The following is a 57,671-nucleotide window of genomic DNA, read 5'->3' as shown; positions in this document are numbered from 1 at the left end:
GGGGGCGCCGCCGGTCACCGAGGAGAGGCCGACGACGGTGAGGGGGAGGCCGGCCCCGGGCCGTCGAGGCCGCGGAGTTCGGCGCGCCGGATCTTGCCGCTCTGGGTCTTGGGCAGGTCGGCGACGAAGTGGACCGTGCGGGGGCACTTGTAGGCGGCCAGCCGGTCGCGCGTGAACGCGATCAGCTCCTCGGCCGTGGCGTGCAGGCCCGATTTGAGCGAGACGTGGGCGACGACCGTCTCGCCGCGGTAGTCGTCCGGCTGACCGACGACCGCGGCTTCGAGTACCGAGGGGTGCTCGTACAGCGCGTCCTCGACCTCACGCGGCCAGACCTTGTACCCGGACACGTTGATCTGGTCCTTGAGCCGGTCCACCAGATAGACCCAGCCCTCCTCGTCGATGACGGCGACGTCGCCGGTACGGAGCCGGCCCTCCGGCATCGTGTGACCGGTGGCCTCCGGCTTGCCCCAGTACCCGGGAACGATCTGCGGCCCGCTCAGTTCCAGCTCGCCCTGCTCACCGTTCGGCACCGGGTCACCGTGCAGGTCCACGACGCGCGCGGTGAGATGCGGCAGGGGCCTGCCGATGGACAGCGTCCCGCTCGGCTGGTGCACCGGCGCCCTGGCCCCCGGCGGCACGGCGATGACGGCGGACGTCGTCTCGGTCATCCCGTAGCCGTTGTGCAGGTAGACACCGAACCGCTCCTGGAACCGCTCGACGGTGGCCGGCGGGATCGGCGCGCCGCCGGAGTACAGCGCCTTCGCCGACGCGAAGTGTTCCGGTCCTGCCTGCGGCAACTCGAAGATCGCGTTGAACGCCGTGATGGAGCCGATGGTGCAGGTCACTCCGTGCTCGGCGAAGACCTCCAGGGCGACCTCGGGGTGGAACCGGCCTGCCAGGACGAGCGTGGTGTCGGTGAGCAGGGAGATCGTCGCGTTGACCACCGCGCCGGTGATGTGGAACAGCGGGGCCACGGCGAACACGACGTCCCCGTCGCCCACACCCATCCACGACGCGCAGGTCGCCACCACGCTCAGCACGTTGCCGTGGGTGTTCATCGCGCCCTTCGGCGGCCCCGTCGTTCCCGAGGTGTACGTCAGGAACGCGACGTCGTCGTGGGACAGCTCCACGGGCGAGGGCCCGCGGCCCTCGAACTCACCGATCAGCGCGATCAGATCGCCGTCCGGGGCCGGAGCGTGCCGTTCCGTCGACGCGAACACCCGTGGGTCGTTCCTCGACTGCAAGTCCAGCGCCGACGTGCTGACCAGCCAGCGCGCCGTGCTCCCCGCCAGCGTGCCCAGCGTCTCGTGGACGTCCGCGTCCGCGCAGACGACCCCGACCGCCCCGGAGTCGTCGATGATCCGGCGGAGTTCCTGGCGCCGGTACATCGGATTGAGTCCCAGCGCCGTGGCCCCCAGCTTCCACAGGGCCAGCAGCACCAGCGCGTACTGCGGGACGTTCTGCAGGTACACGCCGACGCGGTCGCCGCGCCCGGTCCCTCGCGCCTCGAAGGCGGCGGCCAGGGCGTCCGACGCGGAGTCCGCCTCCCGCGCGGACAGGACGCCGTCGAAGTAGCGCAGCGCCGCGCCCTCCGGGTTCTTCTCCACGCGTGCCTTCCAGGCGGTCACGAGCGAGTCGGGAACCGCGTCCGCCCCCGTACCCGACCCGCCGGGGAACGTCTCCCGCCGTCGGCCCTCGTCCACTGTCATCTGCCGTCCTTCCCACCCGTGTCCGTGCGCCTGTCGTGCCGGTCACGCGAGTTCGCGCTTGAGGATCTTTCCCGTGGACGTCATCGGCAGGGTCGGCACGATCTCCACGATGCGCGGGTACTTGTAGCCGGCCATCTGCTCCTTGCCCCAGGTGATCAGTTCGTCGGGACGGACCTCGGCACCGCGGTCGAGGACGACGAACGCCTTGATCTCCTCGCCGTGGCTCTCGTGGGGCACGCCGACGACCGCGGCCAGGCTGACCGCCGGGTGCGTCATCAGGACCTCCTCGATCTCGCGCGGGTACACGTTGAAGCCACCACGGATGATCAGGTCCTTCGCCCGGTCGACGATGTAGTAGAAGCCGTCCTTGTCCCTGCGGGCCAGGTCACCGGTGCGGAACCAGCCGTCCCTGATGGCTTCGGAGGTGGCCTCGGGCCGGCCGTGGTAGCCCTTCATGACGTTGTGACCCTTGACCGCGATCTCTCCGACGGCACTGCCCGTGCCGTCGTCCTCGGCCTCCGACCAGTCCGGCCCGACGAGCTTCACCTCCACGCCCCAGACCGGCACGCCGATCGATCCGGGCCGGGGCTCCTGCGCCGGATCGCTGAAGGTCACCACCGGTGAGGTCTCGGAGAGGCCGTAGCCCTCCAGGACCTGGACGCCCAGTCGCTCCCGGACCTGTCTGACGAGCTCCGCGGGGAGCGAGGCACCGCCGGAGACACCGACGCGCAGGTTCCTCGCGATCCTCTCGACGTCGACGTCGACGTCGTCGGTGAGTGCCCGCAGCAGGCCCCACCACATGGTGGGGACGCCTGCGAAGACGGTGATGTCCTCCCGCTGCATCAGGGACACCGTCTGCCGGGCGTCGAAACGCGGCAGCAGCACCAGCGTGCTCGCCGTCGAGAAGCCGGCGTTCATCTGCACGGTCGCGCCGAAGGAGTGGAACAGCGGCAGCACCAGGAGATGGGTGTCCGAGGCCGGCCGGCTGTCCAACAGGCGATTGCAGGCGAGGGCGTTGAGAACCAGGTTGGCGTGGCTGAGTTCGGCACCCTTCGCCTGCCCGGTCGTACCGCTGGTGTAGAGCAGCACAGCCGGGTCGTCCCCCGAGGTCCCGACGCTGTCGAAGGTCGTCGCGGTGCCCCGCAGCGCGGAGCCCAGGGTCTCGACGCCCTCGAACGGGCTGTCCGCCGCGGGGTCGGCGGTGACGAGGAAGAACTCCTCGCAGCCCGGGGTCCCGGTGAACCCGGCGTGTCCCGCCGCGCCCGTCGGCAGACCCGCGTCACCCTCGAAGCAGAAGTACGCCTTCGCCTCCGAGTCGGCGAGGTGGTAGGCGATCTCCCGGCCCTTGAGCAGGATGTTGAGCGGCACGACGACGGCGCCGGCCTTGAGGATCCCGTAGTAGACGATCGGGAACCAGGGCACGTTCGGACAGCTGAGCGCAACCTTGTCGCCGGGCCGGACGCCCCGGTCGACCAGGAGGCCGGCGACCCGGTTGGCGGCCGCGTCGACCTGGGCGTAGGTGAGACGCGTCGTGCCGAGGACGACGGCGTCCCGGTCCGGGTGCGTGCGGGCGGAGTCCTCGAGCAGGACCGAGAGGTTCAGCATGGTGTCTTCCGGAAAGGTGGACCGGGCCGGGCCGCGGGGAACAGGACACGCGGCCCGGCCCGGAGCGGGCGAAGAGTGGTACGCGGCGTGCTGCGGCGGTCACAACCGCCGCAGCAGCCGGTCGAGGGCCTCGGCCGTCGCCTCGATGTCGGCGGTGGTGTGCGCCGTGCTGAGGAAGACCTTGCCGGACGGCATGAACAGGAAGCCCTGCCGCAACATCCCTTCGAGGATCACCGCCCAGAGCCCACCGGTTCCGTGGAGCCCGGTGGACCCGCCGGCGGGGACGTACTGGAGGAGCGAGCCGACCCGGTTGAAGCTTCCGAAGTCGGGCGAAGAACCGAGAAGGGCGCCGACGAGGGCTTCGAACTCGCAGGAGATCCGCTCGAGTCGGTCGTAGACCACGGGATCAGCCAGGACGCGCATCGTCGCCGCGACGGCCGCCAGCGCGATCGGGTTGGCGTTGAAGGTGCCGGCGTGTACGACGCCGGACGTCACCTGGTCGATCAGATCGGCCCGGCCGACGACGGCGCTCTGGGTGAAACCGCCGGCCATCGCCTTCCCGAAGACGGACAGGTCGGGAAGGACGCCGTACTTCTCGGCCGCCCCGCCCCGGGCGATCCGGAACCCGGCGATCACCTCGTCGAAGACGAGGACGACGCCGTGCCGGTCGCAGAGGGCCCGCAGAGTCGACAGGAACCGCGGTGTGGGCGCTTCGACGCCGGCGTTGCTCATCACCGGGTCGACGAGGACGGCCGCGATGTCGCGCTCGACGGCTTCGCCCAGCAGGCGCTCGGCCAGCCGTACGTCGTTGAAGCGCGCCACGACCAGGTCGTCGAGCACGCTGGCCGACTGCCCCGCCCCTCCGGGGGTGGCGAGCCGACCGCAGTCGTCCTCGGACATCCCGGCGTACACGGTGTCGTGCCAGCCGTGGTAGCTCTTGGCGAACTTGAGGACGCGGCGCCGCCCGGTGGCGGCTCGCGCTAGGCGCAGCGCCACCTGCACCGCCTCGGTCCCCGTGTTGCTCCACAGCAGTCGCTCGCCGTGCGGCACCGCTTCGAGGACCGCCTCCGCCGCGAGGTACTCCAGCGGGTGGCCGGTGCCGACGACCTGCATCTTCGTCGCGACCTCGGACACCGCTGACAGCACGCGCGGGTCACCGTGGCCGAGGACGAGCGGCCCCCAGGCCATCACGTAGTCGACGTACCGGTCGCCGTCCAGGTCCCGGACGTGCGCGCCCCGCGCCTCTCGCACGAAGAGCGGATGGGGAGGCATCGCGGCGCGCAGGCCCGACCCCACACCCCCGCCGACGCTGCGGCGAGCCCGCTCGAAGGCCGAACGTGATGATTCCAGGGCCATGAGATCGCCCCTGCCTTTCAGTACGTGATCACCGAGCGGATGCCGATGCCGCGCTTCATCTGGTCGAACGCCTCGTTGACGTCCTGCAGACCGATCACGCCCGTCACCAGGGAGTCGAGATCGATGCGGTCGTTCATGTAGTGGTCGATCAGCAGCGGGAAGTCGCAAGCCGGCGTGCTGGAGCCGTAGTTCGAGCCGATGAGCGAGAGTTCCTGATCCGACATGACGAAGGGGTCGATGGTGATCCGCATGCCGTCCGCCACCTGCCCGGCGACCACCGCCGTGCCGCCCCGGGCCAGGACCTCGTAGGCCGACTCGATGGTGCGGGGCAGCCCGATGGCCTCGATGGCGATCTCCACGCCGCGTCCGTCCGTGAGCTCTCGCACCCTGTCCGCGAAGTCGTCGCGGCCGTTGTCGATCAGGTCGGTCGCGCCGAAGACGCGCGCCTGCTCCAGCTTCTCGTCGGAGATGTCCGCGGCGATGATCTTCCGCGCGCCGGCGAGCCGGGCCCCCTGGATCGCGTTCAGGCCCACGCCTCCGCAGCCGAGGACCAGCACGGTGTCGCTCGGACGCACCTTGGCGGTGTTGACGGCCGCGCCGACGCCGGTCGTGACGGCGCATCCGACCAGAGCCGACTGCGGGAACGGGGCGTCGTCCCGGACGGCGATCGCGCCCGATTCGGGCACGAGGGTGTACTGACCGAACGTCCCGAGGCCCGCGAAGCTGAGCACGTCGCCCCCGTCGGCGGACGTGATCCGGGACCGGCCGTCGAACGACAGGTGGTTCGCCGAGTGCCGGCTGACCATGTCGCAGAGGACGGGCCTGCCACTGACGCAGTAGCGGCAGCGGCGACACGAGGGCGTCCAGGACAGTACGACGTGGTCGCCCTTCTTCAGCGTCGTGACGCCGTCGCCGACACTCTCGACGATGCCGGCTCCCTCGTGGCCGAGGATCATCGGCGCAGGAACCTCCCATTCGCCCAGGAGGACGTGGAGGTCGCTGTGGCACACCCCGCTCGCCCGCAGCCGCACGAGCACCTCGCCGGGCGGAGGCGTCGAGGGGATCGTCACTCTCTCGACGGTCAGAGGTTCGTTCGGCGTCCTGAAGACGGCGGCGTCGAACTCGATGGTCATGAAAGGTCTCCTTCCGCGTTCCGGGGCGATCACGTCCGAGCGGTGCGGATCAGCTTCTTGTTGGCGAACTCGTCGATCCCCGCCCGGCCCAGCTCGCGGCCGAAACCGGACGACTTGACCCCTCCGAAGGGCAGTTCGGCGCCTTCGAGGCCGACGCCGTTGACGAAGACCATGCCTGCCTCGATCCTGTCGGCGACGCGCAGCGCCTGCTCGGCGTCCGTCGTGAACACGTAGGAGCCCAGCCCGTACGGGGTCGCGTTCGCCAGCTCGACGGCCTCGTCCTCGGATCCGACCCGGTAGACGGTCGCGACGGGACCGAAGAGCTCCTCCGCGGCCGACGGCGACGCCGGGGAGACGCCCGTCAACACGCCGGGCGGGAAGTACGCCCCCTCGCGCTGCCGTGCGGCGACGAAGGCCGCCCCGTCAGCGACGGCTCGCCCGACCTGTTCCTCGACGTACTCGGCGGCGGCGACCGAGGAGAGCGGCGCCAGCCCGTCGGTCAGGGCGAGCACCTTCTCGGTGAACTTGTCGAGGAAGGCGTCGTAGAGGTCCTCGGCGACGATGAAGCGCTTCCCGGCGTTGCACGCCTGCCCGGCGTTCTCGAAGCGGGTCTCGACCGCCGCCCGGACCGTGGCGTCGAGGTCGTCGGTCGACAGCACGACGAAGGGGTCGGAGCCGCCCAGTTCGAGCACCACCTTCTTGAGAGCGCGCCCGGCCTTCCCGGCGACCTCCGCGCCGGCCCGCTCCGAACCGGTGAAGGACACGCCCTGCACGCGGGGGTCCTCGATGGCGCGAGCGATCTGCTCGCCGGTGGCGTGGACGTTGACGTAGCAGCCCTGGGGGAAGCCCGCGTCCGTGAACAGCTGCTGGAGAGCCGCGGACGACTCCGGGCACTGCGACGCGTGCTTGAGCACGATGGTGTTGCCCAGCGCGAGGTTGGGCGCGGCGAACCGGGCCACCTGGTAGTACGGGTAGTTCCAGGGCATGATCCCCAGCAGCACTCCGATCGGCTGGCGGCGGACGAAGGCGGCGCCCTCCCCCTCAAGAAGCCCGATCGGTTCGTCGGTGAGGAACTTCGCCGCGTTCTCGGCGTAGTACCGGTAGATGGAGGCGCTGAACTCGACCTCCGCGACGGCCTCGTCCACCGGCTTGCCCATCTCCCGGTGGATGATCTCGGCGAGCCGCGCGCTGCGCTCGTCGTGGAGGGAGGCGACGGTGTTCAACAGCTCGGCGCGCCGCTCCACGGAGGTCCGCCTCGACCACCGCGCGTAGGCCTCCGCCGCCGCGTCGACCGCGCCCTCGACGGCCTCGTCCGTCGCGGTCGGGTACTCCTTGACCAGCTTGCCGTCGGCGGGGTCGACCACCGCGTACACGTGCCGCTTCGCCATCCTGACTCCTTCGTCGTGATTCGGGTTCATGCGAGGGTCCCGGTGGTGCGGGCCGGGTTCGCGTCCAAGGCCGCTTTGTGGTCGTGCAGCGCGCGGTAGGCGTGGAAGTAGACGAACCCCTGGGTGCCCCAGGTCGCCAGTGCGGCGGTGTAGAAGATCGTGCGGCTCGCGTCGTCGAACGGCAGGGGGAAGAAGTCGTAGGCCAACGCGATGGTCGTTCCGGCGGCGGTGACCAGGCCGGTCCAGACGGCGAGCCGCTTCGCGCCCGCGTTCCAGAGCCGCTTGGCGAAGTACCCGAGGAAGACCGCCGTGAGGAGGTTGACGACCACGTAGAACACGGCGACCCAGAACGCGATGCCGCCGGTGTGCAGGTCCGCGCCGTGGAACTGCCGGAGGAGGAGACCGGCCACGCCCGCTGCCCCGAACACGCCCACATCGACGCCGACGCCCGGCTTGTAGCGATGGGTGACCTTCATCAGGCCCATGATCAGGATGAGCGTGATGCCGATCGATCTGGAGAAGGCGTCGAAGAAGTACGCCACGTCGTACAGGACGCTGCCGCTGTCGGCACCGAGCAGCGACCAGAGCAGGAAGTTGCTGCCCGACGTCGCGACGACCATGCACTCGAGGCCGAGGAGGTAGTTGCCGTACCGGCGGACGAACATCCAGCCGTAGAAGTAGCCGACGAAGATCATCCACAGGTCGGCCGACAGGAACAGCGCCTCCCTCAACGCGACGCCCCCGTTCGGACGTCACGGGACAGGAGGGTGGCGACGCTCTCCGCGGTGCGCCGGCCCGCCAGAACCGCGCCGTTCATGGTGCCGGCCCATTCACCGGCGGTCTCGGTGCCGGCCCAGTGGATGCGCCCGTGGGGCTCGGTCAGCGCCTTGCCGTAGCGCGTGGTCGCGCGGGGACCGGCGGCAGGGTGGGGGCCGCCCGGGGCGAACGGTTCCGATCCCCAGCAGTGGTCCAGGTAGTCGATCGGGGTGCGGGCCTGCGGACCGTAGAGGTCGGCGAGCTGCTGGACGACCAGGTCGCGCCGGGTCCCGGGGTCGAAGCCGTCGAAGACGCGAGGGTCGCAGAAGGCCATCAGAACACCCGGTCCGCCGGCGGCGGGGGACACGTCGAAGGTGATGAACACGGTGCCGGTGTCGGTCACCGCCTCGCCGGAGCATCCGTCGGTCCGCCAGAACGGCTTCTCGTAGGCCACGAACGCCTTGCTGAGGACGCCCATGCGCCAGGTTCGTATGAGTCCCTCGGCCTGCTCGGGCAGAGCGGGTTCGAACTCGATGGTGGCGCGGTGCGCCGGGGCGGCCGTGACGATCGCGTATCCCGCGTGGATCTCGCCGAAGTCGGTGTGGACGGTGACGCCGTCGTCGTCCTGCGTGATGCGGCGCACCGGTGTCTCCAGGCGCACGCGGTCGCCGAGCCTCTCCGCCACCCGCTTGGCGATCTCCTGGGTGGTCTCGGTGAACCGGTCCTGGTTCGCTCCGCCCTCGACGTCCAGCATGTGGTTGAGCCCGCCCGCCGCACGGATGTAGCGCAGTACGTGCAGCAGGGAGACGTCTCCCGGGGCGCAGCCCCACTGCACCTTGCTGACGATGGTCATCAGCGCGCGGGTGCTGGGCAGCGCGTTCTTCCGGTCGAGCCACTCGCCGAACGAGATGGCGTCGAGCCGGCCCGCCCCGGGCGTCTCCCACGCGGCGTGCACGTCGATGGTCGCCACCAGCTTGTTCACCGCCGTCTGCATGCGGGCCATGTCCACCAGGGTCGCGAGGGAGACCTTGGGAATGGTGCCGCTGTAGGTGCGGCGCCGGCCCGCCATCCACAGCACGTTGCGCCCCTGGTCGAACTGGCCGGTCGTGGTACACCCCATCCGGTCCGCGAGGTCCCGGATGGCGGTGTGGCGTCGTGCCACCCAAGTCGCTCCGAGGTCGACCTGCACGCCCGCCACCTCGCCGGAGAGCGATCGGCCTCCGACCCGGTCGCGGCCTTCCACCACCAGGACGGACCGCCCCGTGCTCACCAGCCGCTCGGCAGCGCTCAGACCGGCGAAGCCGGCACCGACGATCACGACGTCGACCGTGGTGTCCCTGGAGTCGGACCTACGGGATCCGGACATGGTTTCCTCCTTCGCCCACGCGGTTCGCGTGCTGTGAGATGTAGGTGGTGACGGGGTCGACGAGGGCCTCGGGGATGTGGTGGCCCATGCCGGGGACGACCACGTGCTGCGCCGAGCGGATCGCCCGGACGGTCGCGGCGCCGCCGCTCGGGTGCACCAGCGGGTCCCGGTCGCCGTTGATGACCAGGGTCGGAGCGGTGATCCCGCTCAGCTGGGCCGTCCGGTCTCCGGAACGCTGGATGGCCTGGATCTGCCGCGCCGTGCCGGCCGCCGGGTCGCCGGCGCTGCGGTCCCATCCACGCGCCGCGATGGCCGCCTCGGCCGCGTCGTCGATGGGATGCCCCGTCCCCGCGATGTGCCGGGTGAGCCGCAGATGGGCACGGACCGCCGCGGTCCTGGTCCTCGCGGGCGGGGCGGCGAGGAGCCGGATCGTCGACAGAGCCGGCTGACCGACCTTGCGCGCCCCGGTGGTGGAGTAGAGGGAGGCCAGCGACAGGACCCGCTCGGGCGCCGTGGCCGCGACGGTCTGCGCGATCATCCCTCCCATCGACCGCCCGACCAGGTGCGCCCGCGCGATCCCGAGGTGGTCGAGTACGCCGACGGCGTCCTGGGCCATGTCGGACAGCGCGTACGCGTCGCAGCGCGGGCGCGCGGCGATCTGACGCCAGATCCCGGGCGGGGGCGCGGTGACGAACGTCGACCGGCCGGCGTCGCGGTTGTCGATGGCGACGACCCGGAAGCCCTTGGTGACGAGGGAACCGACGAACGAGTCGGTCCAGAACGTGAGGTCTTCGCCCAGTCCCGCGACGAGCAGCATCGCGGGGTCGTCCTTGTCGCCGTGGTCCCGGAAGCAGATCGTGATCCCGGACGGCAGGGCCGCGTACTGGTCGGCGCTCTTGGAGCCGCCGGTCTCAGGCATGGGTGGTCCGCCGCCCCTCGGATGACTGCGGGGCCGTCCGACGGGCGCCGAACCGGAGGTTGTCGTCGGCCACCGGGCCGCGGAGCGCCCTGGCGTCCTCGGGGTAGGACATCGCCATCCGCCAGGGCTTCTCGGCACCCTGCTTGGGCAGGAACTTCTCGCCGCGCTTGGCGTACCCGGCCTGAAGGTCCATGACGGGCCTGCGCTTCGTTCCCGACGGTGCGACCGGGACCACCGTGTCGTACCCGCGGGCGTCCATGTGCCGGACGAGATCGATGAAGTAACGGCACATCAGGCTCACCTTGAGCGTCCAGGACGAGGTGGTGTAGCCGATCGCCATCGCCCAGTTCGGGATGCCGCTCAGCAGCATGCCGCGGTAACAGAGCGCGTCCGCGAGGTCGACCTGGCGTCCGTCGACCACGAGCGGCATGCCGCCGAAGAGCTGCAGGTTCAGTCCCGTCGCGGTGACGACGACGTCGGCTTCCAGTTCCTCGCCCGACGCCAGGACGATGCCGCGCCTGCTGAACCGGGCCACGGCGTCGGTGACGACGGAGGCCCTGCCTTCCTTGATCGCGTCGAAGAAGTCCCCGTCCGGCGCCACGCACAGCCGCTGGTCCCACGGGTCGTACGGCGGGTTGAAGTGCCTGTCGACATCGAATCCCTTGGGAAGGCGCTTGACGTTCTCGCGCCGGATGAATGCGCGCCCGGCCTTGGGGAAGGTCCGCAGGCCTTTCACGACGGCGTGTTCGGTCCAGATGTTCTTGAACCGCGTCACGGCGTACCCGCGCTCTTCTCCGAGCAGTTTCGTGAGCGCCAGGGCGACCTTGTCGACACGGGGGAGCGCCATGACGTAGGTGGGAGTGCGCTGCAGCATCGTCACGTGCCGGGCGGCGCCCGCCCCGGTGGTCATGGCCGGCACCAGCGTGATCGCGGTCGCGCCGCTGCCGATGACGACGACCTTCTTGCCGCTGTAGTCGAGATCTTCGGGCCAGTGCTGCGGATGGACGATCTCGCCCTCGAAGTCGTCCCGCCCCGGGAACTCCGGGGAGAACCCCTGGTCGTACCGGTAGTAGCCGGTGGCGGCGAAGACCCATCCCGCGTGGATCGTCTTGGTCCTGGTCGCTCCCGTGGCGGGGTCCGAGGTCTGGACGGTGAGAGTCCACCGTGAGTCCGCCGTGGACCACTCCGAGCGGACGACCCGGTGGCCGAGCCTGAGGACGCGCTCCAGGCCGTTCTCCTCGACGGTCTCGTGGAGGTACTCCTTGATGAGGGGAGCGTCGGCGATCGCGGCTTCGTGGCGCCAGGGCTTGAACGCGTATCCGAACGTGTGGAGGTCGGAGTCCGAGCGGATGCCGGGATAGCGGAACAGGTCCCAGGTGCCTCCGATGTCGTCGCGCCCTTCCAGCACGGCGAGCGACTTCTCGGGAAGCTCCCGGCTGAAATAGGAGGCCGCGCCGATCCCGGAGATCCCGGCCCCGACGATCACCACGTCGAACTCCTCGACGGCGTCCAACACCTCAGCTGTCATGGCGTTTCCTCGCTGTTCCTGTGGCGGTTACCTCACTGTCGCGAGCCGCGACCGCCTGCGAGAACGACAGCGGGCACCTCGTTCGCCGGGGCTCGGTGCACGATGCACAGGAGGGCCGGGCCGCTGCGCCCGTACGGTGTCCGACGGCCGGGGCGCGACCCCCACCGAGGTCGGGACTCCGCCTCGCGCGGAGCAGGGCGACGGGCGGCTTCGGCGTGGCGGCCGGCCTTTGCGCAGCCATTGCGGGGGCGAGGACGGCGTGATATTCGTTTGCCCGCCACGCGTTTAGTAGCGCTAAACGCGCGACCGTGGTCGTGCGCGGAGGCCGAACCCGCCGTCGTCGCGGTCCCGCTCGGAGCCACCTCCTCTCCGGACCGAGCCGGAGAGACGGAAGCCGGATCTCCGCGCCGCGCCGCGCGAAAACCGCTTCGGTTCACCGCGCGTGGGCGTACCGCCTCACGCACCCGCAGCCCTTCACCCACCCATGACGAGCCGGTACCGGCCCGTGAGCCGAAAGGTGGTCGCGATGACCGACCTCTCCAGGACAGGGCACGCCGAAGTACCCGGCGGTGAAGCGGGGTCGGACCACCCGCTCCACCGTGGGCTCGGCGTGTCGCAGATCGTGTTCATGGTCGTCGCCGCGGCGGCGCCGCTCGGCCTTGTGGCCGGCGGGGTGCCGCTCGCCCTCGCCGTGAGCGGCAGCCCCGGGATGCCGCTGTACTTCGCGCTGTCCACCGTGCTGCTGCTGATCTTCGCGGTCGGCTTCACGCTGATGGCCGGCCGGGTACGCAACGCGGGAGCCTTCTACGCCTACGTCCAGGCGGGGCTGGGCCGGATCCCCGGTCTCTCGGCCGCGACCCTCGCGCTCTTCTCCTACACACTGCTTCTCGTCGGGGTGAACGCCTACGTCGGCGTCGCGACGAGCAACGTCGTCGAGCGGTACGGCGACGTCGGTTCCCCGTGGTGGGCGTGGGCACTCGTCTCGCTGGGCGTCATCGCCTTCCTCGGCTACCGCGACATCGAGCTGAGCGCCAAGGTGCTCGGTGCCGTGCTGGTGCTGGAATCCTTGCTGCCCATAGTCCTGGACCTCGGCATCGTGGGCCGTGGCGGTGCCCACGGCCTCACGGCCGAGCCGCTGTCGCCCTCGATCGCGGGCGGGCACCGGTTCCCTGGGGCTCGGTGTCATGTTCGCCCTCTTCGGGTTCATCGGCTTCGAGGCGACGGCCGTGTTCCGCAACGAGGCGAAGGACCCCGACGCCACGGTCCCGCGGGCGACGTACGTCGCGATCCTGCTCATCGGGGTCTTCTACTCGCTCACCGTGTGGGCGATCGTGGTGGGTGCCGGCGTCGACGCGGTGGTGGGAGCCGCGCAGGCCGACCCCGAGGGCCTGGTCCTCACGCTGACACGGGGCTACGTCGGGGCCGTCTGGGCCGACACCGTGCAACGCCTCCTGATCACCAGTCAGTTCGCTTGCGTACTGGCCTTCCACAACGTCGTGACGCGCTACCAGTTCGCGCTGTCCCGGGCCGGTGCGCTTCCGGCGTCGCTGGGCGCCGTCCACTCACGGCACCGCGCGCCGTCGGCGTCCTCGGCCGTCGCCTCGGCGGTCGCGTTCGTCCCCACGCTCGTCGTCGCCGCGCTCGGCCTCGACCCGATCGCGGACCTCTACGCCTGGTTCTCCGGCGCCGCCACCCTCGGCATCGTCCTGCTGATGGCGGCCACCAGCCTCGCGGTCATCGGGTTCTTCCGGCGCGCCTACGGGCGGTGGTCGTTGTGGCGTACGGTCGTGGCCCCGGGCGTCGCCTTCCTCGGCCTGGCCTGTGTGGTCTGCATGATGGTCGTCAACTTCCCGCTCCTCGTCGGTACCGTCACGGGGGCCTGGGTGATCGGTGGTCTCGTCGCCCTCTCGGCCGTGGCCGGCGCGGTGCAGGCCCTCGTCCTGCGAGCGCGCCGCCCGGCCGTCTACGAGCGGCTCCAGGCGACCTCTTCACATGTTCCTGCTCGGTGGATCACGGTGGGGTGAATGTCGCCATGAACTGTTGGCTGCCGAGCGGGAGTTCGTCCTAGGGGTGGCCGCGCCGCGCCGGTCCCGGCTTCGACGGCGGAACCTGGGCGGGTCCTCGCGCGGCGCGCAGCAGGGGAGGCGACAGGACCCAGAGGACCTCGCTCACCGTCGCACCCGGATTGTCGAACTGGTGAAGCGTCTGTCCGGAGAACGAGGTGGACGCCCCTGCCGGCAGCATCCGGGTCTCGCCCCCGACGATCAGACGGGTCGTGCCGCTCAGTCCCATCGCGAAGATCGTGGCGGTGTCGAGCCGGTAGGGGCCTCCGGTGCCTCCGCCCGGCTCGATCACGGAACGGAAGACCTGGAACGCCGTGGTGTCGGCGGGCGTGAGCAGGTATTCGGCCACGCCCTCACCGCCCATGTCGATCCGGCTTCCACCGTCCACGACGTGCTCCTCGGGGTACGCGAACAGCTCCCCGACCCCGATCCGCAGCACCTCGCAGACGCGCAGCAGCGTCGGGACGGACACGCTGGTGAGCCCGCGCTCCAACTGGCTGAGAAAGCCCTTGGTGACCTCTGCCCGGTGCGCGACCTCCGTCAACGACAACCCGCGGTCGAGCCTGATCCTCCGCAGCTGCGCGCCCGTGGTCGCTTCGAGGGCGGCGGCGCCCCTTTCCGCTCCGCCTGCTGTCACGCCGTCACCGATGGACATGGTGTGATCACCGCCCGTCCCGAGGCCGAGGTCGTGCGCCTGTCAGGTGACGGGCCGACCCGGACGAGTCCTCTCCGGGACACGAGGCTAAGGCATGCGCGCCGGGGCGGTCGGTGCGCCCCTGGGGAGGGGGGAGACGGCGTCGCACCCCTTGTGGCGCCGACGAGGGCGTGGTAAATCTGCGGCTGTTTAGTGGTAGTAAACAGCGGCGCCCGGCAGCCCGCGCCTTCGCCCTCGGCCAGGCCGCCGACGAGCCCTTCATCTGTCGGTGACACGGCATGCCGGGAGCCTCGGCTCCCCGGGAGCAGAGGGACACTGAGAACATGGAAGAGCCGTGGCACCCGCCCTCGCGTGAGGTGGCTGACGCGATCAGGTCACTGTGCCAGCGCCTGCTGACGGAAACGGACGCCCTGGTCGGCGTCTTCGCGAGGCCCTCCCTCATCGCCCAGAACGATCCCGCCCTCCTCGCGGACGCGTCGCTGGTCGAGGAGGATCGCGCGCTCAACCGCTCCGACCTGGTCCAATGGTTGACCGCGAACGTTCAGCAACCGGGACGGCGGGTGGAGCCCTACGTCAGCCCGAGGACCACGGCGTACATCAACGATCTCGTCTCCCGGGGCATCGCGCCCGACTTCGCCGTCGCCTGGCGTGTGGCCCTGGGGATCGGCTGGCGGCGCTGGCTCGAGGAATGCGTGGCGGACTGCGCCGACCCCGACCTTCTCGTCGGGGTCCTGGACGTGACGGCGCAGTCGCTGGTGCAGTACGCCCTCGACTCCGTCGCGGCCCTGCGGCAAGCCGGACTCGCCGCGGCGATGGGGAACACGGACGCCGAGGGGATCGCACTGATCCAGCTGATCGCCAGTGGGGCGCCGATGGCGGAGGACCTCGCCGAAGGGCGCCTGCGCTACCGGATGACGCGGTGGCACATGGGCCTCGTCCTCTGGGTCGATGATCCCCAGGACGCCGACGCCCTGGACGAGGCGGTCGCCGCCGTGCGCTCCTCCACCGCCGGCCGGAGCGCCCTGGTGGCGCGCGCCAGCGCCACGTCGCGGTGGATGTGGCTCTCGGGGGAAGCCGTCCCGGACCCTCACCACGTGGAGAAGGGCCTCGCGGCGGCCGACGAGGTCCGCGCGGCGGTGGGAAGGCCGGGACGCGGTCTCGAAGGGTTCCGCTCCAGTCACCAGGACGCCCTCGCGGCGCAGGCGCTGGTGATCCGGCTGGGGTCCGACCGGCGCTTCACCGCCTACGCCGACGTCGAACTGATCGACGCGCTCACGAAGGACCGGCCCGGCGCACGCCGGTTCGTCATCAACACCCTCGGGCCACTGGCCGAAGCCGACACGGCGCTGCGGCAGGCGTTGCTCACCTATGTGCAGTGCGGCTTCAGCACCACCCGGGCGGCCGCCCACCTCTACGCGCACCGCAACACCGTCGAACGGCGCGTCTCGCGCGCCAACGAGCTCGCGGCCGTCAAGGTGGAGGACAACCCGACCCATGTGGCGGCGGCACTCCTGGTGCTGGACATCGCACCTGACGTCGTGACGGTCGCTCCGAGCTGACCTCACACCACGCAGCCTGCCGGCCCGTCGGCCGAGGAAAGTCGCGCAGGGCACCGTCGACGTACCGGCCGTCGCCAGGCGCCTGTCGGCCTGGTTCCCGGTTTCCCTGCGTGCGACGTCTCGTCCTGGGCTTCGTCCACGAACGGACACTGCGCCTCATCGCGATGCGTGTACTGCGCAACTATGGAGTTAAGGTGTGAAGGGAGCCGTGGAGACCGACCGGGGCAGGGCAGTGACCGACCGGGGAAGAACGGAGAAACACCGCACGTGAGCACTTCCTCGTCCGCCTCGCGCACCCTGGTCCTCAAGGAGTTCGGCACCCTGCCGCGCCTTGAGGAGAGGACCGTGCCCGAACCGCGGCCCGGACACACCCTCGTCCGGGCGGCCGCGGCGACCGTCGCCCATCTGGACCTGAACATCCTCGACGGGAAGTTCGGCATCCTGCCCGAGCTGCCGTTCATCCCCGGCACCCAGGGCAGCGGCTATGTCGTCGCCTCGGACACGCACCCCGAGGGGGCCCTGGTCCGGCTGCGCGGTGAAGGGCTGGGTCTCAGCCGCGACGGCGCCTGGGCCGAACACGTGCTGGTGCCGGACGCCGCCGCGGAGGCCATGCCCGAGGGCACCGACCCCGCTCTGGCCTGCGTCTACTTCTCACCGGTCGGCACCGCCTGGGCGACCGTCCACGCCATCGCCCAGGTACGCCCGGGGGAGCGGGTACTGGTCACCGGCGCGTCCGGCGCCGTCGGTGCCATGGCCGTGCAGCTCGCCGCGCGTGCCGGCGCAGAGGTCGTCGGTGCGGTCGGGCGGCCGGCCAAACTGCCCCACGTACCCACAGCGGCCACGGCGCTGCTCGCCTCGGACCTCTCCGAGGAAGCGATCGGCGGCAAAGTCGACGTACTGATCGACACGGTCGGCGGCACGGTCCTGCGCGACGCCCTCACTCTGGTCCGTCCGCGTGGCCGGGCCGCGCTCCTCGGCTACACGGCCGGCCGCGAACTCACCCTCGACCTCGCGGACTTCTTCCTCGCCGACGTCTCCCTCCTGCCGGTCAACATGATCTCCCGCGGCCAGGAGGTCGCCCCCGAGGTGCTGCGTCTGCTGCCGGACTTGTCCTCGGGCGCGCTGTCGCTGCCGTACGAGCGCTACGGGATGGACGCACTCGGCGAAGCGGTGGAACGGCTGCGCACGGGAACGGCGGTGGGCAAGATCGTGCTCGACATGGGGGACACCGGCGACTGACGCCCCCCTCGCCTTAGCGCGTCGAACGGGCCCTCTCGCGGGAGAGGGCCCGTCGGCGTACCGGGTCAGGACCGGGGAACGCCGGCCTGTGCGGGTCGACGGGGAGCCGGTCGTAGTCGACGGAGTTCCGGAAGTCGCACGGGTGGCGCGCCTCCTGGACCCCGGTCTTCAGGGCCCGGCTCTCACCGCCGGGCAGCAGGGATTCGTTCAGCAGGGCACTGCCGATGTTTCCAGCGGCTCCGGTCACGAGGATCATGGACCTGGTTTCCTGTCCTCAGGGGATCGAGTAGGCGACACGAGAGAACCTCGACTTTCCTTCAGGTCAAGGAGGCGCCCAGCATCGATCGCCCAGCCGATCACTGCCATCGACAGGACACCCGGTCGGCTGACGGTAGCGGTGGTCCTGGTTCTTACGGACCCGGCCGGCTCTCTGTCGGTCTGACGGGGCGGAACGACGGCGTTCGTCCGCGAGTCCGGGAGTCCGGGAGTCCGCCGGTCGTGCGGTCGTGCTGCGCGAAGCGTTCAGCGCCCGAGCATGGCCCCGCCATTGCAGTTCAGGAACTCACCCGTGATGTAGCGCGCTTCCGGCGAGGCCAGGAACGCGACGGCGGCCGCGATGTCGTCCGGCTTTCCCACCTCTCCGACAAGGGTCTGAGCCCGCCGTCTGGCGAGTTCCTCCCTGTCCGCGAGCGCGCCGAAGAACTCGGTGCCCGCGACGAAACCGGGCACCACGACATTGGCCGTGGCGCCATGCGGCCCCAACTGCTGCGCCAGCGTGTGGTTCCAGGCCAGCAGGGCCGCCTTCATCGCTCCGTAGGCGCCGTTTCCCCGCAAGGCGGCGAGTGAACCGAGCGTGACCACCCTGCCGCCGGGGCGCGTCAGGCGTGGCAGAAGCGCCTCGGTGAGCAGGACCGTCGGCAGGACGTTGTTGTCGAAGTCCCGCCGCCACCGCTCGGCGGCCTCCTTCAGGCCGCCCGCCCGCACGGGCGTGCCGCGCCTGCCCGCATTGTTCACCAGGACATCGACACGCTCGGGGAGTTCACGCAGGCTCTGTTCAATCTCTTCCGGTACAGAAAGGTCGACCGCCACGACCTGTACCGGGTGTGCCCCCTCGATCTCCTGGGCCGCCGCGCGCAAGACATCCGCTCGCCTTCCCAGGATGGTCACCTTGTCGCCCTGCCCGGCGAACCTCGCGGCGATGGCGCGGCCGATCCCGGTGCCGCCGCCGCTGATCACTACCGAACGATCCGACCCGCCCATGAGACCCCCCGTGACCTTGCGCGTGTGCTTCCCACCATGCCACGAGCGCTCGTCGTCCCGGCGGCCGTGTCCACGGCGAGCGCGACCACCCGCTGGACGATCACGTCAGGAAGCTTGCGGCGTCCGGCTGTCCGGCCGTGATCCGATCGTTCGTCAGGACCAGTGGATGCGTGCGATCAGCCGATGTCACGTTGCCATCGGATCTCGCCGTCGTGCCACTGGTCGGTGGGGGTGAGTCCGACTGCGGTCGCGACGGCGGCGGATGCCTTGTGGTCGGGGTTGATGTGGGCGACGACCGTGTGCACCGGGTGCTCGCGGAGCCAGGCGACGAGTCCTCGGGCTGCCTCGGTGGCTATGCCGCGCCGCTGCCAGGGGGTACCCACCACCCAGGCGATCTCCGCGGTGGCACCGCGGTCGTCGGCAGTGATCGTCGCCTGGAGCGTACCGGCCAGGCAGGTCGCGTCGCGGAGCTGGATCGCCCAGTTGCACCAGGATGCGGCGGGGTCGGGCGAACCGGCCGCCCACCGTTCGTAGCGGGTGCGCAGGGCCTCGGCCGTGTCCGGAGCACCGCCGATGAACGTGTGCAGGCCGGGGTCGGAGAGCACCGTGGCCATCTCGTCGGCGTGCTCGGCCTTGAGGGGCAGCATGGTCAGCCGCTCGGTGCGGATGATGTCGGGCCTGAGAGTGATCACACTGCCTCCTGGTCGGAACGTTCGACGGGTATGCCCCGGCCCGAAACGGGCGCCGGCCGGGACCGGGGCGCGTGTCCAGCGGTTGCCGTCGCCGGTTCTGCGCGGCGACTCCTTCGCCGGGCGCAGGGCGAGCGGATCACCGAGGCCCACCATCGGCATGAGCCTGGTCGGCCCGTGCGGCCGGGGTCTCCGGGAAGAGGGCCGCCGCCACGTGCCGGGTGTCCGCGTATTCGACGACGGACGTGATCCGGCCGGCGTGGACCGTGTAGATCCCGATGCAGCGGTTGTCGTACGTGCCGCCGTACACGGTCCGGGCCTTGGAGGTCCACTCGGCGACCACACGGTCGCCCTCGGCGATCGTGCTGACCAGCTCGACCTTCATCGTGCCGGGAACGAGGATCGGTCCCATGCCGCCCAGGAAGTCGTTGACGATCGCGTCGCGGCCCCGCCACACCTTCGAGATCGGCAGGTCGTTGCCCGGGTAGTGCCAGGTCGCGTCCTCGGCGAAGCTTTCGAGGACGACGTCGGCGTCGCCGTCCCGGACGGCCTCGACGTAGCGGATGACGACGGCCCGGGGATCGGTCGAGGTGGCGGGAGCGGTGGTGCCGGTGGTGCCGGTGGTCTCGGTCATGGAAGGGCTCCTTCTGGTGGGTTCAACGGGTCAGTGGGTTCAGTGGGTTCAGGTTCATGTCTTCGGGGCGCTGGGGTTTCGGCTGCTCAGGAGAGGGTGAGTACGGCCTTGCCCCGAATGCGCCGGTCCCGCAGGTCGGTGAGGGTGCTCGCGGTGTCGGCCCAGTCCGCGACGCGGCCGATCTCGGGGTGCAGGCGGCCTTCGGCGGTGAGCCGGACGAGCGTCGCCAGGTCGTCGCCGAGGACGGTGTCGGCGTCGAGGTAGTGGAAGTGGCGGATGACGGCCGACTCGGGGCCGTCGAAGAAGGCGAAGAAGTCGAGCGTCACCGGGGTGCGGCTGGCCTGCCCGAACCAGATGAGCGTGCCCCGCTTCGCGAGCCGCGCGAGGGCGACGGGGAGGGCCTGGCCGCCGGTCGACTCCAGCACGATGTCGTACGGTCCGCGTGCGTCGGCCGGACGGTGGACGATCTCGGCCGCGCCGAGTTCGCTGAGCCGGGCACCGCGTTCGGTGTCCCGGGTCACCGCGGTGACCTCCGCGCCCGCAGCGGTCGCGAGTTCGGTCACGTAGTGCCCCACGCCCCCTGACGCTCCGGTCAGCAGCACGCGCCGCCCCACTACGGGCCCGGCCGCGCGCAGCAGCCGCAGCGCGGTGAGCCCGGCGAGCGGCAGCGCCGCGCCGTCCGTCGCCGAGACGCTGTCGGGCAGAACCGCAAGCGCGCTGGTCGGCACCGCCGCGAACTCCGCCCAGCCGCCGCCCATGGGGTGGCCGACGACGCGTGCGATGCCGGCCGGCCCACTCCCGTCGGCGGCCGGCTGCACCACGAGCCCGGCGATGTCCTTGCCGGGCCGTTCCCCCGGCACCGGCGCCTCCAGCTTGAAGGTCTCACCCCGGTTCACGGAGAAGGCCTCCACCCTCACCAGCGCCTCGTCGGGGCGCGGCGTGGGCTCGGGGACGTCGGCGAGGACGACCGGTTCGGCGGGGTCCCCGGTCGGTACGAAAGCTTTCATCTCGCTGCCTCCTTGGCGGTGTCGGTGTCGGTGTCGGTGTCGCCTGGGAACACCTCACCGCGGGAGGCACCGGCCGGGCCAACAACGAAAGCGGCCGGCCGACAACGTGTGGTTGTCATATATGGTCAGCCGCATGGACCTTGACCTCGCCCTGGTCCGTGCGTTCGTCGTGACCGCCGAGACGTTGCACTTCGGGCGCGCGGCCGAACGGCTCAACACCAGCCAGCAGGCACTGTCCAAGCGCGTCGCGCGCCTGGAAGCGTTGCTCGGCGTCGGCCTGTTCGAGCGTGAGGGCGGCACGCGGTTGACCGAGGCCGGTGAGCGGTTCGAGACGGCCGCGCGTGAGGTCCTGGCGGCGGGCTCGCGCGCGGTCGCGGCCGCACAGGGCGCCGGACCGACCGTACGGATCGACGTGTGGGGCCATTTGTACGCGCCGATGCGCACCGTCGCGCAGGTGGTGGAGACGCTCGACGGCATGCGCCTGGAGCCGGGACCGGCTCGTGACTGGCCGTCTGCCGCGCAGGCGTTGCTGCGGGGAGACGCAGATCTGGGTTTCGGCCGGGTGCACCCGCTCCCCGGGGGCCGTGACGCCGGCCTCGCTCAGCGACTCGTTCGCCTGGAGCCCGTCGACGCGGTGGTCAGCGCGTCCCACCCGCTGGCCGACGCGGACGAACTCTCCCCGGCCGACCTGCGCGACAGCACCTTGTGGTGTCCGGCCGAGCTGTCCCGCCTCGACTTCCTGCGGCGTTTCGCGGACGAGTTCGGCATCGAGAGGCACCAGGACGGCCCCAACCTGGGCCTCGACCACCTCGTCCAGCGCGTTCGCGGTGACGCGACGTGCTTCACGCTGTTCCCCAGCGACGCCCCGCTGCCCGACCACGCGGGCCTGCGCTCGATCCCGCTCACCGCACCGACCCCGCTGTACGCCTGGTCCCTCGCCTGGCGCGAGACCCACCGCCACCCACAACTCGACGCCCTGCTGCGGGGATTCACGGACCTGGGCCGCACCCGGCGCTGGCTGGACTACGTACCGAAGCGGGACTGGCTTCCTGAAGCGGACCAGGTGAAGCTCGCGGGCGTGGCGGGGGGCTGACGGCAACCGGCGCGGTCGGTACCGCCGGCCGACGCACTCGGGCGGTCGCGTCACAGCGCCCGGTCGAGCAGCCGGCCGACCAGCCCGTCGACGTAGTCCGGGGTGAGCGGGACCATGCCGAACAGGACGCGGATGTACATCGGGGCCAGGACGTGGTCCAGCACGTCCAGCGCGTCGGGCGCCTGCTCGCCGCGTGCGTGGGCGCGGTCGAGCATGACCTGCATCTGCCGGGTGCGTTCGGAGCGGAGGTCGGCACCGGCCTGCCGCCCCAGCTCCCCGCTGCCCGACAGGGCGACGGCCAGGTGCAGCACCGCCGGACCGTCGGGTCCGGTGATCTCGCGGGCCACTTGTGCCGCGTAAGTGCGCAGGTCGCCGGCGAGGCTGCCGGTGTCGGGCATCGGCGACTGAGCGTTGAGGCGGGTGAGCGCCACCTCGCTGAGCAGGGCCTCCAGGCTGCCCCACCGGCGGTAGATGCTGCTGTCGGCCACGCCCGCGCGGGCGGCGACCTCGCCGACGGTGAAGTTGCCGTAGCCACGCTCACCGATCAGGTCGGTGACGGCCTGGTGCACCTGTGCGCCGACGCGGGCGCTGCGCCCGCCGGGCCGCCGGACTGGCTGTCGCTCGTTCATGCCGCCACCTTAACGCAGGAAGCACTTGCGTTTGTGGGGTGAGCCTCCTTATAGTCGACTAACGCAGTCAGTAACTGCTTTAAAGTGCTCGGGTGTCGCCACCTTCGTCGGCCGTGGCCGGGCGCACCCACCGACCGAGGGGGATTCCCATCGCCGCATCGCAAGTGGCCGCAGGCAGCCGATCGAACCGGGGCGTGCTGCTCACGGTGACCTGCCTGGGCCAGTTCATGGTCCTGCTCGACAACACGATCGTCGGAGCGGCGCTGCCCGACATGCAGCACCGGCTGCATACGCAGCTGACCGGTCTGCAGTGGATCGTCGACGCGTACGTACTGCTGGTCGCCATGCTGCTGCTGTCCGGCGGTGTCTTCGCCGACCGGTTCGGCCGCAAGCGGGTGTACCTGACCGGCGTGGCGGTGTTCACCGCCGCTTCGGTGCTGTGCAGCCTCGCTCCCTCGGTCGGCTGGCTGGTCACCGGCCGGGTGCTGCAGGGCGTCGGGGCCGCCGCCCTGAGCCCTGCCTCGCTCGCCCTGCTCGCCGCCGCCTATCCCGTGCCGCAGGAACGCGTCAAGGCGATCGGGCTGTGGGCCGGACTCAGCGGAATCGGGCTGGCCGCGGGCCCCGTGGCCGGCGGCGTGCTGACGGAAGCCTTCGGCTGGCCCGCCATCTTCCTGGTCAATCTGCCCATCGGCCTGGTCCTGCTGCTGGTCGGCCTGCGCCACCTCGGCGAGACCCGCAATCCGGGCGCCCCCGCGATCGACGTCCCCGGAACCGTGCTGTCCATCCTGGCGGTGGGGGCGCTGACCTACGGTCTGATCGAGGGTGGCGCCCGCGGCTGGACCTCACCGGCCATCCTGGGCAGCTTCGCCGCCGCGGCCGTCCTCCTCGCCGCCTTCGTCGCCGTCGAAGCGCGTCGCTCCGCACCGATGCTGCCGTTGCGGCTGTTCCGGCAGCGCCTGTTCACCGTGTCCAACGCCGCCATGACCGTGGTCGGGTTCGCGCTCATGGGTTCGTCGTTCTTCTTCTCCCAGTTCTTCGTGTACGTCCAGGGCAGCTCGATCCTGCGCGCCGGTCTGCAGACCCTGCCGTTGTCCCTCGCCATGGTGCTCGTCAGTCCGTACGCGGGCCGGCTCGCCGCACGCCACGGTTTCCGCATCGTGGTGACCACCGGCCTGGCCCTGGCCGGCCTGGGACTGCTCGCGCTCGGCACGGTGCACGCCGACACCGGGTACGGGAACGTGTGGTGGCGGCTGGGACTCGCCGGCGCCGGCTTCGCGCTGGCCATGTCCCCCCTGACAGGCGCCGCCATCCAAGCGGTCGCCCCGCAGGAAGGCGGCCTCGCCTCCGGCATCAGCAGCACCACCCGGCAGATCGGCGCGGTGCTCGGCGTGGCGGTACTCGGAGCCGTCGTCCGCACCCGGCAATCGGGCGGAGCCTCCTTCGAGACCGGGCTCGACAGCGCCTTCCTCGCCGCCGGTGCCGTCACTCTGGCCACCGCCGTCTTCACCGGCCTGTGGCTGGCGAGGTCCAAGCCCGCGGAAGTCCCGGCGACGCCGCGCCGAGCCACCCGTCCAGGTGCGGTCACCACCTCGAACGAGGCATCCATGAACAGCCGTTGACGCCCGTTGACGGCGACAACGGCACGGCCGGCCCGGAAAGGCGACCGAGCGACATCGCCGTCGACCATCATCAGGGACCAGCACCGGAGGCTGAAGCCCACCGATCGCACCGGACTTCCGGCCGAACGGCGAGGGAGTCCTGCTCGTTGCCACCCGTCGGCGGGCTCGCTCAACGCTCCGGCCGGCCCGAAGGCCCCTGCGCGGGTCCGAGACGCGACGCGGACGGGCGTCGGGGCGTTCCACGCCCCTGAAATGCTGCGCTTCGGCCGGACCGATATCTGTGCCCGCGGGCTTAGATTTCGACAGAACACGTGCACAGATTCTCTGTTGCCGTGGACAGGCCCCGATTAGTCCCCGCACACAGACCGTTGCGTCGTGCTACTGTCGATCCCAGTTGCAGTCGTGGTTCCCGAAAACTTCAAGTTCCTCCGGCCCGGCCCCTGTGCCGCTGGAAGCGCTTTTGTAGGTCCGGTCTTTTCCGGATGGGGTGATCATCGCGGCGACACGGGGTCCGCACGGTGCGGATCCCGAGGCACTGCCCCAAAGGAGAATGACATGGCTTCCGGTACTGTGAAGTGGTTCAACGCGGAAAAGGGTTTCGGCTTCATCGAGCAGGACGGTGGCGGCGCTGACGTGTTCGCCCACTACTCGAACATCGCCGCCCAGGGATTCCGTGAGCTGCTCGAGGGTCAGAAGGTGACCTTCGACATCGCGCAGGGTCAGAAGGGCCCGACGGCCGAGAACATCGTGCTCGCCTGACGGTGACGCGCCTTTCGTAGCTGGGACCCGCATCCTTTGGGGTGCGGGTCCCAGCTGCTTGTTTTTCCCGCAGCTGTTCTGCTGCGGACGACAGTCGGGAAATCCGCGGGCTGACCGCATCCGAAAAATCTTTCAGGATATGCGCGCCCCCTCCCGGCTTCATCGCGATGACGCCCAAGTATTGCGTCCATTTCGCGTCACTCATTTCAGCTCCTGTGCGCGTACGGATTTCCGTCGGCCAGCTGTGCTGTCGCGTTACACCGGCCCGTTCTTGCGATTCTCCGTGCGGCTCATTGCTGCAGGAATTCCTTGATATGAGCCGCATCGAGGAAGGTTCCGCATGAACCGCACCCGTACGAACGACCGCTTCACCCGTAGCCGTAACGGCGGTGCCGACTCCGGAAGGGGCGGCAGCCGTTTCGGTTCGTCGGCCCCGAACCGGTCGGGCAGGTCGAGCCGTTCCGACGGCCATGGCCGCCGACCCGCCGCGCTCCAGGGGGAGTTCGCGCTGCCCGAGACGGTGACTCCCGCTCTTCCCGCTGCCGAGGTCTTCGCCGATCTCGACATGCCCGAGGAACTGCTGGCCGCGCTGGGTTCACAAGGCGTGACCGTGCCGTTCCCGATCCAGGGCGCGACCCTGCCGAATTCGCTCGCCGGACGGGACGTCCTCGGCCGTGGCCGCACCGGCTCCGGCAAGACCCTGGCCTTCGGCCTGGCGCTGCTGGCCCGTACGGCCGGGCAGCGCGCCGAGGCCCGGCAGCCGCTGGGACTGGTCCTCGTACCGACGCGTGAGCTGGCACAGCAGGTCACCGACGCGCTCACCCCGTACGCCCGCTCCGTGAAGCTGCGGCTGGCCACCGTGGTGGGCGGGATGCCGATCGGCAGGCAGGCGAGCGCGTTGCGCGGCGGCGCCGAGATCGTCGTCGCCACACCGGGGCGCCTCAAGGACCTCATCGAGCGTGGCGACTGCCGACTCGACCAGGTGCGCGTCACCGTCCTGGACGAAGCCGACCAGATGGCCGACATGGGTTTCATGCCGCAGGTCACCGCCCTTCTCGACCAGGTCCGCCCCGAGGGCCAGCGCATGCTGTTCTCCGCCACCCTCGACCGCAACGTCGACCTGCTCGTGCGCCGCTACCTCAGCGACCCCGTCGTACACTCCGTCGACCCTTCGGCCGGCGCGGTCACCACGATGGAGCACCACGTGCTGCACGTCCACGGCGCGGACAAGCACACGGCCACCACCGAGATCGCCGCGCGCGACGGCCGCGTGATCATGTTCCTCGACACCAAGCACGCCGTCGACCGCCTCACCGAGCACCTCCTGAACAGCGGGGTGAGGGCCGCCGCCCTGCACGGAGGGAAGTCGCAGCCGCAGCGCACCCGCACGCTGACGCAGTTCAAGACCGGGCACGTCAACGTGCTGGTGGCGACCAACGTCGCGGCGCGCGGCATCCACGTCGACAGCCTCGACCTCGTCGTCAACGTGGATCCCCCCACCGACCACAAGGACTACCTCCACCGCGGCGGACGCACGGCCCGCGCCGGTGAACGGGGCAGCGTCGTCACCCTCGTCACCCCGAGCCAGCGCCGCGCCATGACCCGTCTCATGGCAGCGGCCGGCATCGTCCCGCAGACCACCCAGGTCCGCGTCGGCGGGGAAGCCCTGAACCGCATCACCGGCGCCCGGACCCCTTCCGGCGTCCCGGTCGTCATCACCGCACCGGTGGCCGAACGCGCCAAGAAGCGCGGCGCGACCTCGCGCGGCCGACGCCGTCCCGCCGCGGCGGCCCGCCGCGCCTCCGTACGGCAGGCGAACCTCGGTACGGCGGCGTAGCACTTCCGTGATCAGGACCCCGGCCCATCTCCGCAGGAGGCACCCTTTGACGCTGGTCCAGACGCAGTACCGCCCGGGAAGTGCCCACCACGCGCACCGCACGGTGGCCGACACCATGGAAGCGGCCGGACCGCAGGTCTGGGGAGACATGACCGTGGAGGTGGCACTCTCCGTGATGGCCGCCGCCCGTACGGGGCATCTGGTCGTCTGCGACGACGACGGTCTGTGCACCGGTCTGGTCACCCGGACCCGGCTCACAGCCGTTCGCGACGACTCCGGGTACACGGACCGGACCTGTCTGCGTGACATCGCCGACGTCAGCGCCCCCTTCGCCTCACCGCTGGCCACGAGGGCCGAAGCCGAGCACGCGATGCGGCACCGCCGGCTCGGGGCGCTGCCCGTGGTCGACGAACAGGGCAACGCCCTGGGCGTCCTCGCCCTCTCCCGCTGAACCGCTTCACGGCGGTCGGCCCCGTCCCTCCTCTTCCCCGTGAGGCATCATGCGCTGTGTCATCGCCCGCTTCCCGTTCGACCTGACCAAGAGCGGCGTCCTGGAGTCGATGAAGGGCATCAAGCCCGAACCGGTCACCGGCGAGTCCGTGATCGTCGGACGACGCCACTACCCCGCCAAGCAGGTCGGCGAGGTCGTCACCCGCCAGGACCGCCGCGATTTCACCGCCGGTGAGGTCCTGCGGGCCATGTCGCGGCTCGGCTTCACCTGTCGCGCTCTTCCCGGCGCCGCACCCGCGCGCGTGGACAGCCCGTTGCAGCGGGCTTCCGCACTGCTCGGCACCCCCCTGCCCGGCTGACCCACGGGAGACACGGGAGACACGACACAGCACGGAGGGCCCGGCCGGCACACGCCGGCAGGGTCCGCCCGAGTGCAGCAGCGCCCGCCCCGCACGTGTCCGGTAACGCCCACGGCGTCCCGGTCGCCCGTACACCGAGTGGACCAGTCGAACCGGCGGTGGATCATGCCGTCCCGCACTCCGGGTACCGTGAAGGCATGAGCCACCCGCACCCCGGACTGAAAGCCGCCCCGCCTCTTCCCGAGGGAGGGCTGCGGGTCATCGCCCTGGGCGGCCTGGGCGAGATCGGCCGCAACATGACCGTCTTCGAGCACGAGGGCAAGCTGCTCGTCGTCGACTGCGGCGTGCTGTTCCCCGAGGAGACCCAGCCCGGTGTGGACGTGATCCTGCCGGACTTCACCTCGATCCGGGACCGGCTGGACGATGTCGTGGCCGTGATCCTCACCCACGGCCACGAGGACCACATCGGCGGCGTGCCGTACCTGCTGCGCGAGCGGTCCGACATTCCCGTCGTCGGCTCCAAGCTGACGCTGGCGTTCTTGGAGGCCAAGCTCAAGGAACACGGGATCCGGCCGCGCACCGTACGGGTGCGGGAGGGCGACCGCCGCCGTTTCGGGCCCTTCGACTGCGAGTTCGTGGCGGTCAACCACTCCATCCCCGACAGCCTCGCGGTCGCGCTCCGCACCCGGGCCGGGATGGTGCTGCACACCGGCGACTTCAAGATGGACCAGTTCCCCCTCGACGACCGCATCACCGACCTGCGCGCCTTCGCCCGCCTCGGCGAGGAGGGCGTGGACCTGTTCCTCACCGACTCCACCAACGCCGAGGTACCCGGCTTCACCACCTCCGAGCGTGAGCTGAATCCGGCGATCGAGCAGGTGATGCGCACCGCGCCGCGCCGGGTCATCGTCTCCAGCTTCGCCAGCCATGTGCACCGCATCCAGCAGGTCCTGGACGCCGCCCACCAGCACGGCCGCAAGGTCGCCTTCGTCGGCCGGTCGATGGTCCGCAACATGGGAATCGCCCGTGACCTGGGCTATCTGAAGGTCCCGTCCGGTCTGGTCGTGACGACGAAGGAGCTGGAGAAGCTCCCGGACCACAAGGTCACTCTGGTGTGCACCGGCTCCCAGGGCGAACCGATGGCGGCACTGTCGCGGATGGCCAACCGCGATCACATGATCCGCATCGGCAAGGGGGACACCGTCCTGCTCGCCAGTTCCCTCATCCCCGGCAACGAGAACGCCATCTACCGGGTGATCAACGGACTCACCCGGTGGGGCGCCCACGTCGTCCACAAGGGCAACGCCAAGGTGCACGTCTCCGGGCACGCCAGCGCCGGCGAGCTCGTCTACTGCTACAACATCGTCAAGCCCCGCAACGTCATGCCGGTGCACGGCGAATGGCGGCACCTTCGGGCCAACGCCGACCTCGCCATCCGTACCGGTGTCGACCCCGACCGGGTCGTCATCGCCGAGGACGGCGTCGTCGTCGACCTCGTCGACGGGCGCGCGTCCATCACCGGCAAGGTTCCCGCGGGCAACGTCTACGTGGACGGCATGGAGGTCGGCGGCGCCACCGAAGCGTCCCTCAAGGACCGCCTCACCCTCGCGGAGGAAGGCGTGGTCACGGTGGTGGCGATCGTCGACGCGGACACCGGCGCTCTCGCCGAGGCCCCGGACTTCCTGGCCCGCGGCTTCGTCCACGACGACACCACCTTCGAGCCGGTCGTCCCGGTCATCGAGAAGACGCTGGCCGCCGCGGCCGAGGAAGGCGTCGGAGACGCGCGCCAACTCGAACAGCTCCTCGCCCGCGCGGTGGCGAACTGGGCATTTCGCACCCACCGCCGCAAGCCCCTCATCATCCCCGTCATCATCGACGCCTGAACCACGGCCCGGGAGCCGCCCACGAGCCGCCCGGGGCCGCCCGGGGGCCGGACGCCGATGTGCACGAGGCGTGAACCGGTCCCCGGTTCGTCGTGTCCCGGCCCTGGGCTGAGCCGCCGGGCCGGTCTGCACGAACCGCATGCGTCCAAGGCCGCTCGAAAGTTTCGAATCCTTCGTACATGCTTGCGGAGATTGCGGTTCGAAGCCCGGTTGCAGCGTCTGTGAAGAGCTGCCCAAGAGCCTGCTTCATCTGCGTAGATGGATAAGTCGGGGCCCATCGCCGCCCTGAGGGCTGTTTCCGAAAGCTCGTCGAAACTGTTGACAGGGGCATGTCGGTCTACGAAAACTGTGGCCACCGAACGACAGGAGACCGCGCTTCCTCGCGCCATGCGCTCGGGAAGGGCGGCCGGCTCGTCACGGCACGGCGTCGAACGATCCCCGCCGTGGTCCATGCAAGGCCGCGGGCGACACAACTCGCCCGCCCCCCACCAGCCTTCATCGGGAGGATGCATGCAGCAGGACCAGAGCAACAACCCCGCTCCGCTCAACGGCTTGAGCCGACGGGGCTTCCTCGGCGGCGCCGGCACCGTCGCGCTCGCCACCGCGTCCGGGCTGTTGCTGCCCGGCACCGCCCAGGCCGCCACCACCATCACCACCAGCCAGACCGGCACCGACGGCCTGTACTACTCGTTCTGGACCGACGGCGGCGGTTCGGTCTCCATGACGCTCAACGGCGGCGGCAGCTACAGCACCAAGTGGACCAACTGCGGGAACTTCGTCGCCGGCAAGGGCTGGAGCACCGGCGGACGCAGGACGGTCCGCTACAACGGCTACTTCAACCCGTCGGGCAACGGATACGGCTGCCTCTACGGCTGGACCTCCAACCCGCTGGTGGAGTACTACATCGTCGACAACTGGGGCAGCTACCGGCCCACCGGCGAGTACCGGGGCACCGTCTCCAGCGACGGCGGCACGTACGACATCTACAAGACGACGCGGTACAACGCCCCCTCCGTCGAGGGCACCCGCACCTTCGACCAGTACTGGAGCGTCCGGCAGTCGAAGGTGACCAGCGGCTCCGGCACCATCACCACCGGCAACCACTTCGACGCCTGGGCGCGCGCGGGCATGAACCTGGGCCAGTTCAGGTACTACATGATCATGGCCACCGAGGGCTACCAGAGCAGTGGAAGCTCCACCGTCACGGTCAGCGGCTGACCTCTGCCCGGTGCCATCAGCTCCCTCCCTGTAGCGGGCCCGCCGCCGTCCTCGTTGCGGGGGCGGGCCGTCGCTCTACACTGTGGCCCACCGGCCGTGCGGGTGCCGCGCGGGCCGGGTACCGGACGCTCAGGGGGAGTTGGGTTGCTGTGGAACCGCTGAGGAGTGACGACCCCACGCACATCGGGGGCTACGCCCTCCGCGGCCGGATCGGATCCGGCGGCATGGGCCGGGTGTATCTGGGTGAGTCACCCGCCGGCCAGCTGGTGGGCGTCAAGGTGATCAAGGCGTCCGTACTCGACGCCGAGACCCGCAGCCGGTTCGTGCTCGAGGTGGAAAACCTGAAGAAGGTGTTCGGTCCGCGCGTCGCCGCGTTCGCCGGTGCCGATCCGCTGGCCGAACGGCCCTGGCTGGCCGTCGACTACGTCCCCGGACCCGATCTCCTGCGCCACGTCCAAGATCACGGCCCACTGCCGCTCGTCGAGACCGCGAGCCTCGGAGCGCTGCTCGCCGAGGGGCTCACCTCCGTCCACCTGGCCGAGCTGCTGCACCGCGACCTCAAACCGCAGAACATCCTGTTGGGGCCGGACGGGCCCAAGGTGATCGACTTCGGACTCGCGGTCCTCGCGGAGCGGCGTACGACGCTGACCGCGACCGGAGTCGTGGTCGGCAGCGTACTGTGCATGCCGCCCGAGCAGGCGGAGGGGAACCATCACCTGACCGCGGCCGCCGATGTCTACGCCCTCGGCGCGGTGCTGCTCTTCGCGGCCACCGGCCACTACCCGTACGACGGCACGAACTGGCTCGCGGTGGCGTCCAGGATCGGTGACCCGGACCAGGCGCCCGATCTGACCGGCCTGCCCGGCCACCTGCTCCCCATGGTGTCCGCGATGCTCGCCCACGACCCGGTCGACCGTCCGTCTCTCATCGAGGTGACCGGTGGTCTGGTGACCGTCCTCACCGACTCGGGCCTCACCGCCCGCCAGGCCCGGCAGCGGCTGATCGAGCGGACGGCGCCGCATGTCGACGGTCGGCCGGTGCTGCCGCCGGGGCCGATCGCCGAGTACGAGCCGACGCTCGTCGAACCCTCCCCGGAACCCGCCGAAGGGCTTCCGATCCCGTCCGTGTCACCTCCCGGTCCCGTGCCTGTCCTGCCGGGCTCCGCCGAGGTACGCACGGTCACTCTCGCCCCGCCCCCGGTTCCGGCCGCGCCGCGCAGGCGCTCGACGGGCGGGCGCACACCCGATGCGGCCACTGCGCATGCCATCGCCGAGGACCTGCGTACGGCATATGCGAGGAACGCGGCGTTCGTCCCGGCGTGCAGTGGGGCCCGCTGATCCGGCCGCGGCGAGGACGTCTCGTGTCGCGCCGCAGGATTACCGCAGTGACCTGCGCGGACATCCTCCGGCATGGAAGACTTGCCCGGTATTTCGGCCACTTCCCGTGGCCGGCGTGTGCAGGAGACGGAGGCGGCGAGCGTGACCCACCAGCCGGACGGGCGGCCGGAGCAGTCGGTGACCTCTGAGGCGGCGGACGCCTCCGAGATGAGGTTCCCGCCGGGGGCCCAGATCCTCGTCCGAGACGAGGAATGGCTGGTGAAGAGCGTCAGCCCGAGCCGTGACGGAGCCAAGATCGAGGCCGTGGGCGTCTCGGAGTTCGTCCGGGACGAGCCGGCCGTCTTCTTCACCGAGATCGAGCGCCTGGCCGGTGACGGGGTCCGCCTTCTGGACCCCGAGGACACGGAGCTGGTCGAAGACCCCACCGACCACTTCCGCCGCAGCCGTCTCTTCCTGGAGGCTCTGCTGCGCAAGACCCCGCTCCCGCAGACCGAACGCGGACTGGCGCTCGCCGACCGTTTCCTCGTCGACCCGCTCAGCTACCAGCAGCGCCCCGCCGAGCTGGCCCTCTCTCTCGCCAACCTGCGCCCCCGACTGCTCATCGCCGACGTCGTCGGCCTCGGCAAGACCCTGGAGATCGGCCTCACCCTGGCCGAGCTGATCCGCCGCGGCCGGGGCGAGCGCATCCTCGTCGTCACTCCGCAGCACGTCCTGGAGCAGTTCCAGCACGAGCTGTGGACCCGCTTCTCGATCCCGCTCATCCGCCTGGACTCGGTCGGTATCCAGCGCATCCAGCGGGAGATCCCGGCCGGCCGCAACCCCTTCACCCACTACAAGCGGGTCATCGTCTCCGTCGACACTCTCAAGAACATCGGCCAGTACCGCCACCACCTGGAGAGGATCCAGTGGGACGCGGTCGTCATCGACGAGTCGCACAACCTCATCAACCGGGGCAGCCAGCGCAACGCCCTGGCACGCGTCCTCGCCCCGAACACCGACGCCCTGCTCCTGGCCAGCGCCACTCCGCACAACGGGGACGGCAGGTCCTTCGCCGAACTGATCAGCCTCCTCGACCCGGCCGCGATCGCGGACCCGAGCGACTACGACGCCGAGAAGGACCTGGGGCACCTCTTCATCCGCCGGACCAAGGTCCACCCCGAGGTACGGGACCAGATCGGCAAGGAGTGGGCCGACCGCGATCCCACCGTCTCCGTGCCGTGCACCGCCACCGAGGCCGAGGAACGGATCTTCGCCGAGTTGACGCGGCACTGGATCCCGGCGCCGGACACCTCCACCGAGTTCGGCACCGCGCCGTCCGGCCGTGCGGCGCCCACCGAGGACCGCCTCTTCCCGTACACGCTCCTGAAGGCCTTCCTCTCTTCCCACCGGGCGCTCGCCAAGACCGTGACCACCCGGATCAGCACCCTGAACGACAAGACGGCGAAGACCGCCCCCGGCACCCCGGCGGCCACTCGCATCGCCACGGAACTCGCCGCACTGGAGCGCCTGCGGGCGCTCACGTCCGCCATCGGGGAGGCCGGCACACGGGGCGACTCGTCGAAGCTGGACGCCCTCGTGGAGCAGCTTTCCGCCATGGGAGTACGCCCCGGTTCGGCCACGCGCGTCGTCGTCTTCTCCGAACGCGTCGAAACGCTGAAGTGGCTCGCCAAGGTCGTGCCGGACAGGCTCGGATTCACCGAGGGCCAGGCGAAGCAGGCCGTGCGGATCATGCACGGCGGGCTGTCCGACAAGGAACAGATGGAGGTCGTGGAGGCGTTCGGTCTGGCCCACCACCCCGTGCGCATCCTGTTCACCGGTGACGTGGCTTCCGAGGGCGTCAACCTGCACCGCCAGTGCCACGACCTCGTGCACTACGACATCCCCTGGTCGCTGATCCGCATCGAGCAGCGCAACGGCCGCATCGACCGCTACGGCCAGAAGCACAACCCCCGGTTCCGGGCACTGATCCTGCACTCCGCTACCCAGGGCGCGAAGGACGACCGCACGGTCGCCGAGAAACTCCTCGAACGCGAGGAGGAGGCCTATCGCCTGGACGGTACCGCCGAGGCGGTCACCGGCCTGTACCGCGCGGAGGAGGAGGAACGCCGCCTGATCAGGGATCTTCTCGCGGGCCGCACCGTCGAGGAGTCGCTGGCCGGTTCGCCCACCCAGGGCGATCCGCTGACCGCGCTCTTCTCCCAGTCGTCCGTCCTGCCCGAGCACCGGCCGGTGCCCAGGGCACAGGTCCCTACCCTGTTCGGCGGCGACACCGAGGCGTTCGTCCGTGCGGCCCTCGACGAGGTCTACGACGAACGCCCGCACGACGTGCTCGACCTCTCCGAGCACCATCAGAAGCTCCCGCACGGCGAGTCCTCCCCCTACCTGAGTCTCGCCACCGCGAAGGCACCCGATCTCCTGCACCGCCTGGACGTCCTGCCCCCCGACTATCTGCGGGAGCAGAAGCTGAAGGACCGGCTCCGGGTCACCTTCGATCGGCGCCTCGGACAGCACAGTCTGGACGAGGCCCGAGGCAAGTCCGGCTCCAGCTGGCCCGCCGTGGGCTACCTCACCGACATCCATCCCCTGGTGGAATGGCTCGTCGACAAGGTCCTCGTCCAGCTCGGCCGCCAGCAGGCACCCGTCCTCCTCACCCCCGGCGCGACCGGCCCGGTCTTCCTCGTCCAGGGCATCTACTCCAACAAGCTGGGCCGCCCCACGGTCGTGGAGTGGATGGCCGTCCGCGGTCTGCCCGGCACCGCCGAGGTGGTGCCGATGCCGGACGCCCTGACGGAGGCCGGCGTCGGCCCCGACATGGCGAATCCGGCAGCACCCAGTGACCTGCCCGCCCTTCAGAGGCTCGTCCCGGCTGCCGTCGCCGCCGCCCGCGAGCACCTGGAGGAACGCAAGGACGCCTGGACCCGGCAGATCAGCGCCCAGCTCGACGACTACCGTGCACGCCTCGGCCGCTGGCAGCAGGAGGCCCTGCTGCCCGGCCGCGTGATCGAGGACACCATCCGCGACCAGACGGAACTGGCCGACAAGCTCACCGCCACCGGCCGCCCGCTGCTGCGCGTCCTGGCCGTCCTCGACCGCGCCTGACCGGCACCGGCCCCACCATCCGAAAGCCACCCGCAGAACCATCCGCAGAAACGGTCCTGACGTGACGTACGACTCGCTGGTCAACCACGGCGACTACTTCTCCGCGCACTACCTCGCCGAAGTCCTCCCCAAGGATCTCAAGGCGAAGGACGGACTGCTGGCCCGCTGGGCCGAACACGAGGCCGAGGAGAGCAGGAAACCGGAGGACGAGCCGCGCCTCCTCACCCCCCGCCAGGGCCTGCGCGCCTTGCGCGCCCCCTACTTCACCGACCGTGCCTTCCTCGCCGAGCGCGCCCAGGCGGAGGTGGACGCTCCCGACGAGGAATCGGGGTGGCGCACCTACGACGACGCCCGCTGGACCAAGACGGCCGCGGACCTCCACGACCGGGTGCTGCGCGCCCTCGGCTACACCCCCGCGCCGGCCACGCTGACCATCGAGCGCGCCGGCCGCACCTACGACATCCCGGTCGCCCACGCCGAACCCGGCCTGGTCGCCCTCGCCTGCGGCTGGGCCGCCGAACCGGACGCCGCCCGGGACCCCGCCGGCCCCGGCCGGCTCCTGCACCCGGTCGACATCCCCCAGGGCGAGCCGATCACCGATGCCGACACCCTTGTCCGCTTCCTCTTCGCCGCCGACGAGCCACCGCGCTACGTCCTCGTCCTGGTCGGCGGAGTCGTCGTCCTCGCCGACCGGACCGCCTGGAGCGAGGGCCGCTACCTCGCCGTCAGCCTCGACTCCGCCCTGGAACGCCGGGACGACCGCCCGGGCGGCGAACTCGACACGGTGGCAGCCCTGTTCGGCGCCGACTCGCTCCGCGTCCCGGAGACAGGGGGTACCAACCCGCTGGACGATCTCGTCTCCAAGTCGGCCAAACACGCCGTGGGCGTCTCGACGGAACTCCGCGAGGGCCTGAAGGACTCCGTCGAGCTGATCGCCCAGGCCGTCCTGGAGCGCCTGGCCGAGCAGGGCGTGACCCCCGCCGACCTCGACGACCCCCAGCGCCTGGCCCGCCGCCTGACCCGCGAATCGCTGCGCTACCTCTACCGCATCCTGTTCCTGCTCTACGCCGAGGCCCGCCCGGAGCTGGGCATCCTCCCCTCGGACTATCCCGAGTACGGCGCCGGTTACGGCCTTCAGCGTCTGGGTGACCTGGCGGTGAAGACCTTGGTCGGCCCCACGGCCCGGGACGGCTTTCACCTGTACCAGTCGGTCGACCTCCTCACCCGCATGGTGAACAAGGGCCACCGCCCGTACGGCACCGAGCCGGAGGACCGGGCGGAGCGGGACACGGACAGCGTGGCAGCGGCTGCGGAAGCCGCGCAGCCGTCGGCGACGGGCGAAGAACTGACGGAGGCCCAGCTGGCCCTGCGCGCCCGTCGCTTCGAGCAGGCCCGTCGGGCCCGCCGCAGCGAGGACGTGGGCCTGCGCTTCGAGCCGCTGCGCTCCGACCTCTTCGAGCCGGGCGCGATCCGCCTGATCGGCCCGGCAGTGCCCAATCCCGCCCACGACGAGGACGACCCGGCCACCGGACCGGAGCACTTCGACACCCGGCTGCGCAACGCCACCCTGCACAAGGTGCTGCGCCGCCTGATGCTGACCAAGGGCCGCAGGGGCGAGCGCGGAGGCTTCATCTCCTACGCCAAGCTCGGCATCAACCAGCTCGGCGCCGTGTACGAGGGCCTGATGTCGTACACCGGCTTCATCGCCGACGAGACCCTCTTCGAGGTCGCGAAGGGCGGGGACCCCGCCAAGGGCAGCTGGATGATCCCGGAGTCCCGGGCGAACGACTATCCGAGCGAGGTGTTCGTCCAGCGGCAGAACGAGGAGACGGGCCTCACGGAGCGGGCCGAGTACCCGCCGGGGTCGTTCGTCTACCGCTTGGCGGGACGCGACCGCGAGAACACGGCCTCGTACTACACGCCGGAGTCCCTGACCGAAGTCACGGTCGAACTGGCGCTCAAGCACCGCCTCGACCAGAACGGCGAGGTGACGTCCGCGCGGGAGCTGCTGGAGTGGAAGATCTGCGAGCCCGCCCTCGGCTCCGGTGCCTTCCTCAACGAGGCGGTCGACCAGGTCGCCGCGGAGTACCTGCGGCGCCGTGAGGCCGAGACCGGCGTGGAGATCGCGCCCGACCAGCGCACGGTGGAACTCCAGAAGGCCAAGGCCTACGTCGCCCTGCACAACGCGTACGGCGTCGACCTCAACGCCACGGCGGTGGAGCTGGCGGAGGTGTCGCTGTGGCTGAACACCATGCACCCGGGGATGCAGGCCCCGTGGTTCGGCCTGCATCTGCGGCGCGGGAACTCGCTGGTCGGCGCAGGGCGCAGGATCTACGACAAGGACGCGCTGGGCAAGGGCAAGTGGCTGTCGAAGAAGGACACGCTCGCTCCGAGGGAACTCCCCTTCCGTGACGGAGCGTTGCCGGAGGGCTCGGTCCACCACTTCCTCCTGCCCGCGTTGGGCTGGGGAGCGGTGGTCGCGGACGCCAAGTCCAAGAAGATCGCCGAGGAACTGGACAAGGCGGCCGTCCAGCGGATGGAGAAGTGGCGGTCCGGTGTCCTGCGCGCTCCGAAGACGGTGGCCCAGCGGCGCCGGCTCCAGGGGGTCGCCCGGAGGGCCGAGTTCCTGTGGAAACTGGTGATCGAGCGGCTGAAGCAGTCCGAGCGGGAGATCTCCCGGGAGATCGACGTCTGGGGCGCGGACTGGCTGGAGCATCCGGAGCAGGCGGTGCCGAAGGAGGTCGTCTACGGCGACCTCACGCGTCCGGGGACGCCGTACTGGCGGTTGAAGACCGTCATGGACGTATGGTGCGCGTTGTGGTTCTGGCCGCTGGACCGGGTGGGGGAGCTGGACGGTTCCGAGGCGGTGTCGTACGGCGACGGGGACGACGCCCGAGCCGGGCAGCCCTCGGTTGAGGCGACGGTGGACCCGTCCGGGCCCGCGCCGGGGGACCAGGCGTGGGTGAAGGAGAGCCTGTTCGACGACGGGCTGCCGCAGCAGTTGGAGATGGAGGACACCGGGTCTGCTTCGGCCGCAGGGGACAAGAAGCCGGCGCGGAAGCGGACCGCCGCTCGGCCGAAGGGGCGGCGTGAGGTCATTCCCCTCGCCACGCTGGACGACTGGATCGACTTCCTGGAGTGCGCGCTCGGTGCGACGGACGTGCCGGCGGACTCACTGGTCGCCGAGTTCCCGAGCCTTGCCGCTCTGCGCGACTACGAGGTCGAACTGGACGCGTTCATGGGCATGGACTCGCCGTTCCGCCTCAAGGCGCGGTTCCCGTGGCTGGACACGGTGGAGGACGTGGCCGGGTCCGAGGACCGGGACGACGCCGGGGCGGACGGGGGGATGGGCTTCTTCCACTGGGAGCTGCACTTCGCGCACGTCTTCGCGGGGGAGGCCGGGGGGTTCGACTTGCAGGTGGGGAATCCGCCGTGGGTCAGGCCTGAGTGGAAGGAGGACCCTGTTCTCGCCGAGCGCGATCCGTGGTTCATGCTCACCGAGAAGCCGAGTGCGGCGGTGCGTAAGGCCCGAGTGGCTGAGCTGTTCCAGAGGGCCGAGGCGCGGGCCTACTTCGTGAACGAACTCGTCACCATCATGGGAGTGTCGAACCAGCTCGGTTCTCCAGTCGTGTACCCGATTCTCGACGGTAAGCGCCCCGACCTGTACCGCGCTTTCATGTGTCAGACCTGGGCCCACGCCGCGCGAAACGGCACGGTCGGTCTCATCCATCCGGATTCGCACTTCAATGGCGACAGGGACGGGCTGCTGCGGGCGGCTGCCTACAAGCGATTGCGTGTGCATGGTGAATTCGTCAATTCGGGCAACCGCTTCTTCCCGCCGCCGGTTGGCAGGTCGAGTCACTTTGGCCTGCACATTTACGGAGTTGAGGGCGAGATCGGCTTTGACCACCTCTCTTGGTTGTTCTCCGTTGACGCGTTGCGATTGTCTGCGCAGCACGACGGTTCTGGTCCGGACCCGGGTGTGCGATATGGGGAAACATGGGATGAGCGGCCGCACAAGAAGCGGATTATCCGGGTGGATCGTGCGACGTTGGAGCGGTGGCAGCGGCTAACCGGGAATGAGGACCAGGTGGTGGAGCAGGGGAGGTTGCTGTCACCGGTCAGTGTGGCGGAGGGAGCGGCGATCGAAGCGCTTGCCAACTATCAGTTGAAGGTGGGGGAACTACCACCGATTTCGTCGGGTTACAACGAGACGTTGGCCAAGCGCGATGGCGTGATCGACTACAACCACCCGAGCGAAGACGGTGCAGTATTCCGGCCTGAAAGGTGGGATGACGTCATCCTTCGGGGTCCACAACTCGGGTTGTCGAACCCGCTGTTTAAGCAGCCCAGCCAGGGCAGCGGCGAGGTGCTAGGCCTGAACCTCCTGGCGGTTTCCGACGATGCGGTACCGGAGACGGAATACGTACGCGTCGCGACTCCGGAGAAGTACGCAGACAAGCAGGATAAATGGTTCGACAAGGGCGGGTTCATGCGACTGCGGGGGTCGGAGGAGGCGGCAGCACAGGCGCGACGTGTGCTGGCGGAGGCGCGAGACGTGCCGGAGAACGAGATCGACTCCGACGATGTTGATCGTTACTTCGTGGGGCGGTCGACGCATTCCTACACGAAGTATTACCGCGTGGCGTGGCGCGAGATGATCGCACCTGATACTGAGCGGAGCTTGTACGTGGCGCTCATTCCGCCAGGTGCGGCTCACATCGACTTGGTGCACAGCATGTACATGGGTGATAACCGCTTGACCGCGCTCACGGCAGGCTTTTGGGCCGGCCTGCCCGTGGACTACCTCCTGCGCACGACAGGCGTGGGTCATCTGAAAAAGGCACCGGCGCGGCGCATGCCTGCCCCATCGCAGGGTCACCCCCTGGAGTCGGCCCTGTTGCTGCGCACCCTGCGCCTCAATTGCCTAACGTCGGCCTATGGAGAGATTTGGTCTGAGCTCTATGACCCGACCTGGCCGGCGTACGAGCCGTGGGCGTGCAAGTGGCCTGAGTTGCAGCCCCTGCATGAGGTCGGCCCGGGATGGACCCATGCCACTCCATTGCGCAGCGAACGGACTCGTCGCGCAGCACAGGTTGAGGTTGATGCTTTGGTCGCCGTCTGGCTCGGCGTCGACGCCGATGCACTCATCGCCATGTACCGTGCCCGCTTTCCAATTTTGCAGGACTTCGACGCCGTGACTTGGTTCGATGCCCGCGAACGCCGGATCGCAGGAAACCGCTACACCTACGGCCACGGCCAAACCAAGGAACACTACGAGCACCTCCGCGCCCACTTCGACGGCGAGCGCACGGACCCGCCGGAGGGCTACACGCCCCCCTTCTACAAGGCCAACCGCGAAGCCGAGATGCGAGAGGCACACGCCTACTTCTCGGCGCGGCTCCAGGCGGCCATCGACCAGGGCAAGTGGACTCCGCCGCCCACCTGACTGGAGAACGCCGACGCACCGCATCCGGTACGGCACCAGAGGCGGGGCGTCGGCAGATTGCCCGTCAGTGATCTGCGGCGTACGACACGAACGCGGCCCACTGCTGGGCCCCGAAGACGAGTCGGGGTCCCTGCCTCTGCTTCGAGTCCCGGACGTGCATCGTGGCGGGAGTGGACGCGACCTCGACGCAGGCTGGCCCGTCGTCGGTGCTGTAACTGCTCTTTATCCATGTCATCTCGAAGCCGTGACCGGCCGGGGGATTCATGCTCATGTCTCTCCAAGGACTTTCTCGACGAAGGCCAGCGACTCCTGCGGCGGGAGGGCCTGAGCGCGGAGGACCCCGTAGCGGAGTTCGAGGATCTGGATCTCTTTGGGCTCGGAGATCAGTCGACTGGTCCGCTGAACCTCGTTGTGCCCCACCGTGGTGCCCTCGTTCAGCCGCAGTAGGTGGAAGGGGCCGCCGAGACCGGCGTTGTCCTCACGATCCATGGGAAGCACCTGGATCTCCACGTTCCGCATCTGCCCGACTTCCAACAGTCGTTCGAGCTGTCGGCGTAGCACCATTCTGCCCCCGACTCGCCTCCGCAGCGTCGCTTCATCATGCACGAAGCTGAACGACGGGATCATCTGCTTTCCAGCGATGACCGACTGTCGCGCCAGCCGCGCAGCGACAAGCCGCTCCACCTGCTCCTCCGAAAACGCCGGCCGCCGTGACCCGAACACCGCCCGCAGGTACTCCTCCGTCTGCAAGAGCCCGTTGACGACGGAGTTGTCGTAGGCGCAGATCTCCACCGCCTCCGCCTCCAACTTCGCCAGATCCCGCACCTTCTTCGGGTACCGGGCCTGCTCCACGTCCTTCCGCAGCCCGGCGAGCAGCCCACCGGCGTCCAGAGCCCTGTCCGCCGCCTCCAGGAACGTCGGACTCGGCGCCCGCCGCCCCCGTTCCACCGAGGACACCTGCTCCTCGCTGTACCCGATCGCCGTCCCCAACTCGGCCTGGCGGAGCCCCTTCCGCTCACGGCACGTCTTGATGACCCTGCCGACCGTCCGCAGTACCGCCGCCGACTCCTCGTCGTCCGCGCCGTACGGCTCCATCCCGTCACCGCCCTGCGATCCCTGCCCCGTCACGCCCACGTCTCCGACACCTCCGCATGCCGCCCGTGCTCAACCCCTCACCGGCGCACCGCGTCACGCGGCACTGTCCGGACAGAGCCGGACAGCGACCGGACAGTGACGGTGGGTACCGCCGCCGTTACTGGTCAGGGTAGGGACGGCCGACCACGCTGAGTGACATGAACGCCGATATTGCCCACTCCCGGGCACCGCGCCCCGAGCGCGCCCAACCCGCCGACGCGCCCCGCCCCTTCACCATCCGCCTCTCGGCCACTCCCCGAGGTGCCCGCCTCGCCCGTCGTCTCGCCGCCGAACAACTCCACGGCTGGGGGTGGTCGTACGACACCGAGGCCAACCGCACGGCGGCACTGCTCGTCGCCGAACTCGCCGCGAACGCCGTACGGCACGGCCGGGTGTCCGGTCGGGACTTCCACCTGCGGCTGAGCCTCCACCCGCAGGGCCCCGCCCTCCGTATCGAGGTGACGGACGCCCGCGCCGACCGCTTCCCTCCCCGCCCCGGCGCGCTCGCTCCGCCGTCTGCAGACGTCGACTCCGGCCGGGGGCTACTCCTCGTGGAGGCGCTGTCCACTCACTGGGGAACGGCCACGCACGCCCCGTACACCAAGACCGTCTGGTGCGAAGTCGTCCTGGGCTGACTGTCAGTGGCGTCTGCGACGCTGAGCGTCATCACACGCACGCACTTCGCGAACGTCGCGTTCCTCTGGGGCTGGTGGACCTTCTTCGAGGCGGTGTGGATCGCCGTGCTGTGGCGGACCCGCACCCGTGTGCTTGGCGGCGGGGTGTACCGGATGCCCGGCCTGCGGCGCATCCGGCGCACAGCGTGCGAGAGGCGCGTCGAGGCGTTGCTCGCCGAGCTGGAAGGGCGGGGCGTACCGGCGCAGGACGGGCCGGACAAGGGGGAACTCGTCGACCGGTGGCACCGTATCGTCGCCGGCCGGTGCGTATCGGCACTTCTCCAGGTGGTGCCTGTCCTGCTCGCGGTGCTTCCCTTCTGGTGGCTGGCCTCACTGCACCGCACCACGGTCACCCCGTTCTGGATGTGCGTCGCCATCGCCGGTTTCGGTGCCGTCTCCGTCACGCTCATGGTCGCCGACGTACGGGCCGTCGCCGTCTCCGACGCGGCCGGAGTCGTCACCGTGGAGGCGGTCGGCTTCCTGGAGCTGCTGCTCATGCCGTCCCGGCGTCGGTCCCAGGACTCCGCTCTCGACGTCCACGGCAGGCAGTTCGGCCGCCTCTGCAACGCCCTGCGCGGTCAAGCCCGGCACGGCACCCGCACCATGCCGCCCGTCACGCGTGAGCGGGTGCGGGCGAGTACGGAGAGACTGGTCGCGGCACTCGCCGACGCCAACCAGCGTTACCTCCTCGGTGAGGGAGCAGACCGCGACAGTGCCCTGCGCGACCTGTCCCGGCTCGTCGCCTCAACCCTGCGGCACAGCTGCCGTGCGCGATCCAGGCGGGACAGTCTGGTGGTCGTCGACGCCCGGCTCCTCGCAGACGTGCCGGAGTCCGGCGCGGCCGACGCCGTGACCGAGCCGCTCGGCAGCCGCCTGCTGGCCGGCGCGGGCAGGCTCGCGGTGGCCGTGGGGCTCCTCGGCGGGGCGTTCCTCCTCCCGGGCGGGGGAGTGGTCCCGGATCTGCTCGCCGCGGCGGGCGTGGCCGGCCTGGCCGTGATCTGCCCGCCGCTTCGCGACTTCCTGCACCGGGGCATGCAGTACCTCGTCGGCGGTCCGACCACCGCCGTGGAGGGCGAGGCCGGGGACGAGGAGCCGAACCGCCCGGCGCCGTCGTCCTCAACGCCCTGCCGTCACTGCTCTGATCGTTCCGGCGTCACCGCGGGATCACGGACGGTAGGCTGAAGGGCGATCGCAGCGGACACGATGATGCCGTACGGCACGAGGGGGAGGGCGACCAGAGGAATGGCGGCGTTGGAGGAGAGCCAGGGGCGTACACGGGACCAACGGTCGGTGTTCGAGCGGTATCAGGACGCCGCGGCCGACGCCGGGGAGCATGAATCCCCCTTGTTCTCCGTGGAGGTCACCACCGACGGCCGGCCGACCGACATCGAGCGCGAGGAGGCCGAGGATGTGGTGATCGAGCAGATCACCTCTCCCTTCGACCCCGAGCACATCGACATCGACACCCGGACGACCACCGTCGACCTGCTGTTGTCCCGGCTGCGCAACGAGATGATCGACCTCGCCCCGGACTTCCAGCGCAAGGCGGGCATCTGGACCGACGGCAAGCAGTCCCGGCTCATCGAGTCCCTGCTGCTGCGCATCCCCATCCCGTCCTTCTACGCCGCGGAGAAGAAGGACGGCAGTTGGGCCATCGTCGACGGCATCCAGCGCCTCACGTCCATCGCCCGCTTCCTGGAGCCCGAGGCGGTCGGCGCCGACCCGCTGAAACTGACGGGGCTGGAGTACCTGCGCAACTTCGAGGGCACCGGCTTCGCGAACCTGTCCGGGAAGCTCCAGATCCGGCTGCGGGAGACCGAGGTCGTCGTCCACGTCATCCGACGCGGTACTCCGGAGCCGGTGATGTTCAACGTCTTCGCGCGCATCAACACGGGAGGTGAGCCCCTGACCCGGCAGGAGATCCGGCACGCGCTCATCTCGGGCCGGGCGCGCACGCTGCTCGCGGAGCTGGCGGAGACCGAGGAGTTCAAGCGGGCCACGGGCCACAGCGTCGTCGGCGACCGGATGGCCGACCGGGAGATGGTCCTGCGCTTCCTGGCCTTCCGGATGACTTCACCGCACGCGTACAAGCCCGGTGACTTCGACGCGTTCCTCGCCGAGGCGATGCACCAGGTGAACCGTCTCGACAGCGCGGAGGAGAACCGCCTGAGCACCGAGTTCCTCACGGCGATGCGCGCGGCCGAGGAGATCTTCGGCCCCCACGCCTTCCGCAAGTACCGCCACAACCAGCAGCGCAAGTCACCCATCAACAAGGCGCTCTTCGAGGCGGTCGCCGTCAACCTCGCCGGACTTGACGACGACGACCGTGCGGCGCTGGGGCAGACCGACGTCCTCGACGCCTTCGCGCACCTCATGGAAGACGTGGAGTTCGAACGCGCCATCTCCGTGGGCACCGGTGACGCCAGGAAGGTGCGCAAGCGGTTCGACGCGATCAAGGAGCTTCTGGAGACAGCGCTCACCGAGGGGCGGAGCGGGGACGGGCAGTGATCAACCGCATCACGCTGATCAACTTCAAGGCGTTCCGGCGTCTGGAACTCCCCCTCGGCCCGCTCACGCTCCTCACCGGTCTCAACTCCTCGGGCAAGAGCAGCGTCCTGCAGGCGCTGGGCCTGCTGCGCCAGTCGTACGAGACGCAGATGCTCATGCGGACCAAGCGCGCCGGAGGCGGGCTGCTGCTCAACGGCGACCTGGTGAGCCTCGGCACCGCACAGGACGTCCTGCACGAGGACTTCGGGCCGGTGGAGGAACTCCCCGCCGTCCGCGAGCCACTCGTCGGCTTCGTGATCGAGGAAGACGGCGAGCAGCGGACCTGGGCCGCCGCGTACGACATCCGCCACCCCGACCGGGACGTCATGCCGCTGGCGGAGGGATCGGTCCGCGCCCACCTGGCCGAGCAGCCGTTCCAGTACCTGCACGCCGACCGCATCACCCCGGCGGTCACCTACCCGCGCTCCCACCAGATCGCCGTCGCGCGGGGTTTCCTCGGCGTGCGCGGTGAACACACCATCAACTACCTGCGCCACCACACGGACCAGGAAGTCCCCATGGAGGTGCCCGACGGCCCCCTCCGCCACCCCGGCGCCACCTCCCCCCAGCTCCTGGACCAGGCGATCGCGTGGATGCAGGAGCTGTGTCCGGGCGTCAACATCGAGACCGACCCCATCGAGGGAACCGACTCGGTCCGCCTGTCCTACGGCTTCGGCGGCACCGCCGGCATCAACGCCACCCGCCGCCGGCGCCCCACCAATGTCGGCTTCGGTCTCACCTACGCGCTGCCCGTCGTGGTCGCCTGCCTCACCGCGACGCCCGAGAGCCTGATCCTGCTGGAGAACCCCGAGGCCCATCTGCACCCGAAAGGGCAGAGCAGGATGGCGGCACTGCTGTCCGCGGCCGCCGCCACCGGCGCGCAGCTGGTCGTCGAGACCCACAGCGACCACGTGCTGAACGGTGTCCGCATCGCCGTGAAACAGGGCGTCCTCCAGCCGCAGGACGCGGTCGTGCACTACTTCAGCGGCAACGGGGCGGGCACCGAGGTCGTCACCCCGCGCATCGACAAGGACGGCATGCTCGAACAGTGGCCCGAGGGCTTCTTCGACGAGTGGGAGAACTCGCTCGACCGGCTGCTGGACTGACGGCACGGGACGACACAGGGGGAAGAGGTAAGCGTGCCACTGCTGTTTCTGAACGAGAAGTCCTGGGGGACGGCCTGCGACCCGGCGCGGGCCGAGCGGGCCATGGCCGACTTCGTGGCCGTCGTCCGTGCCGCCGCGGCCGCCGGAGGCGCCACCCTCGTGAGCGAGGTGGACGTCAAGGCACTGGAGATCGCCGAGGGCTACCCCGTCAACAAGTGGATCGGCGCCAGCCCGCGCAACCGCGCCCTCTGGCAGCGCCTGAGGGCCTTACAGGGCCGCGCTCCCGTGCGGAGCGTCTTCCCCGCGGAGGACGCCGCCGACCACTTGGAGTACCGCCACGACGGAGGGGTCGTCCTCGGTCTGGGTGCCGCGCACTTCATGGACGGCATCGCCGTCAGTCTCGCGGTGGCCCGCCCATGGCAGACCGACCACGTCACCCTGGAGCGCGCCGAACTCGCCGAGGACGACGCGGGCACGCTGGAGATGCGGCACGACACCGTGGACGTCCGGCACCTGTCCGCCGAGCCGCATCTCGACGGGCACCTGGAGTGGATCCGGAAGGCACGGCGGGAAAGCGTCACCACCGGCCTGCGGATCTGGGACAGCCGGGCCGACCTCTACCCGCACCTCACCTTCCTGCCGCGCGTCAAGGGTCAGCTCAGCGGTCTGAACCCGCACTGGGTGGTACCCGTGCGCCGATCCCTGGAACGGCTGGAGGAAGCCGTCGCCGCATGGGACCCGGCGGCCATGGCCGAGCCCGAGTGGCAGAGCAAGGTCAGCCCGGAGGGCGAGACCCGCAAGCGCGTGTGCCGCTTCACCGACCTGGACGGGGAAACGCGCACGTTCGACCTGCACGCCCGGTTCACGCCGGGCGTCGGCCGCATCCACTTCCGCCTGGTCCCGGAGGAACGCACGATCCGCCTCGCCCACATCGGCAGCAAGATCAGGCCAGAGGTCTAGCGGCGCCCGTCAGAACAGGGTGCCCTGCCCTTCCGGCACCCCGGACTTGCTCGCCGCTGCTTGAGACGCCTTCGGCTTCGGTTCCGGTTTCGGCTCCCGCTCCGGCTCCGGGTGCGACGGAACCTCAGGCACCGCTGTCCGGTCCGTCTGCTGGGGCTCCGCCTCCCGCGCCTCCTCGCGCGGCTTGCGCCGGCGCTTCTTGCCCCGCGGCTCCGGAGCCCCACCCGCCAGGACGACCTTCAGCCGGTCGCGGGCCCGGGTCTCCAGCTGCCGGATGCGTTCCCGGGAGACGCCGTACTCTTCGCCGATCTCCTCCAGCGTCTGGCGCTCACCGCCCACCAGTCCACTGCGCCTTCGCATCACGTCGGCCTCGCGCTCGGTCAGCCCGGCCCGCGCGAGCAGCTCCTCCACACGCTGCCGGGAGTACTTGGGGTGCAGCATCTCTTCCGGGGTGGGAGCCAGGTGGAGCGTCGCCACCAGCTCGCCCAGATGCGTCCCGTCGCCGATCTCGCGGTCCAAGGAGTCCGTGGGTCGGCTGATCCGGCGTACCGCGTCGACCTCCTCCACCGTGAGGTTCGCCGCCACGGCCACCGCGCCGGCGGAGACGGACTTCCCCTGGGCGGACAGCCGGGCCTCGGCCACCGCCACCTTGCGCACCTTCTCGTGCATGTGCACCGGGATGCGGATCAGCCGGCTCTCGTTCCCAAGGGACCGCTCCAGCGCCTGACGGGCCCACCACGTCGCGTACGTCGAGAACTTGAAACCCTTGCTCGGATCGAACATGCAGGCCGCGTGCATCACCCCCAGCACGCCGTGCTGCACCAGGTCCTCGTGATCGAGGCCCTGCCCCTGCAGTCGCTGCGCCAGCTTGTGCACCAGCCGTACATTGTGCGCGACCAGCGTCTCGTAGGCCCTGCGGCGGATGTCGCCGGCGGGGAGGGCCGCCAGCTCCGTCTCCTGCGGGACGTGGTCGAGGTGCTCGGGGCCGCCCTTGAGCAGGACGCTCAGACCGACCTCCTCCTCGGCGGTCAGCAACCTCTTCCACGCGCTCCGTGCGAACCGGTCCTCGTCCATGCGGGCCCGCGCGGCGGCCATCGCCCCGTCCAGATCGGTGGGAACCTCGCCGCTCGCTCCCAGCTCCTCCGGCCCGGGCTCCTCGGCCGAGGCCGCCGCGGCCTCGGAGACGTCCGCCGGCCGGGGGGACGGAATCGCGCCGATCACCACCCCCTCGTCCCCCAACGCCGCCGTCAGCAGCTCCCGCTCCGCGGCATCCAGCCCGCACAGCGAGACCAGGCCGGTGAACGCGGGGACGGGGACGACTCCCGCCGAGACGTACTTGCGGGCCAGCCCAAGGACCCTGCCGACCCGTATCCCGGCGTGGGAGGGTGCGGCGGCGTGCTCCACGACCAGCCCTTGCTGGGCCAGAGCCGCTTCCAACCTTTTCAGGCCGTCCGCGTCCAGATCCAGGGAAGCGGTGGCGGCCCTGAAGTCGTCCTCACCCACCCTGCCGGCGTGCGCACGGCCGTGCAGATCCGCGAGCAACGCACCCAACGCGCCCCGCAGTTCACGCACCCTGATTTCCCGGGTGCCCGGTGCGTCCGCCGTCATGAGGGAGACTTTGACACAGGGCACTGACAATCGACCCCGAGAGGGGGACGCTGCGTCCACTCCCCGTGGCTGGATGTGAGCGATTTCCCGGTACGAGGGGCGCCATCCGGCATATGCCGGATACGATCTTGCGGACCGGTACGTTCGGTCGCCAGGGTGTGGCATGGGGGGTACAGGGGCCATGGGACCCAGAGAAGAACTCGTCTCGTTCGTGCGGGACCAGCTCGTGGGGCCCGCCCGGGGTGAACACGAGACGGTGGCCTCGCCACCGGACCGGCAGTACCTGATGGGCACCCTCTACCCGCGGGAAGCCGACCTGCACCGTCAGTTGACGCTCTCCGCCGAGGTGGTCGACGCGCCGGGCGCCGAGGAGCAGAGGGAGGACACCGCCCAGCGGGACGATCCCGTCCCCGAGGCGAACTCGTGGCTCCCCTCGTCCCTGGGACTGTCCTTGTTCACGACGGCCGCCGAACTCCGCGTCACGGTCGAGGGCGCTCGCTATCTGACCGAGCGGGACGATGACGGGCGGCGCCGCTGGCGGCGCATCCCGCTGACGGCCGAGTCCCCCGCCTTCAAACCGGGGGAGACGAGCGGCCTGGTATTCGACGGGCGCGGCGAGATCCGCGTGACATGGCGGACCTTCGGGCACGGCCGGCTGGTGACGGTCGCGCTCATCAACACGGCTCGCGCGCCCCGCCGGTCCCCTTCGCTCACTGCCGCCGAGCGTGAACGGCTCTGGGACGCCATGCTGTTCCAGGTCCGGCTGGGGGTCGAGGCGATCGACGGGGAGGTCCTGCCGTATCCAGGCGTCCGGCTCGCCAGCCGCGACGAGGAGGAACAGGAACTCCGCCTCCAGTACCGGCACGTCAGGACCTATGCCGTCGGCCACGGTTGCGCCACCCGGGAAGAACGCACGGACGACGGCCGGGTGACCGGTGTCCACGCCGAGGTGATGCCGCGGACCGAGGTGCCCGCCGTCCGGGCGGCGGGGCCGAACAGCCCGGTGCTGCTGCTGAGGCGCCTCTCCGACCCGTCCGTACCGGTGAGCCGGCTGCGCGGAGGACTCGACGAGTTCGTCGCGGGCTACCGCGCCTGGTACGAGGAGCAGCGGGCCACCGACGTACCGGCCTGGGGGCGGCCCGCCGCCCGCCGGATCCTGGAACGGATCGAGGCCGCCGTACGGCGGATGGAGTCCGGTGTGCGGACGCTGTGCGCCGAGGAGAACGAGGACCTGCGGCGGGCCTTCCGTACGGCGAACGCGGCGATGGCACTCCAGATGCGCCACAGCGAAGCCGACCAGGCGGGCCGGCGGCACGACCGCTCGGCCGCCGTGCAGCTCGACCCGGAACCCGACCCCACGGCCGCCTGGCGCCCGTTCCAGCTGGCCTTCTTCCTCATGACCCTGGACGGCGCGGCCGACCCGTCGCATTCCGACCGGGAGACGGTCGATCTGATCTGGTTCCCGACCGGCGGCGGCAAAACGGAGGCGTACCTGCTGCTGGCCGCCTTCGTCATGGTCCTGCGTCGCCTCCGGCCGCCGCACGGTGACACCGGCCGGGGGACCACGGTGCTGAGCCGGTACACGCTCTCGCTGCTGACCACCCAGCAGTTCCAGCGGGCCGCGACCACCGTGTGCGCCCTGGAACGCCTGCGGCAGGCCGACCCGGTGACGCTCGGCGGCGAGCCGTTCTCGATCGGACTGTGGGTCGGTGAGGCGACGACACCCAACTCCTACCAGGGGGCCGTGGACGCCTTCGACGAGCTGCGTGCGGCCGCCACGCCGGACGACCGCTTCATCCTCGACCGCTGCCCCTGGTGCGGCACCCGCATCGTGCCCGCACGCAAGTCACCGGACCACGCCGACTACGGCATCGACGCGCGCGCCGCGTCCTTCCGGTTCTTCTGCCCTCGCGACGACTGCGCCTTCCACCACCGGCTGCCCGTCGCCGTCGTCGACCAGCACCTCTACGACGACCCGCCCGCATTCGTCCTCGGCACCGTCGACAAGTTCGCCCGGCTCGCCTGGGAGCCGGAAGCGGGCCGTCTCTTCGGCAGCGGCGGCGGCCTGCCGCCCGACCTCGTCATCCAGGACGAGCTGCACCTGCTCACCGGCCCGCTCGGCACCACCGTCGGTCTGTACGAGGCGGCCGTCCTGCAACTGTGCTCGCCCGCCCGGCAGGGACCGAAGATCGTCGCCTCCACGGCCACCATCCGGCGCGCCGGCGAACAGGTCCGCAGGCTCTACGGCCGGCCCGTGCAGCTCTTCCCGCCGTCCGGTCCGGACGCGCGCTCCTCCTATTTCGCGGAGCCCGACACAGAACGTCCCGGCCGGCTGTACGTCGGCGTCATGGCGCAGGGCCACACCGCCGGCCGTGCCACCGTGGCGACCGCCGCGACCCTCCTCCAGGGAGCAGTGCAGCTCTCCGGCGAACACCGGGACGACTACTGGACGCTGGTCGCCTACCACCACAGCCTGAGGGAGCTGGGCCGAACCGTCACCGCCGCGGCCGACGACATCCCCGCCCAGCTCGCCGGCACCGGCCCGGTCGGCGAACGGCGCGTGCTCACCGAAGGGCAGGTGCAGGAACTCACCAGCAGCCTGGACCGCAGCGAACAACCGCTCGTCCTCGACCGGCTGGAGAAGCCCTGGGACCACCCCGCGGCCATCTCCCTGCTGCCCTGCACCAACATGCTCTCCGTGGGCGTCGACGTGAAGCGTCTCGCGCTGATGCTGATGCTCGGCCAGCCCAAGGCCACCGCCGAGTACATCCAGGCCACCAGCCGGGTGGGCCGGCACGGCGTGCCCGGCCTGGTCGTGACCTTCCTCAACGCCACCAAGCCGCGCGACCGTTCGCACTACGAGACGTTCGGTACGTACCACGCGGCCCTGTACCGGCACGTGGAACCGACGACCATCACCCCCTGGTCCGTGCCCTCCCGCAGGCGTGCCCTGCACGCGGCACTGGTGGTGCTCGTCCGGCACGGCCTCGGCCTCGGCGCGGAGGACGCGGCCGGTGACGTCCTCGAGCACGTGGCCGAGGTGAGCACACAGGCGGAACGGATCGTGGACTGGGTCACCCGCAGTGATCCGGAGGCCGCCCCCGGGGTCCGCGACGACCTCTTCGAGCTGTTCCAGCAATGGCTGGAGGCGGCGCGGGAGGCACGCGACGACGGCAAGCGCCTGCACTACCGAACCCAGGGCAAGGGCCAGCACAACCTCCTGCGTGACTTCGACCGCGGCGGAGGCCTGTGGGAGACCCCGCACTCCATGCGCAACGTCGACCGGGAATGCCAGGTCGTGGTGAAGGGAGCCGACGCATGAGCCGCCGCCGGGTGCGTCAGGCGCAGACCGTGGTGCCCTTCGGCACCGGTGCCGTCCTCGACGTCCAGGGAGAGTCCTTCGTTGCCGCGGGCATCGGTGACTGGCCCCGCGCCCATCAGGCCGTCTCGTCGCCCCGGCTGGCCGCGCGCCTCGGCGTCAGCGGCTTCCGCGCGGCGCCCCCCGCCCCGCACGATGCCTGGGACATCCCGGACGCCGCCGGACCGCCGTACATCCGCTTCCCCGCCTGGCTGTTCTGCCCGGCGTGCCGCCGTATGACCCACTGGCGCGTGGCCGACGAGCGGCCCGGAACGCCGCCGCGCTGCCGCAGCTGCTCACCGCAGCGGCAGCTCACGCCGATGCGGTTCGTCCAGATCTGCCCGTCCGGCCATCTCGGCGATGTCGACTGGTGGTACTGGGCCCACTCCGAACTCACTCCCGAGCAGCGGGAGTCCTGCCACAGTCGCGACCACCTCCGGTTCCGTTTCGAGGAGAGGGCGACCGGTCTGGAAGCGCTGTCGGTGGCCTGCACGGCGCCGGGCTGCCCCAAACCGTCCCGGGACCTGCTCGACGTGCTGGGCGCCAAGCGGCTGCGCTGCACCGGCCGTAATCCATGGCAGCGCAGGAGCGAAGCGGTCAAGGACTGCCCGGGCCCCGTCCAGATCGTCCAGCGCACCGCCGGAAACCTGTACTACCCCGTCGTGCACTCCGCCCTCGACATCCCCGACAGCGGCGCGTCCGTCACCGACGGCGAACTCGCCGAGACGGTGCGGTTGCACGACATGTGGCTCGCTCTGTGCAAGGCGCCGGACGGCCCGCGCGCACCGCTGATCCGTTCGATGATCTCGGAGGACACCGGAGCCGACGACGACCTGCTGGACGCCCTCCTCGCGGAAGAGACCGGCACTCCGATCGACGAGTCCGGGGAACGCACCCACCAGGTGGTGTACCCGGACCTCAGCAGCGACGAGTGGGCCGCGTTCACGGCCCCCGCCCCCGAGCCCACCCGGGACTTCGTCATCCGGGAGGTCGGGCTGGGGCTGGAAGGCGAACACACGGCACCCTGGCCCGACCTGCGGGACAAGGTCGCGCGCGTGGTCGTGGCCGACCGACTGCGCGAGGTCCGCGCCATCCAGGGCTTCAGCCGCGTCACCCCGACCGCCAGGTTCGTTCCCGTGGACACCGGCCGCCGGGCACGCTGGCTGCCCGCCGTCGAAGTCTTCGGCGAGGGAGTCTTCCTGGCCCTGGACGAGCGCCGGCTCGCCGAGTGGGAGCGGGACCGCGCCGTGCGCGAGCGGGTGCGCGGACTGCGGGACGACCTCGACCGGGCCTTCCAGAAGGACCGTCTCGAATCACTCACCGGCCTCGAGCTGCTGCCCCGGTTCGTCCTGCTGCACACGCTCGCCCATCTGCTGGTCCGGCAGCTCTCCTTCGAGTCGGGCTATTCCACGGCGTCCCTGCGGGAGCGTGTGTACGCCCGGTCGGGCGGCGCCGCACAGGCCGGCGTCCTCGTCTACACCGCGGCGGGCGACGCCGAGGGCACCCTCGGCGGCCTGGTCCGGCAGGGGGAGCCACCCCGGCTCGCCGAAACCCTGCTGCGCCTGACCGAAACCGCCGCCTGGTGCTCGGCCGACCCGCTGTGCGCCGAACACACCGGACAGGGATACGCCAACCTCAACCGGGCCGCCTGCCACGCCTGCTGTCTGCTGCCCGAGACCAGCTGTGAGACCGGCAACGCCCTCCTCGACCGCGTCCTGCTGGTCGGCGGGGCGGGCGTCCCCGGCTACTTCGAGGACGTCATCACCACCGCCCGGGAGCTCGCCGTACGGGAGATCGAGGACGACGCCCGGTGAGCCCGGCCTACCTCGACCTCGCCGACGAACAGCAGGACCTGCTGCGGAACCTGCCGTTCGACGGATGCCACCTGGTCACCGGACCACCCGGTTCCGGCAAGAGCGTCCTCGCCGCGCAGCACGCCTCCCTCGTCGCCCTCACCGGCGTCCGGGTGCACCTGCTCACCCGGTCGAACCTGCTGCGCCAGACTCTGACCGTCCACGGCGACGTCGAGGTCAGCACCGTGCACGCGTGGATCCACGCCTGGCACCGGGCGCGCACCGGCGAGCCCGCACCCCGGGCCGACGCGGACTGGTTCGACTGGCCCGAGCTGTTCGCCCTGGCCGCCGTCGAGGAGGACGGCGAGGGCTTCGCCCTCGTCGTGGACGAGGGACAGGACCTGCCCCCATCCTTCTACCGGCTGTGCCGCCTGCTCGGCGTCCCCGTCACCGTCTTCGCCGACGAGTGCCAGCGCATCACCGACACCCAGTCCACCCTCGACGAGATCAGCTCGGCCCTGGGCGAGTGTGCACGCCACCAGCTCACCCTCCAGCACCGCTCGACCCGGCCCGTCGCCGCGCTGGCCGCCCACTTCCACACAGGGGACACTGCACCGCCCCTGCCGTCCCGGACGGGGCCCGTTCCCCAGCTGCGGCGGTACGCCGACCAGCGGGCCCTGATCGCGCAGCTAGTCGCCCACGCCGAACGGCGTCCGCAGCACACCATCGGTGTGATCGTGCGCACCACGCGGCAGCAACTTGCCCTGCACGAACACCTGGAGCGCACCGCGCCCCGCCTGCGTTCCCAGGTGTACGTCGGTGCCGCGGCCGAGGGCCGCCACCGCACGCTCGACCTGCGACGGCCGGGGGTCCGCGTCATCAGCAGGGCCAGCGCCAAAGGGCTGGAGTTCGACAGCGTTTTCGTGCCCGACGTCCACACCGACGGCGGCGATCCGGGAGCGGCCGCGCTGCGGATGACGTACTACGTACTCCTCACCCGGGCTCGGCAAGAGATCCACCTCGGCTACGAGGGGGTCCGGGAACCGCCACCGGTCGCCGGTGTTCCCGAAGACCTCCTGCTCCGCTCCGTGTAAGACACTTCATACCAGCCGCAGTTCCCGGACGGGGCACCGTGCCGGGCAAGGAAGACAAGGAGCCACGCGGGTGCGCCCCACTCTCGCCGCCGAACAGGTCGGGGACAGTCTCACCCAGTACCTGACCACTACGTTCGCGCTTGCGGACGAGGGGGAACGGCGTGCTCTGGAGGATTTCCTGCGGGACGAGCGGGACGGCATCTTCCGTGGCCCCTACCTGCGGATCCGTACTCCCTTCAAACCGGCCGGTGACGCGTGGAAGGCGGCGCTGGACTGGGTGCCCGACGGGTTCCAGCCCTACCGGCACCAGGCCCGGGCCTGGCAGCGGCTGTCCACCCTGCACGGCCCCGCCCGGCCCACGCTGATCACCACCGGCACCGGATCGGGCAAGACCGAGTCCTTTCTGGTGCCCGTACTCGACCACTGCCGACGCGCGCGGGCGGCCGGACAGCGAGGTGTCAAGGCGATCCTGCTCTACCCGATGAACGCGCTTGCCACCGACCAGGCCGGGCGGCTCAACGACCAACTCCAGGACCCGCGCCTGGCCCAGGTGTCCGCGGCCCTCTACATCGGTGACGAGCCGGCCGGCGGTTACGCGCGAGTGGAGACCGACCGGGCCCGCATCCGCGGCGAGCGGCCCGACATCATCATCACCAACTACAAGATGCTGGACCTGCTGCTCCAGCGTGCCGAGGACATCCCGCTCTGGCAGGACGAAGCCCTCGCCTATGTCGTGCTCGACGAGTTCCACACCTACGACGGCGCCCAGGGCACGGATGTGGCCATGCTGATGCGCCGCCTCGGAGCAGCCACCGGTAAGGCGCGGCCGGGCCGCCCTCTCGGCGACGTCTGCCCCGTCGCCACCTCGGCGACCCTCGGCGAGAGTGCGCCCTCGGCGACCGGGGCGCTCCGTCTCCCGGCGGCGGAGGGAGGAGGCACCATCCTCGACGTCGCGACCCAGGTCTTCGGCACCAGGTTCGAGCCGGACGCGGTCATCGGCGAGGACCGCATGACGGTCCAGCAGTTCGCCGGCAAGTCGGACTTCACCCTCCCCTTCCCGGCCCCGCAGGATGTCATCTCCCTCGGTGACCCGCTGCGGGAACCGGACGCCATGGATCACCTCGTCGACGCCTTCACCCGCCGCCCCGGCGAGCGCCGCGACCGTCCGCCGACACCGGTCGAACTCGGCAGCATCCTGCGCACCCACCGGCTCACCGCGGCCGTCCTGGAGATCCTGGACGGCCGGCCCAAGACCCGCACCGAGATCATGGACGCGCTGCCGCGCTACGCCTACCACTGGGGCATGGCCGTCCAGCAGCAGCCCGAGGAGGCCGCACAGGCCCTGTCCCGGTTCATCGCCCTCCTCTCCGTCGCCCAAGGACCCGACAGCACCGAGGAGCGGCCGCGCCCCCTGCTGACGGTGGAGGTCCACCAGTGGGTCCGGTCCGTCTCGCGCGTCCTGCGCGGCGTCGGTCCGAAACCGGAGTTCCGCTGGGACGAGGACCGGTCCCGTCAGGAACCGGCCGGCTCCGTCGGCACGGTTGACGCCCGTCCCACCGACGAACCCGAGGCAGCGGTGGCCCTCGATTCCGCCGCACCTCCCGCGAACGTCTTCCTGCCCGCCGTACACTGCCGGCAGTGCGGACGGTCGGGCTGGGCCGCTCTGTCCCGGGAACACGACCGGGCCGAGCTGGAGACGGTCCCGGCGAAAATCCGGCAGGCATCCCTCAGCAGGGACAAACGCCTGGTGCGCCCCCTCATCGCAGCCACGGTCGCCGAGGCCCACCGGGCCGCCTTCGCCCCGGCCGAGGACACCGGCCGACGCGGATCCGTCCTCGTCCTCGACGGCGAGCAGGGCCGGATCCGGCCCATCGACCCGGCCAAGGACTTCGAACGGCCCGACCGGCACGGCGTACGGGCGGCCAAGGGCCTGAGGGACGCCGCGTTCGTCCACGTCGACCTGATGAACGACCAGGCCGCCGCCGACGACCGCTGCCCCCACTGCGCCACCGGCAACGCCATCCGCTTCCTGGGCCGTGGCCTCGCCCCGCTCGCCGCCGCCTCCGTCACCCAGCTGTTCACCGGCGGAGAACTGCCCCCCGGGCCGGAGCAGCGCACACTGCTGTTCAACGACTCCGTGCAGGACGCCGCCCACCGCGCCGGCTTCGTCGCCAGCCGGTCCTACGACTTCTCCCTGCGTGCCCTGCTCGCCGCCCAACTGGACGAGGAGTACGCGCGCCCGCTCAACGACATCGTGGCGGACTGCCTGGCCGAGGTCGTCGACCGCGACGTGCTGGCCGCCGTGGCGCCCCCGGACCTGCACGACATCCAGGGCGTGGACCTGCTGCTGTCCGGCCGCAGCAAGGGCAGTCGCGCCACCTGGCAGCGCATCGGGGAGCGCCTCTCCTTCGCGGCCGTGCTGGAGTTCGGACTGCGCTCCCGTCAGGGCCGCACTCTGGAACTGACCCGCACCGCCGCAGCCGAGGTCGATCTCCCCGACCCTGCCGTCGCCGCCGAACTGGTCCGGGACCTGCTGCGGCGGACACCGGCCATGGTGGCGCTCCCGGACGGGGAGGTGCCGGACGAGGACCGCTACCGCGGCTATGTCCGCGGCATCCTGGAACGGCTGCGCCTGCGGGGGGCCGTGCGCCACCGTTGGCTCGACCCCTGGCTCGACGAGGCGGGAGTACGCCGCTGGCTGGTGTGGGGCGGCAGGCCGCCGGGCATGCCCGCCTTCCCGCCCGGCATCTCGGCGCCCGCCTTCCTCCTCGACCGGGCCAAAGACAGGACTCAGTTCGA

42 protein-coding genes (1 of these 42 cut by a window edge) are annotated in these 57,671 nt (G+C 70.6%); 23 read left to right on the top strand and 19 right to left on the bottom strand.

Annotation, left to right across the window (positions count from 1 at the left end):
* Positions 1–14: 14 nt before the first annotated feature.
* From EV562_RS10615 to EV562_RS10575, 9 genes are all read right to left on the bottom strand, one after another.
* Positions 15–1,709, bottom strand: coding sequence for an AMP-binding protein (locus EV562_RS10615; protein ID WP_133886464.1), 1,695 nt, complete (start codon positions 1,707–1,709; stop codon positions 15–17).
* A 42-nt stretch (positions 1,710–1,751) separates the two neighbouring features.
* Entirely contained in the window at positions 1,752–3,314 is a 1,563-nt protein-coding gene (locus EV562_RS10610) for a long-chain fatty acid--CoA ligase (RefSeq protein ID WP_133886463.1), read from the bottom strand.
* A 99-nt stretch (positions 3,315–3,413) separates the two neighbouring features.
* A complete protein-coding gene (locus tag EV562_RS10605) occupies positions 3,414–4,670 on the bottom strand; it encodes an aminotransferase class III-fold pyridoxal phosphate-dependent enzyme (protein ID WP_133886462.1) in 1,257 nt (418 codons plus the stop codon).
* Positions 4,671–4,687: 17 nt separating this feature from the next.
* Positions 4,688–5,803, bottom strand: coding sequence for a Zn-dependent alcohol dehydrogenase (locus EV562_RS10600; protein ID WP_133886461.1), 1,116 nt, complete (start codon positions 5,801–5,803; stop codon positions 4,688–4,690).
* Between the two features lie 29 nt (positions 5,804–5,832).
* The gene (locus EV562_RS10595) at positions 5,833–7,191 is read right to left on the bottom strand and encodes an NAD-dependent succinate-semialdehyde dehydrogenase (protein ID WP_133886460.1); all 1,359 of its coding nucleotides are present in this window, start codon (positions 7,189–7,191) and stop codon (positions 5,833–5,835) included.
* A 26-nt stretch (positions 7,192–7,217) separates the two neighbouring features.
* A complete protein-coding gene (locus EV562_RS10590; protein ID WP_133886459.1) occupies positions 7,218–7,922 on the bottom strand; it encodes a transporter in 705 nt (234 codons plus the stop codon).
* Positions 7,919–9,313 carry a flavin monoamine oxidase family protein gene (locus tag EV562_RS10585; RefSeq protein WP_133886458.1) on the bottom strand — a complete coding sequence of 465 codons (1,395 nt, stop codon included), beginning with the start codon at positions 9,311–9,313 and terminating at the stop codon, positions 7,919–7,921. The genes EV562_RS10590 and EV562_RS10585 overlap by 4 nt, the downstream gene beginning before the upstream one ends.
* Positions 9,297–10,232 (bottom strand): alpha/beta fold hydrolase, encoded by a 936-nt coding sequence (locus tag EV562_RS10580; protein ID WP_133886457.1) that lies wholly within the window; start codon positions 10,230–10,232, stop codon positions 9,297–9,299. Before EV562_RS10580 ends, EV562_RS10585 begins: the two co-directional genes overlap by 17 nt.
* Complete coding sequence (locus EV562_RS10575; protein ID WP_133886456.1) at positions 10,225–11,760, bottom strand: NAD(P)/FAD-dependent oxidoreductase; 1,536 nt, start codon at positions 11,758–11,760, stop codon at positions 10,225–10,227. The genes EV562_RS10580 and EV562_RS10575 overlap by 8 nt, the downstream gene beginning before the upstream one ends.
* Positions 11,761–12,944: 1,184 nt before the next feature.
* Between EV562_RS10575 and EV562_RS35330 the strand changes: the two genes are divergently transcribed.
* A complete protein-coding gene (locus EV562_RS35330; protein ID WP_208298328.1) occupies positions 12,945–13,784 on the top strand; it encodes an APC family permease in 840 nt (279 codons plus the stop codon).
* Between the two features lie 40 nt (positions 13,785–13,824).
* Here EV562_RS35330 and EV562_RS10565 read toward each other — a convergent pair whose 3' ends face one another.
* Complete coding sequence (locus EV562_RS10565; RefSeq protein ID WP_133886455.1) at positions 13,825–14,478, bottom strand: helix-turn-helix transcriptional regulator; 654 nt, start codon at positions 14,476–14,478, stop codon at positions 13,825–13,827.
* A 323-nt stretch (positions 14,479–14,801) separates the two neighbouring features.
* On the opposite strand from EV562_RS10565, the gene EV562_RS10560 reads away from it, so the two are divergent.
* Together EV562_RS10560 and EV562_RS10555 are read left to right on the top strand one after the other, a co-directional pair.
* A complete protein-coding gene (locus EV562_RS10560) occupies positions 14,802–16,037 on the top strand; it encodes a helix-turn-helix domain-containing protein (RefSeq protein WP_133886454.1) in 1,236 nt (411 codons plus the stop codon).
* Positions 16,038–16,304: 267 nt separating this feature from the next.
* Positions 16,305–17,276 carry a zinc-binding alcohol dehydrogenase family protein gene (locus EV562_RS10555; RefSeq protein ID WP_133886453.1) on the top strand — a complete coding sequence of 324 codons (972 nt, stop codon included), beginning with the start codon at positions 16,305–16,307 and terminating at the stop codon, positions 17,274–17,276.
* A gap of 13 nt (positions 17,277–17,289) precedes the next feature.
* Here EV562_RS10555 and EV562_RS10550 read toward each other — a convergent pair whose 3' ends face one another.
* The 5 genes from EV562_RS10550 to EV562_RS10530 all read right to left on the bottom strand — a co-directional run bounded on the left by EV562_RS10550 (position 17,290) and on the right by EV562_RS10530 (position 20,866).
* Positions 17,290–17,532: a hypothetical protein gene (locus tag EV562_RS10550; RefSeq protein WP_133886452.1), complete on the bottom strand. Its 243-nt coding sequence runs from the start codon at positions 17,530–17,532 to the stop codon at positions 17,290–17,292.
* A 266-nt stretch (positions 17,533–17,798) separates the two neighbouring features.
* The gene (locus EV562_RS10545; RefSeq protein WP_243860022.1) at positions 17,799–18,512 is read right to left on the bottom strand and encodes an SDR family oxidoreductase; all 714 of its coding nucleotides are present in this window, start codon (positions 18,510–18,512) and stop codon (positions 17,799–17,801) included.
* A gap of 200 nt (positions 18,513–18,712) precedes the next feature.
* Positions 18,713–19,228 (bottom strand): GNAT family N-acetyltransferase, encoded by a 516-nt coding sequence (locus tag EV562_RS10540; protein ID WP_243860021.1) that lies wholly within the window; start codon positions 19,226–19,228, stop codon positions 18,713–18,715.
* 136 nt (positions 19,229–19,364) lie between these two features.
* Entirely contained in the window at positions 19,365–19,859 is a 495-nt protein-coding gene (locus EV562_RS10535; protein WP_133886450.1) for a nuclear transport factor 2 family protein, read from the bottom strand.
* Positions 19,860–19,945: 86 nt separating this feature from the next.
* Positions 19,946–20,866, bottom strand: a complete 921-nt coding sequence (locus tag EV562_RS10530; protein ID WP_133886449.1) for a zinc-binding dehydrogenase — start codon at positions 20,864–20,866, stop codon at positions 19,946–19,948.
* Between the two features lie 133 nt (positions 20,867–20,999).
* On the opposite strand from EV562_RS10530, the gene EV562_RS10525 reads away from it, so the two are divergent.
* Positions 21,000–21,959, top strand: coding sequence for a LysR family transcriptional regulator (locus EV562_RS10525; protein ID WP_133886448.1), 960 nt, complete (start codon positions 21,000–21,002; stop codon positions 21,957–21,959).
* A gap of 50 nt (positions 21,960–22,009) precedes the next feature.
* Here EV562_RS10525 and EV562_RS10520 read toward each other — a convergent pair whose 3' ends face one another.
* Positions 22,010–22,588: a TetR/AcrR family transcriptional regulator gene (locus EV562_RS10520; protein WP_133886447.1), complete on the bottom strand. Its 579-nt coding sequence runs from the start codon at positions 22,586–22,588 to the stop codon at positions 22,010–22,012.
* A gap of 194 nt (positions 22,589–22,782) precedes the next feature.
* Here EV562_RS10520 and EV562_RS10515 point away from each other — a divergent pair, with 194 nt between their 5' ends.
* The 10 genes from EV562_RS10515 (at position 22,783) to EV562_RS10470 (ending at position 40,598) form a co-directional block, all read left to right on the top strand.
* Positions 22,783–24,207, top strand: a complete 1,425-nt coding sequence (locus tag EV562_RS10515; protein ID WP_279588481.1) for an MFS transporter — start codon at positions 22,783–22,785, stop codon at positions 24,205–24,207.
* 555 nt (positions 24,208–24,762) lie between these two features.
* Positions 24,763–24,966: a cold-shock protein gene (locus tag EV562_RS10510; protein WP_133886446.1), complete on the top strand. Its 204-nt coding sequence runs from the start codon at positions 24,763–24,765 to the stop codon at positions 24,964–24,966.
* A gap of 340 nt (positions 24,967–25,306) precedes the next feature.
* Positions 25,307–26,803: a DEAD/DEAH box helicase gene (locus EV562_RS10505; protein ID WP_133886445.1), complete on the top strand. Its 1,497-nt coding sequence runs from the start codon at positions 25,307–25,309 to the stop codon at positions 26,801–26,803.
* Positions 26,804–26,849: 46 nt separating this feature from the next.
* Positions 26,850–27,254 carry a CBS domain-containing protein gene (locus tag EV562_RS10500; RefSeq protein ID WP_133886444.1) on the top strand — a complete coding sequence of 135 codons (405 nt, stop codon included), beginning with the start codon at positions 26,850–26,852 and terminating at the stop codon, positions 27,252–27,254.
* A 49-nt stretch (positions 27,255–27,303) separates the two neighbouring features.
* Positions 27,304–27,612 carry an SCO5918 family protein gene (locus EV562_RS10495; protein WP_133886443.1) on the top strand — a complete coding sequence of 103 codons (309 nt, stop codon included), beginning with the start codon at positions 27,304–27,306 and terminating at the stop codon, positions 27,610–27,612.
* Positions 27,613–27,809: 197 nt separating this feature from the next.
* Positions 27,810–29,495: a ribonuclease J gene (locus EV562_RS10490; RefSeq protein ID WP_133886442.1), complete on the top strand. Its 1,686-nt coding sequence runs from the start codon at positions 27,810–27,812 to the stop codon at positions 29,493–29,495.
* A 510-nt stretch (positions 29,496–30,005) separates the two neighbouring features.
* Positions 30,006–30,713 (top strand): glycoside hydrolase family 11 protein, encoded by a 708-nt coding sequence (locus EV562_RS10485; protein ID WP_133886441.1) that lies wholly within the window; start codon positions 30,006–30,008, stop codon positions 30,711–30,713.
* 149 nt (positions 30,714–30,862) lie between these two features.
* On the top strand, positions 30,863–32,050 hold the full coding sequence (locus EV562_RS10480) for a serine/threonine-protein kinase (RefSeq protein ID WP_133886440.1): 1,188 nt from the start codon (positions 30,863–30,865) through the stop codon (positions 32,048–32,050).
* 141 nt (positions 32,051–32,191) lie between these two features.
* Positions 32,192–35,149 carry an SNF2-related protein gene (locus tag EV562_RS10475; RefSeq protein WP_347877068.1) on the top strand — a complete coding sequence of 986 codons (2,958 nt, stop codon included), beginning with the start codon at positions 32,192–32,194 and terminating at the stop codon, positions 35,147–35,149.
* Between the two features lie 247 nt (positions 35,150–35,396).
* A complete protein-coding gene (locus EV562_RS10470; RefSeq protein WP_133886439.1) occupies positions 35,397–40,598 on the top strand; it encodes a class I SAM-dependent DNA methyltransferase in 5,202 nt (1,733 codons plus the stop codon).
* Positions 40,599–40,662: 64 nt separating this feature from the next.
* Here the strand turns inward: EV562_RS10470 and EV562_RS10465 are convergent, their stop codons facing one another.
* Positions 40,663–40,869, bottom strand: a complete 207-nt coding sequence (locus EV562_RS10465) for a DUF397 domain-containing protein (protein WP_133886438.1) — start codon at positions 40,867–40,869, stop codon at positions 40,663–40,665.
* Positions 40,866–41,693 carry a helix-turn-helix transcriptional regulator gene (locus tag EV562_RS10460; protein ID WP_133886557.1) on the bottom strand — a complete coding sequence of 276 codons (828 nt, stop codon included), beginning with the start codon at positions 41,691–41,693 and terminating at the stop codon, positions 40,866–40,868. Before EV562_RS10460 ends, EV562_RS10465 begins: the two co-directional genes overlap by 4 nt.
* 197 nt (positions 41,694–41,890) lie before the next feature.
* Here EV562_RS10460 and EV562_RS10455 point away from each other — a divergent pair, with 197 nt between their 5' ends.
* From EV562_RS10455 to EV562_RS10435, 5 genes are all read left to right on the top strand, one after another.
* Positions 41,891–42,367 carry an ATP-binding protein gene (locus tag EV562_RS10455; RefSeq protein ID WP_133886437.1) on the top strand — a complete coding sequence of 159 codons (477 nt, stop codon included), beginning with the start codon at positions 41,891–41,893 and terminating at the stop codon, positions 42,365–42,367.
* A 6-nt stretch (positions 42,368–42,373) separates the two neighbouring features.
* Complete coding sequence (locus EV562_RS10450; RefSeq protein WP_133886436.1) at positions 42,374–43,588, top strand: hypothetical protein; 1,215 nt, start codon at positions 42,374–42,376, stop codon at positions 43,586–43,588.
* A gap of 108 nt (positions 43,589–43,696) precedes the next feature.
* Positions 43,697–44,914: a DUF262 domain-containing protein gene (locus EV562_RS10445; protein WP_243860020.1), complete on the top strand. Its 1,218-nt coding sequence runs from the start codon at positions 43,697–43,699 to the stop codon at positions 44,912–44,914.
* The gene (locus EV562_RS10440) at positions 44,911–46,059 is read left to right on the top strand and encodes a DUF3696 domain-containing protein (protein WP_133886434.1); all 1,149 of its coding nucleotides are present in this window, start codon (positions 44,911–44,913) and stop codon (positions 46,057–46,059) included. The genes EV562_RS10445 and EV562_RS10440 overlap by 4 nt, the downstream gene beginning before the upstream one ends.
* Before the next feature lie 33 nt (positions 46,060–46,092).
* Positions 46,093–47,019, top strand: a complete 927-nt coding sequence (locus tag EV562_RS10435) for a hypothetical protein (RefSeq protein WP_133886433.1) — start codon at positions 46,093–46,095, stop codon at positions 47,017–47,019.
* Between the two features lie 9 nt (positions 47,020–47,028).
* Here EV562_RS10435 and EV562_RS10430 read toward each other — a convergent pair whose 3' ends face one another.
* The gene (locus EV562_RS10430; RefSeq protein WP_133886432.1) at positions 47,029–48,627 is read right to left on the bottom strand and encodes a sigma-70 family RNA polymerase sigma factor; all 1,599 of its coding nucleotides are present in this window, start codon (positions 48,625–48,627) and stop codon (positions 47,029–47,031) included.
* A gap of 181 nt (positions 48,628–48,808) precedes the next feature.
* Here EV562_RS10430 and EV562_RS10425 point away from each other — a divergent pair, with 181 nt between their 5' ends.
* The 4 genes from EV562_RS10425 to EV562_RS10410 all read left to right on the top strand — a co-directional run.
* Positions 48,809–51,949 (top strand): helicase-related protein, encoded by a 3,141-nt coding sequence (locus tag EV562_RS10425; protein ID WP_133886431.1) that lies wholly within the window; start codon positions 48,809–48,811, stop codon positions 51,947–51,949.
* On the top strand, positions 51,946–53,799 hold the full coding sequence (locus EV562_RS10420; protein ID WP_133886430.1) for a DUF1998 domain-containing protein: 1,854 nt from the start codon (positions 51,946–51,948) through the stop codon (positions 53,797–53,799). Before EV562_RS10425 ends, EV562_RS10420 begins: the two co-directional genes overlap by 4 nt.
* Positions 53,796–54,872, top strand: a complete 1,077-nt coding sequence (locus EV562_RS10415) for an AAA family ATPase (RefSeq protein WP_133886429.1) — start codon at positions 53,796–53,798, stop codon at positions 54,870–54,872. The genes EV562_RS10420 and EV562_RS10415 overlap by 4 nt, the downstream gene beginning before the upstream one ends.
* 70 nt (positions 54,873–54,942) lie before the next feature.
* A protein-coding gene (locus EV562_RS10410; protein WP_133886428.1) for a DEAD/DEAH box helicase crosses the window boundary here: on the top strand, positions 54,943–57,671 show its 5' end (the start). It continues 3,949 nt past the right edge of the window; the window shows 2,729 of its 6,678 coding nt (coding positions 1–2,729); the start codon lies at positions 54,943–54,945; the stop codon falls past the right edge of the window.

Source organism: Streptomyces sp. BK208, from assembly GCF_004364245.1.
Lineage (GTDB): Bacteria > Actinomycetota > Actinomycetes > Streptomycetales > Streptomycetaceae > Streptomyces.
This window is presented reverse-complemented; position numbering and strand designations above follow the sequence as displayed.

Bases quoted from the DNA above. Each gene is read 5' to 3' on its own strand.
- EV562_RS10615 (WP_133886464.1), bottom strand. From the start codon at position 1,709: ATGACAGTGGACGAGGGCCGACGGCGGGAGACGTTCCCCGGCGGGTCG.
- EV562_RS10610 (WP_133886463.1), bottom strand. From the start codon at position 3,314: ATGCTGAACCTCTCGGTCCTGCTCGAGGACTCCGCCCGCACGCACCCG.
- EV562_RS10605 (WP_133886462.1), bottom strand. From the start codon at position 4,670: ATGGCCCTGGAATCATCACGTTCGGCCTTCGAGCGGGCTCGCCGCAGC.
- EV562_RS10600 (WP_133886461.1), bottom strand. From the start codon at position 5,803: ATGACCATCGAGTTCGACGCCGCCGTCTTCAGGACGCCGAACGAACCT.
- EV562_RS10595 (WP_133886460.1), bottom strand. From the start codon at position 7,191: ATGGCGAAGCGGCACGTGTACGCGGTGGTCGACCCCGCCGACGGCAAG.
- EV562_RS10585 (WP_133886458.1), bottom strand. From the start codon at position 9,313: ATGTCCGGATCCCGTAGGTCCGACTCCAGGGACACCACGGTCGACGTC.
- EV562_RS10580 (WP_133886457.1), bottom strand. From the start codon at position 10,232: ATGCCTGAGACCGGCGGCTCCAAGAGCGCCGACCAGTACGCGGCCCTG.
- EV562_RS10575 (WP_133886456.1), bottom strand. From the start codon at position 11,760: ATGACAGCTGAGGTGTTGGACGCCGTCGAGGAGTTCGACGTGGTGATC.
- EV562_RS35330 (WP_208298328.1), top strand. From the start codon at position 12,945: ATGTTCGCCCTCTTCGGGTTCATCGGCTTCGAGGCGACGGCCGTGTTC.
- EV562_RS10565 (WP_133886455.1), bottom strand. From the start codon at position 14,478: ATGTCCATCGGTGACGGCGTGACAGCAGGCGGAGCGGAAAGGGGCGCC.
- EV562_RS10560 (WP_133886454.1), top strand. From the start codon at position 14,802: ATGGAAGAGCCGTGGCACCCGCCCTCGCGTGAGGTGGCTGACGCGATC.
- EV562_RS10550 (WP_133886452.1), bottom strand. From the start codon at position 17,532: ATGATCCTCGTGACCGGAGCCGCTGGAAACATCGGCAGTGCCCTGCTG.
- EV562_RS10535 (WP_133886450.1), bottom strand. From the start codon at position 19,859: ATGACCGAGACCACCGGCACCACCGGCACCACCGCTCCCGCCACCTCG.
- EV562_RS10530 (WP_133886449.1), bottom strand. From the start codon at position 20,866: ATGAAAGCTTTCGTACCGACCGGGGACCCCGCCGAACCGGTCGTCCTC.
- EV562_RS10525 (WP_133886448.1), top strand. From the start codon at position 21,000: ATGGACCTTGACCTCGCCCTGGTCCGTGCGTTCGTCGTGACCGCCGAG.
- EV562_RS10520 (WP_133886447.1), bottom strand. From the start codon at position 22,588: ATGAACGAGCGACAGCCAGTCCGGCGGCCCGGCGGGCGCAGCGCCCGC.
- EV562_RS10510 (WP_133886446.1), top strand. From the start codon at position 24,763: ATGGCTTCCGGTACTGTGAAGTGGTTCAACGCGGAAAAGGGTTTCGGC.
- EV562_RS10505 (WP_133886445.1), top strand. From the start codon at position 25,307: ATGAACCGCACCCGTACGAACGACCGCTTCACCCGTAGCCGTAACGGC.
- EV562_RS10495 (WP_133886443.1), top strand. From the start codon at position 27,304: ATGCGCTGTGTCATCGCCCGCTTCCCGTTCGACCTGACCAAGAGCGGC.
- EV562_RS10490 (WP_133886442.1), top strand. From the start codon at position 27,810: ATGAGCCACCCGCACCCCGGACTGAAAGCCGCCCCGCCTCTTCCCGAG.
- EV562_RS10485 (WP_133886441.1), top strand. From the start codon at position 30,006: ATGCAGCAGGACCAGAGCAACAACCCCGCTCCGCTCAACGGCTTGAGC.
- EV562_RS10465 (WP_133886438.1), bottom strand. From the start codon at position 40,869: ATGAGCATGAATCCCCCGGCCGGTCACGGCTTCGAGATGACATGGATA.
- EV562_RS10460 (WP_133886557.1), bottom strand. From the start codon at position 41,693: ATGGAGCCGTACGGCGCGGACGACGAGGAGTCGGCGGCGGTACTGCGG.
- EV562_RS10455 (WP_133886437.1), top strand. From the start codon at position 41,891: ATGAACGCCGATATTGCCCACTCCCGGGCACCGCGCCCCGAGCGCGCC.
- EV562_RS10430 (WP_133886432.1), bottom strand. From the start codon at position 48,627: ATGACGGCGGACGCACCGGGCACCCGGGAAATCAGGGTGCGTGAACTG.
- EV562_RS10425 (WP_133886431.1), top strand. From the start codon at position 48,809: ATGGGACCCAGAGAAGAACTCGTCTCGTTCGTGCGGGACCAGCTCGTG.
- EV562_RS10420 (WP_133886430.1), top strand. From the start codon at position 51,946: ATGAGCCGCCGCCGGGTGCGTCAGGCGCAGACCGTGGTGCCCTTCGGC.